The 43256-nt window shown below is 42.0% G+C and carries 46 protein-coding genes and 2 pseudogenes (1 of these 48 only partly in view); 27 read left to right on the top strand and 21 right to left on the bottom strand.

The genetic code is table 11. The features are described 5' to 3' along the window. The 4 genes from RMY63_RS18015 to RMY63_RS18030 all read left to right on the top strand — a co-directional run. On the top strand, window positions 1-203 hold the 3' end of the coding sequence (locus RMY63_RS18015) for a pyridoxine 5'-phosphate synthase (RefSeq protein ID WP_322730005.1). 523 nt of this gene lie to the left of the window's left edge; the window shows 203 of its 726 coding nt (coding positions 524-726); its start codon lies off the left edge, out of view; it ends in the stop codon at window positions 201-203. Window positions 204-439: 236 nt separating this feature from the next. After that, window positions 440-1159 (top strand): SnoaL-like polyketide cyclase, encoded by a 720-nt coding sequence (locus tag RMY63_RS18020; RefSeq protein ID WP_322730006.1) that lies wholly within the window; start codon window positions 440-442, stop codon window positions 1157-1159. A gap of 61 nt (window positions 1160-1220) precedes the next feature. Next, entirely contained in the window at window positions 1221-1550 is a 330-nt protein-coding gene (locus tag RMY63_RS18025) for an MgPME-cyclase complex family protein (protein WP_322730007.1), read from the top strand. 261 nt (window positions 1551-1811) lie between these two features. Further along, entirely contained in the window at window positions 1812-2465 is a 654-nt protein-coding gene (locus tag RMY63_RS18030; protein ID WP_322730008.1) for a hypothetical protein, read from the top strand. Window positions 2466-2734: 269 nt separating this feature from the next. On the opposite strand, the gene RMY63_RS18035 is transcribed toward RMY63_RS18030, so the two are convergent. From RMY63_RS18035 to folD, 3 genes are all read right to left on the bottom strand, one after another. Then, complete coding sequence (locus RMY63_RS18035; protein ID WP_292778617.1) at window positions 2735-3190, bottom strand: divergent PAP2 family protein; 456 nt, start codon at window positions 3188-3190, stop codon at window positions 2735-2737. Between the two features lie 273 nt (window positions 3191-3463). After that, complete coding sequence (crtE, locus tag RMY63_RS18040; RefSeq protein ID WP_322730009.1) at window positions 3464-4396, bottom strand: geranylgeranyl diphosphate synthase CrtE; 933 nt, start codon at window positions 4394-4396, stop codon at window positions 3464-3466. 182 nt (window positions 4397-4578) lie between these two features. Beyond that, window positions 4579-5466, bottom strand: a complete 888-nt coding sequence (gene folD, locus RMY63_RS18045; protein ID WP_322730010.1) for a bifunctional methylenetetrahydrofolate dehydrogenase/methenyltetrahydrofolate cyclohydrolase FolD — start codon at window positions 5464-5466, stop codon at window positions 4579-4581. Between the two features lie 408 nt (window positions 5467-5874). Between folD and RMY63_RS18050 the strand changes: the two genes are divergently transcribed. The 6 genes from RMY63_RS18050 to RMY63_RS18075 all read left to right on the top strand — a co-directional run bounded on the left by RMY63_RS18050 (window position 5875) and on the right by RMY63_RS18075 (window position 9595). Further along, window positions 5875-6291 carry a hypothetical protein gene (locus RMY63_RS18050; RefSeq protein WP_322730011.1) on the top strand — a complete coding sequence of 139 codons (417 nt, stop codon included), beginning with the start codon at window positions 5875-5877 and terminating at the stop codon, window positions 6289-6291. 18 nt (window positions 6292-6309) lie between these two features. Beyond that, entirely contained in the window at window positions 6310-6744 is a 435-nt protein-coding gene (locus RMY63_RS18055; protein ID WP_322730012.1) for an NUDIX hydrolase, read from the top strand. A 124-nt stretch (window positions 6745-6868) separates the two neighbouring features. Then, window positions 6869-7972, top strand: coding sequence for an AI-2E family transporter (locus tag RMY63_RS18060; protein ID WP_322730013.1), 1104 nt, complete (start codon window positions 6869-6871; stop codon window positions 7970-7972). A gap of 257 nt (window positions 7973-8229) precedes the next feature. Then, a complete protein-coding gene (locus RMY63_RS18065) occupies window positions 8230-8430 on the top strand; it encodes a hypothetical protein (RefSeq protein ID WP_322730014.1) in 201 nt (66 codons plus the stop codon). Next, window positions 8418-8975, top strand: a complete 558-nt coding sequence (locus RMY63_RS18070; protein ID WP_322730015.1) for a hypothetical protein — start codon at window positions 8418-8420, stop codon at window positions 8973-8975. The genes RMY63_RS18065 and RMY63_RS18070 overlap by 13 nt, the downstream gene beginning before the upstream one ends. An 8-nt stretch (window positions 8976-8983) precedes the next feature. Continuing rightward, window positions 8984-9595 carry a DUF4231 domain-containing protein gene (locus tag RMY63_RS18075; protein ID WP_322730016.1) on the top strand — a complete coding sequence of 204 codons (612 nt, stop codon included), beginning with the start codon at window positions 8984-8986 and terminating at the stop codon, window positions 9593-9595. A 6-nt stretch (window positions 9596-9601) separates the two neighbouring features. Here the strand turns inward: RMY63_RS18075 and RMY63_RS18080 are convergent, their stop codons facing one another. Next, entirely contained in the window at window positions 9602-9727 is a 126-nt protein-coding gene (locus RMY63_RS18080; protein WP_322730017.1) for a hypothetical protein, read from the bottom strand. Between the two features lie 199 nt (window positions 9728-9926). Here RMY63_RS18080 and RMY63_RS18085 point away from each other — a divergent pair, with 199 nt between their 5' ends. Beyond that, window positions 9927-11159, top strand: coding sequence for an RNA-guided endonuclease TnpB family protein (locus tag RMY63_RS18085; protein WP_322730018.1), 1233 nt, complete (start codon window positions 9927-9929; stop codon window positions 11157-11159). 88 nt (window positions 11160-11247) lie between these two features. Further along, window positions 11248-11844, top strand: a pseudogene (gene recR, locus RMY63_RS18090) (recombination mediator RecR); the annotation flags it as partial. Between the two features lie 186 nt (window positions 11845-12030). Here the strand turns inward: recR and RMY63_RS18095 are convergent. Together RMY63_RS18095 and RMY63_RS18100 are read right to left on the bottom strand one after the other, a co-directional pair. After that, complete coding sequence (locus RMY63_RS18095; RefSeq protein WP_322730019.1) at window positions 12031-12603, bottom strand: 2OG-Fe(II) oxygenase; 573 nt, start codon at window positions 12601-12603, stop codon at window positions 12031-12033. A 300-nt stretch (window positions 12604-12903) separates the two neighbouring features. Beyond that, window positions 12904-16146, bottom strand: coding sequence for a PAS domain-containing protein (locus RMY63_RS18100; protein WP_322730020.1), 3243 nt, complete (start codon window positions 16144-16146; stop codon window positions 12904-12906). Window positions 16147-16284: 138 nt separating this feature from the next. On the opposite strand from RMY63_RS18100, the gene RMY63_RS18105 reads away from it, so the two are divergent. Continuing rightward, the gene (locus RMY63_RS18105) at window positions 16285-16488 is read left to right on the top strand and encodes a hypothetical protein (protein WP_322730021.1); all 204 of its coding nucleotides are present in this window, start codon (window positions 16285-16287) and stop codon (window positions 16486-16488) included. A gap of 17 nt (window positions 16489-16505) precedes the next feature. Further along, window positions 16506-18191: a SulP family inorganic anion transporter gene (locus RMY63_RS18110; RefSeq protein WP_322730022.1), complete on the top strand. Its 1686-nt coding sequence runs from the start codon at window positions 16506-16508 to the stop codon at window positions 18189-18191. A 799-nt stretch (window positions 18192-18990) separates the two neighbouring features. Here RMY63_RS18110 and RMY63_RS18115 read toward each other — a convergent pair. Continuing rightward, window positions 18991-19662, bottom strand: a complete 672-nt coding sequence (locus RMY63_RS18115; protein WP_322730048.1) for a pentapeptide repeat-containing protein — start codon at window positions 19660-19662, stop codon at window positions 18991-18993. A gap of 208 nt (window positions 19663-19870) precedes the next feature. After that, window positions 19871-20545: a cadmium resistance transporter gene (locus RMY63_RS18120; protein ID WP_322730023.1), complete on the bottom strand. Its 675-nt coding sequence runs from the start codon at window positions 20543-20545 to the stop codon at window positions 19871-19873. A gap of 657 nt (window positions 20546-21202) precedes the next feature. Between RMY63_RS18120 and RMY63_RS18125 the strand changes: the two genes are divergently transcribed. Next, a complete protein-coding gene (locus RMY63_RS18125) occupies window positions 21203-21643 on the top strand; it encodes a Crp/Fnr family transcriptional regulator (RefSeq protein WP_104909222.1) in 441 nt (146 codons plus the stop codon). A gap of 68 nt (window positions 21644-21711) precedes the next feature. Beyond that, entirely contained in the window at window positions 21712-22230 is a 519-nt protein-coding gene (locus RMY63_RS18130) for a GNAT family protein (protein WP_322730024.1), read from the top strand. 205 nt (window positions 22231-22435) lie between these two features. Here the strand turns inward: RMY63_RS18130 and psb35 are convergent, their stop codons facing one another. Continuing rightward, entirely contained in the window at window positions 22436-22666 is a 231-nt protein-coding gene (gene psb35 / locus RMY63_RS18135) for a photosystem II assembly protein Psb35 (protein WP_322730025.1), read from the bottom strand. Between the two features lie 263 nt (window positions 22667-22929). After that, window positions 22930-23100 (bottom strand): hypothetical protein, encoded by a 171-nt coding sequence (locus RMY63_RS18140; RefSeq protein ID WP_322730026.1) that lies wholly within the window; start codon window positions 23098-23100, stop codon window positions 22930-22932. An 18-nt stretch (window positions 23101-23118) separates the two neighbouring features. Here RMY63_RS18140 and RMY63_RS18145 point away from each other — a divergent pair, with 18 nt between their 5' ends. Further along, window positions 23119-23250, top strand: a complete 132-nt coding sequence (locus RMY63_RS18145; RefSeq protein WP_322730027.1) for a hypothetical protein — start codon at window positions 23119-23121, stop codon at window positions 23248-23250. Here RMY63_RS18145 and RMY63_RS18150 read toward each other — a convergent pair whose 3' ends face one another. The 3 genes and pseudogenes from RMY63_RS18150 to RMY63_RS18160 all read right to left on the bottom strand — a co-directional run. Next, on the bottom strand, window positions 23251-23874 hold the full coding sequence (locus RMY63_RS18150) for a Uma2 family endonuclease (protein WP_322730028.1): 624 nt from the start codon (window positions 23872-23874) through the stop codon (window positions 23251-23253). It abuts the gene before it with no gap. Window positions 23875-23902: 28 nt separating this feature from the next. After that, window positions 23903-24028 carry a hypothetical protein gene (locus tag RMY63_RS18155; protein ID WP_322730050.1) on the bottom strand — a complete coding sequence of 42 codons (126 nt, stop codon included), beginning with the start codon at window positions 24026-24028 and terminating at the stop codon, window positions 23903-23905. Further along, window positions 24003-24287: pseudogene (locus RMY63_RS18160) on the bottom strand (hypothetical protein); the annotation flags it as partial. The pseudogene RMY63_RS18160 and the gene RMY63_RS18155, both read right to left, overlap by 26 nt. 191 nt (window positions 24288-24478) lie before the next feature. On the opposite strand from RMY63_RS18160, the gene RMY63_RS18165 reads away from it, so the two are divergent. Further along, window positions 24479-25300: a toll/interleukin-1 receptor domain-containing protein gene (locus RMY63_RS18165; RefSeq protein ID WP_322730029.1), complete on the top strand. Its 822-nt coding sequence runs from the start codon at window positions 24479-24481 to the stop codon at window positions 25298-25300. Window positions 25301-25391: 91 nt separating this feature from the next. Continuing rightward, on the top strand, window positions 25392-26003 hold the full coding sequence (locus RMY63_RS18170; RefSeq protein ID WP_322730030.1) for a PAP/fibrillin family protein: 612 nt from the start codon (window positions 25392-25394) through the stop codon (window positions 26001-26003). Between the two features lie 457 nt (window positions 26004-26460). Here RMY63_RS18170 and RMY63_RS18175 read toward each other — a convergent pair whose 3' ends face one another. From RMY63_RS18175 to RMY63_RS18185, 3 genes are all read right to left on the bottom strand, one after another. Continuing rightward, a complete protein-coding gene (locus RMY63_RS18175; RefSeq protein WP_322730031.1) occupies window positions 26461-31614 on the bottom strand; it encodes an eIF2A-related protein in 5154 nt (1717 codons plus the stop codon). After that, window positions 31590-32921, bottom strand: a complete 1332-nt coding sequence (locus tag RMY63_RS18180; protein ID WP_322730032.1) for a P-loop NTPase fold protein — start codon at window positions 32919-32921, stop codon at window positions 31590-31592. The genes RMY63_RS18175 and RMY63_RS18180 overlap by 25 nt, the downstream gene beginning before the upstream one ends. Before the next feature lie 350 nt (window positions 32922-33271). Continuing rightward, entirely contained in the window at window positions 33272-33403 is a 132-nt protein-coding gene (locus tag RMY63_RS18185) for a hypothetical protein (RefSeq protein WP_322730033.1), read from the bottom strand. Between the two features lie 435 nt (window positions 33404-33838). Between RMY63_RS18185 and RMY63_RS18190 the strand changes: the two genes are divergently transcribed. Next, a complete protein-coding gene (locus RMY63_RS18190) occupies window positions 33839-34492 on the top strand; it encodes a PEP-CTERM sorting domain-containing protein (protein WP_322730034.1) in 654 nt (217 codons plus the stop codon). Window positions 34493-34619: 127 nt separating this feature from the next. On the opposite strand, the gene RMY63_RS18195 is transcribed toward RMY63_RS18190, so the two are convergent. The 3 genes from RMY63_RS18195 to RMY63_RS18205 form a co-directional block, all read right to left on the bottom strand. Further along, entirely contained in the window at window positions 34620-35477 is an 858-nt protein-coding gene (locus tag RMY63_RS18195; RefSeq protein ID WP_322730035.1) for an SDR family NAD(P)-dependent oxidoreductase, read from the bottom strand. 241 nt (window positions 35478-35718) lie between these two features. After that, a complete protein-coding gene (locus RMY63_RS18200; RefSeq protein WP_322730036.1) occupies window positions 35719-35949 on the bottom strand; it encodes a hypothetical protein in 231 nt (76 codons plus the stop codon). Window positions 35950-35979: 30 nt separating this feature from the next. Next, on the bottom strand, window positions 35980-36120 hold the full coding sequence (locus tag RMY63_RS18205) for a hypothetical protein (RefSeq protein ID WP_322730037.1): 141 nt from the start codon (window positions 36118-36120) through the stop codon (window positions 35980-35982). A gap of 243 nt (window positions 36121-36363) precedes the next feature. Between RMY63_RS18205 and tatC the strand changes: the two genes are divergently transcribed. After that, window positions 36364-37158 (top strand): twin-arginine translocase subunit TatC, encoded by a 795-nt coding sequence (gene tatC, locus RMY63_RS18210; RefSeq protein ID WP_322730038.1) that lies wholly within the window; start codon window positions 36364-36366, stop codon window positions 37156-37158. Window positions 37159-37180: 22 nt separating this feature from the next. On the opposite strand, the gene RMY63_RS18215 is transcribed toward tatC, so the two are convergent. After that, on the bottom strand, window positions 37181-37795 hold the full coding sequence (locus RMY63_RS18215) for a hypothetical protein (protein WP_322730039.1): 615 nt from the start codon (window positions 37793-37795) through the stop codon (window positions 37181-37183). Window positions 37796-37895: 100 nt separating this feature from the next. Beyond that, window positions 37896-38204, bottom strand: coding sequence for a DUF3067 family protein (locus tag RMY63_RS18220; RefSeq protein WP_322730040.1), 309 nt, complete (start codon window positions 38202-38204; stop codon window positions 37896-37898). 229 nt (window positions 38205-38433) lie between these two features. On the opposite strand from RMY63_RS18220, the gene petC reads away from it, so the two are divergent. The 6 genes from petC (at window position 38434) to RMY63_RS18250 (ending at window position 43177) form a co-directional block, all read left to right on the top strand. Further along, window positions 38434-38973, top strand: a complete 540-nt coding sequence (petC, locus tag RMY63_RS18225; protein ID WP_322730041.1) for a cytochrome b6-f complex iron-sulfur subunit — start codon at window positions 38434-38436, stop codon at window positions 38971-38973. A gap of 105 nt (window positions 38974-39078) precedes the next feature. Next, entirely contained in the window at window positions 39079-40080 is a 1002-nt protein-coding gene (petA, locus tag RMY63_RS18230) for a cytochrome f (RefSeq protein WP_322730049.1), read from the top strand. 146 nt (window positions 40081-40226) lie between these two features. Further along, window positions 40227-41186, top strand: a complete 960-nt coding sequence (locus RMY63_RS18235; RefSeq protein ID WP_322730042.1) for a CHAT domain-containing protein — start codon at window positions 40227-40229, stop codon at window positions 41184-41186. 329 nt (window positions 41187-41515) lie between these two features. After that, a complete protein-coding gene (locus RMY63_RS18240) occupies window positions 41516-41836 on the top strand; it encodes a hypothetical protein (RefSeq protein ID WP_322730043.1) in 321 nt (106 codons plus the stop codon). Continuing rightward, window positions 41836-42303 (top strand): type II toxin-antitoxin system YhaV family toxin, encoded by a 468-nt coding sequence (locus RMY63_RS18245; RefSeq protein WP_322730044.1) that lies wholly within the window; start codon window positions 41836-41838, stop codon window positions 42301-42303. The genes RMY63_RS18240 and RMY63_RS18245 overlap by 1 nt, the downstream gene beginning before the upstream one ends. Window positions 42304-42469: 166 nt before the next feature. Then, window positions 42470-43177, top strand: coding sequence for a Uma2 family endonuclease (locus RMY63_RS18250; RefSeq protein WP_322730045.1), 708 nt, complete (start codon window positions 42470-42472; stop codon window positions 43175-43177). The last annotated feature ends 79 nt before the right edge of the window (window positions 43178-43256 follow it).

The following is a 43256-nucleotide window of genomic DNA, read 5'->3' on the forward strand; positions in this document are numbered from 1 at the left end:
AAGGTTGTGAGCAAGCGATTCAAGCCGGATTGCGAGTCAATGCTGGTCACGGACTCACCTACTGGAACGTCTATCCGGTGGCTGCGCTTCCAGGCATGGAAGAACTGAACATTGGTCATACCATCATCAGTCGGGCAGCATTAGTAGGTATGGAAAGGGCAGTCCGTGAGATGAAGCAAGCTATAAGAGGGAGTAGGGAGTAGGGAATGGGGAATAGGGAATACGAAATAGGGAATTGATTATTGAATAGGGAGTAGGGAATGGGGAATGGGAATAGGGAATACGAAATAGGGAATTGATTATTGAATATTCTCCTCTACTTCCCCTGCCTCCCCTGCTCCCCCACTCCCCACTCCCCACTCCCCACTCCCGTATCTGAAAAGAGGGGTTGTCACTGCGAAATCTAGAAATTGGGATCAAATCTTCAGCAAAAACTTCTATGAGCGCAACACAATCTAACAACCTGCCACTTTGGGTACAGGATCGGGATAAAGTGATAGCAGAAAGCACTGATGTCGAGTGGCGCTATCACACACCGCCTGATTATTCCCGTTCAAAAGAGCATCTTGCTAAAGAAAGTATTTACAATCATCTTGAAGGAACACTGGAAGCGATCGTGCAAAACTTGGTGAGAACCTTCGAGATGGAGGTATCCTTCAAAACTAATCCGCAAGAATGGTTATCTATTGTGAATGACAACTTTCGCGTCAGTACCAATGGCAAAGTAGAGTATACTGCAGCAGATGTATCAGCCCAAGGTACTTACAATTTATTTATGGCTGATTCAGAGCATTACAAGGCTTCAGAAGAAAGCTTTGAATCATCCGCAAAAGTCTTCCACACAACATTTCCCCAAGGATTTCCTTGGGAAGTGCTGGAAGTTTTCTCAGGGCCACCGAATGTAACATTTAAATGGCGGCATTGGGGACATTTTAACGGAGAATACAAAGACCATGCACCTACTGGAGAGACGCTAGAAATTATCGGCATGAGCATTGCAAAAGTTACCGATGACTTGAAGATTATTTCTTTAGAACACTATTTTGACAATAATCTGTTCTTGGAAAAGCTAACATCTGGTGGCAAACAGACAAAATCTGAAAACCAGAAAAGTGCTTGTCCATTCAGTTCTTGGTTCAAGAAATCCCACACAAGTTAGTTTGTAAGGGTACAGAGTCACTGTGCCCTGAAATTATTCACATAGCAACCAAAGGATGAAAATGCAAACATACCATTACGTTTTGGCAAGTCAACGCTTTCTTCTCCAAGAAGAACCGATACACGAAGTTCTCAAAGAACGCACCCGTAACTACCACGAACAAGAAAAACAAATAGATTTTTGGTTAGTTGAGCAACCAGCTTTCTTGGAAACACCGCAGTTTAAAGAGCTAAAGGCAAAGTGTCCTCAACCAGCAGTAGCAATTATTTCTACAAATCCTCAATTTATTACTTGGTTAAAATTGCGTTTAGAGTACGTCATCACTGGAGAATTTCAGGCCCCTTCTGAGACAATACCAGATGCTTTAGCATCGTTAGCTACCGTATCTTAGGCATAGCGCATTAGGCATGGACACAAGAGGCAGAGGGGCAGAGGGGCAGAGGGGAAAGACTTACTGCAACTTCTTTCTTGCTCCCCTTCTCCCCTTCTCCTCTTCTCCCCTGCTCCCCCACTCCCCACTCCCTAATTTTATTTTTGAGTAACAAAATATATTTTTTGACACATATTTCATCACCATACTGAAGTAGCTAGGTTTTCAGCTTTTTTCTTATAAAATCTTCTAAGACACCTTAATTTACATAATCTAACTTTTGTGCATAGATTTCAGAATTTACCAAGTGTTTTAGGATTAGCGATTGCAGGGTTGATTGGTGGCATGAGTTCTGTACTTGCTCAAAAAACCATTCCCTCTTGTCAACCACCAAATGCGGGTGAGTATCTTTTATTAGTAGTCAGTCCCACAGCAAATAATCAAAAGCAGTTACGTAGCGCCTTACCGCCTGAACTTAAAACTATCACCTGCAAATATCTCAACGAAACCGTAACCCGAGTCGGGGGCTTTAACAAAATTGACGATGCCAATCGTTGGGCAAGATATGTTAGCAATATTGTTGGCTTGTCTGCCATAATTACCACTCGACCGACGACAACAGCAAATGTACAGCCACAGTCACAGCCAAAACCACCTCAGCAGACAGTCAGCTATAATCCTCAAGCATTAGGAGAAGGTTATGCAGTACTGGTAGATTATTACAACCGTCCAGAACTAGTAAATAGTGTGCAGCAAGTGGTCGGAGGTAACGTCGGTTTTGTTTCTTATGGACAACGCCCTTACTTGCTAGCAGTTTATACCACTAACCAAAGTGAAGCGTATAATACATTGCAAAAGCTAAATAATGGCGGTTTCGTTGCCAGCCTCGTAGATAGTCGTAAGGTGATTCTGCTGCGCTCGACTGTGCGGTTTTAGTGATATTAGATTCACTGGCATACTGATGCAATCTACCAGAGTGGTAATTTGTCAATTGAGCTAATTTGGAATTTTAAATTCAAAATTTTAAAGGGTTTTAAGCGAATATATTTATACTCGCTGTGCGAGAAGCAAGTTATTTGAAATAAATCCTTTCATCCTTAATCCCCTGAGCTTATTCACGGGGTAAATCTAAAATCCAAAATTGATTGACAAATTACCAGTTACTAATTACCATAGCCGCTCAAACAAAGATTTATTGCCTTAACTCAATAAGCAGACCTAGCTAACCAATAGATAGTTATACCCAAAGCCGATCCAGCGATTACCTGAACTGGTGTATGTCCGAGTAATTCTTTCAGACGGTCTTGGCTAAAGTCTGGTTTTTCATGAAATAATTCATCAATCATTTGATTGAGAATACGAGCTTGCTTACCAGCTGCTTGACGAACTCCGGCTGCATCATACATGACAATGATGGCAAAAACGATCGCAACGGCAAAATCAGGAGATGCCCAACCCAGTGTTTGCCCTACACCAGCGGCTAGAGCCGTAACCAGAGCCGAATGGGCACTGGGCATACCTCCGGTTGTCACCAAAACACGCACATTCAGTTTGCGATTTTTGATGATCTCAACTACGAGCTTTAATGCTTGAGCAATTAAACAAGCTACCAGAGCAACCAGCAGCACCCGGTTGTCTAAAATGTTGCCTATGTCCTGCATAGTATTTTGGTTAGGTTAGTAAATATTAGCAGCAGTTGTTGGTTGAGGAAACATTTAGATTCAACCCAAAATTCCCAAATTAATCTATTACGTTGCAAAAAGACCAACGATTCAAAATAATCTAAAAGCTTACTTGGTCAGCTTTTGTAATTTTGAATCAGTGAATTTTTAATTTCGCTGGGCAGTAGTAGTACAGTATGGTGTAAATAAACTACCCATTCCCAATCAATAAAATGCTTGTAGTATGAGAATTCCGAATTACCAAAAGCGTTACTAGTTATTACGGCTGGTAATAAAATGAGCGATCGCTTGGAGTGGTTTGGCTCTGTCTCCAAATGGTTCTAATTCCACACAAGCTGCTTTAACTAGCTCTTGGGCTTTTGAGCGCGATTCCTCAAGTCCCCAAAGGCTAGGATAGGTGACTTTGTTTGCTCTTTGGTCTTTGCCAGCTGTTTTACCTAATTGCTCTTGGGTAGAAGTGATATCCAAAATATCATCGATGATTTGGAATGCTAGCCCAATATTTTGGGCATAACGGGTTAGTCGCTGCACATCTTCAGGTAATGCATTAGTTATCAGCCCGCCACAAACTACGCAAGCTTCCAAAAGGGCAGCTGTTTTGTGTTTATGAATGAAATTTAGGGTTTCTAGGGAAATATCAGATTTACCTTCCGACTCTAAATCGACAACTTGACCGCCAACCAAACCACCTGCCCCCAATGCCCGACCAAGACGGGCAATGACCTGCAAGACTACCTCTCTCTTAACGCTTTCGGGGGTTTGAATGGCAACAAACTCAAAGGCGAGAGCTAACAAGCCATCTCCAGCCAAAATTGCCACATCTTCGCCATAGACCTTATGATTCGTCAGCTGACCACGACGGTAATCGTCATTATCCATCGCTGGGAGGTCATCATGAATCAACGACATTGTGTGGATCATCTCTACAGCACAAGCCGTTGGCATGGCCATCTCAATGGTTCCACCCATCATTTCACAGGTAGCAAGGCAAAGAATCGGACGTATACGCTTGCCTCCAGCTAATAACGAGTAGCGCATCGACTCATAAATCTTTTCTGGATAAACGATCGGGATAGCCTGAGCCAAAGCATTATCACAAAGCTTTTGTCGCTCTTTTAGATAGGCTGCTAAGTTAAATGTGGCTTCCTCTGGCGGTGTCTTTTGAACGTTATCAGTTGCTACCATGCTTTAATTCCTGACATTTTGCGATTTTTGCCTTATACGTCACAATTTTAAGGTGCTGTGGGGCTAAAAAAAATGAAAAGTTAGGAGTTAGGAGTTAGGAGTTAGGAGTTAGGAGTTAGGAATTAATAACTCTTAACTTTTAATTCATCACTTTCAACTTTTAACTCATCACTTCTGACTCCTCACTCTCTTTCTTCTTTTACCGCTCTGGAATAGCTAGCAAATGTATTTTCCAACAATATGGCAACAGTCATCGGGCCAACACCACCAGGAACAGGGGTGATAAATCCTGCTACATTAGCGGTTGATTCAAAATCGACATCGCCAATGAGGCGACTTTTGCCATTAGCATCAGTGACGCGATTCATCCCCACATCTACCACAACAGCGCCCGGTTTCACCATATCAGCAGAGATCAATCCGGGACGACCTACTGCTGCAATTAGAATATCAGCATTTTGGGTGATGGTTTTGAGGTCATGCGATCGCGAGTGAGCGATTGTAACTGTGGCATCAGCTTCTAATAGCATTAGTGCCATCGGTTTACCCACCAAAATACTGCGCCCCACTACTACTGCTTGTTTTCCCTGCAAAGGAATCTCATATTCTTGTAAAAGCCGCATCACACCAGCCGGAGTGCAACTACGTAAACCGCTTTCTCCTCTTACTAGTCGCCCCAAGTTAACTGGGTGCAGTCCATCAGCATCTTTATCGGGATCAATTTGATGTAGCAAAGTTACAGCATCCAGGTGATTAGGTAAAGGCAACTGCACAAGAATGCCATCCACTCTTTGATCGTGGTTGAGTGCAGCAATTACCTCTTCTAACTCTCCAAGGGTAGTTTGAGCAGGAAAATGCTTACCAAAAGAAGCGATCCCAACTTTAGCGCAGGCTTTTTCTTTATTGCGTACATAAGCCGCTGACGCTGGGTTATCACCAACCATCAACACTGCTAAACCAGGAGGTCGTCCAATTTTTGGTTGTAATTGTGTAATGGCAACAGAAAGTTCTTGTTGAATTTTTGCTGCTATTGCTTTCCCATCAAGGAGTTTGGCAGTTTTTGTTTCCATGAAAATTCCCAGCTATCTTCGCTTGTTGTCCAAAGTTAAAAATGAAAATATTCATTCTTGACTCTTGACTTTCGACTATTATTGTGTTGCTGTTTGATGTCGTGGCGTTTCTCTCACAGTAAATTCATAATGTTTATTTTCTCAGATCAACGGCATTATCTGAAGAATAAAGAATTGGAGAGTGGAGAGTGGGGAGTGGGGAGTAGGGAGTGGGGAACGGGAGACAAGGGGACAAGGGGGACAAGGGGGAATTATTGAACAAGCCTCTCTCCGAAGTTCTGATGCCTGCGGCGGGCTGCGCCAACGCCGGAAGCCGGCGCTGGTGACTTCTCTCCTTGTCTACCTTGTCTTTTCTCAATGCCCTATCCCCCATGCCCCATGCCCAAAATAAATAAATCGGTGGCTTTTATGCAACAAATGAGAAATTTATCTCTTTCATTCTTGTATGGGCACAGTATTGTTCCTTACCGTTTGGGGTTGACTTTTTTTCTGATTGCAGGACTTTGTAGTTGTGGTAACTTGACATCACCTGGCTTGCGTGGGGCTGGCTTAAAAATTGGGACAAATGTCACTCCAATTGGAAAAATTAAACCAAAACAAGACAATCAAGCTATAGTTTACATCCAAGGTCAGGTAGAAAAGCAAGCTCCCCTGATCAAACAGTGGGCTTATAAAATTAAGGACTCAACGGGCAAAATTTGGGTTGTCACCAATCAAAAAAATCTGGGTGAAGGTTCAGAAGTTGTAATTAAGGGTAAAGTTCGCTACCGAAGTATTCCCTTAGCTGGCAAAGAATTGGGGGAAGTTTATTTAGAAGAAGATTAATCAACTATTAAAGAAGATATGAACAATCAACAGGTGCACGTAGCGATCGCAATTCTCTACCAGAAAAACAAGTTTCTCATGCAACTGCGTGACAACATCCCCGGTATTCTCTACCCTGGTTACTGGGCGCTGTTCGGCGGTCACATCGAACCTGGTGAAACGCCAGATGTAGCGGTAAAACGAGAAATTTTAGAAGAAATCGGCTATAATTTACCACCCTTTGTTGAATTTGGCTGTTATCCCAACGAAAGAGTTGTCCGTCATGTCTTTCATGCACCACTCTTGGTGGAATTAAATCAACTGGTTCTGAATGAGGGCTGGGATATGGCATTATTTACGCCAGAAGATATTCGCCAAGGTAACTGTTATTCACAAAATGCTGGCAAAGTGCGACCTTTAGGGGCAATGCATCAGAAAATTATGTTGGATTTTATTGAGAAAAATCTAACATAATTTCGGGATTGGGGATTGGGAATTGGGCATTGGGCATTAGTTATTATTAATTTTTCTTCCCCTGCTCCCCACATCCTTAGAAACCAAAATAAAGTTAGAACGAACTCTTATGGGGTCATGACTAATGCAATCAGCAAACAAACTGCCGCGATGGTTAACTATAGGATTGGCCTTTCCCATTGCCATTCTCAACGGCTGGCTATTGCTCCAAGTTATACAGTATTTTCAACCTTTAGTTAGCATTATTGCCGCCGCCATTCTGCTGGCTTTTGTCTTGAACTATCCAATCCAGTTTCTCCAAGAACAAGGAGTGAAACCTAACTTAGCGATCGGGGGAGTGTTGCTTTTGACTCTGGTGATTTTAGTAGCTTTAGGCATCACCTTGGTTCCCCTGATTATTCAACAGCTCGTTGAACTGGCTAATATTTTACCCAGTTGGATTGATTCTGGTACTCAGCAGCTGCAAGCTTTTCAGGATTGGGCGTTAAGTCAACAGCAACTTCCGATTAATTTAAGTGGTTTATTTACCCAAGTTCTGGAACGATTATCTAACCAACTTCAGTCTTTCACTGGTAGAATTCTTGGTTTTGCTGTCGATACCATTGGTATTGTCCTGAATGTGCTGCTAGCGGTAGTGCTGACTATCTACCTAATATTGAATGGTGAACGTCTTTGGGACGGAATTTTTCAGTGGTTTCCCCCTAATATTGGGTCAAGAGTACGGGAATTACTGCGAGAGGATTTCCACAATTACTTCATCGGCCAAGCAACATTGGGAGCGGTGTTAGGGGTGACAATTACACTAGTGTTTTTGGCACTGCAAGTTCCCCTAGCTTTACTTTTTGGCATCGGTATTGGCTTATTTTCACTCTTCCCCTTTGGTACAGGAGTTGGTATCGCTATAGTAAGTTTGTTGGTAGCGTTGCAAAATTTTTGGTTAGGGGTGGAAGTTTTAGGTGTAGCTGTTGCGATCGACCAAGTTAATTCTAATATTATTGCACCTCGAATTCTCAGTAATTTGACTGGCTTAAATCCTGTGTGGGTGGTGATTTCTTTATTGCTGGGTGCAAAATTGGGAGGAGTACTGGGTTTATTAATTGCGATCCCGATTGCTAGTTTTATCAAGGATATAACAGATAGCTGGCGGGCTGGAGAGTTTAATAAGATAGAGGATATAGAATCAGAACCTGTGACGGTAAAAAGTGAGAAAGCAGGAACTTATAGCTAAAGTCTCATCATTGAGATTAACTGAAAAATTGGTGCGATAGTCCATTTTGCCAAGGGAATAATAGAATACAACGCTTGCAGAAGATGGCTGCGAAGCTCTACGCCAGAAAACAATATGCTTGGGTTAAAGCTAAAACTCTTTGTCAAAGTTAGTTTTTTTTACGAACCACAGAGGCGCAGAGAGCACAGAGAGAAGGAGAAAATGCTTAACTGAACTGTATTGCATTAGAAAACCTAAGCAGTCAGTATTTTGAAAAAATGAAAAGTTGTTTAAAACTTACCTTTAATAATGGGCAAACAGCATTAGCTACTCAAGTTGAGCAGCCAGAAGAATTGCCTTATGCTCTTGAGACAATAGGGCTGTGCAGTTCGCGTCCTGTTTTAGTAGTAGTGGGGGTGCAAGTAACATCAGTGAAGCTGACTTTCTCCGTATTCAACGGTTGTTTGTGGAAGTTTTAGCCCCCATCGCCGAAACTTTGGGGGCTTATGTCGTGGATGGGGGTACGAATGCAGGAATTATGCGAATGATGGGTGCGGCTCGTACCCAAATACGCGCTAAATTTGCTTTAGTTGGTGTGACACCTGAAGGCAAAGTGGCTTTACCTAATCATTCAGAAACTGCTGCTGATTTAACACCATTAGAGCCAAACCATACTCATTTTGTACTAGTTGCTGGAAAGAATTGGGGCGACGAGTCTCCTTGGATATCTTGTGTTGCGACTATGCTGGCCAATGATGCACCTTCGATGACAGTACTCTTGAACGGTGGTGAAATTACCTTTAAGGATGCCTTTTCTAGCGTTAATAGCGGCAGGGTAGTTCTTGTGATTGCTGGTAGTGGTAGAACCGCAGATATACTTGTAGATGCTTTGCGGGGAAAGACTACTGATGAACGAGCCAAAAAGCTGGCTAAATCTGGTACATTGCAATACATCAACTTAATCGACATAGAAAAAGGAGTTGAGAATCTAGGCAAAGTAATTAAGGGTTTACTTTCTAATTAGGATAAAAAATGGCAAAAAAAGATAGTTATCACGAATTTTTAAAAGAAGATTTTAACAAGTTATTTGCAGGTATTAATTTAGGTGATGTGCAAAAACATTTTTTGCGATCGCGCTGGTTAGATCAAGTACTCTGGATGGAAGGTAAGGCAAATTTATCGCGCGATCGCCATTATTTTTTCAGGATAACAACTATTATTGGTGGTGTAATTCTCCCGGCATTGGTAAGTCTAAATATTAACACTAATTTCAAACCTAACAATCGGGATATCATTATGTGGTCAACTTTTGGATTGAGCCAAATAGTTGCTATTAGTGCTGCCATTGAAGAGTTTTTTCACTATGGAGAACGCTGGCGACACTATCGCCGAACAGTTGAATCTTTGAAAACCCAAGGGTGGCAATTTTCGCAGTTGACAGGCCCTTATCGTATTTATCCAAGCCACGAACAGGCATTTAATCTATTTGCAAGTCATGTAGAAGATATTATTCAGCGAGATGTGGAAATATATGCCACTCAAGTTGTACAAGAAAAGAAAGAAGAAAAACATAATCAGGAATACCATATCTTTAAGCAAAATACAAATAAAACCAATTTAGAAGAAAAGAAAGACGAAGAATGAATCAATTCAAAATTCACACATTAAATACAGCCACGCCACTTGCAAGAAGCCCGTCTCGTGGGCGGGTTTCCCGGCTTGAGCGATCGTGAGTTGCAAGTGTTGCGCCTGATGGAAGTAACCAAAAAATGTCATCTAACACCCCCAGGAGACTCTCGCCACATCCGTTAAGGATTAGCGGTGAGAGTCTCCTGGGGGTGAGGGAGGAGTTTCACCCCTAAGATGAATTGTTGCGACGCAACAAGAGACGAGGGGCGGTTGGCTCGTGAGCGATTATGCTTTGGTGCATAGCGAGATATACATGTTTCACAGATTTTATGGTAAAATGTGAGATATGGAAAAAGCCTACCGTTACCGTTTTTACCCAACTGTCGAACAAGAATCTCTCTTGCGTCGGACAATTGGGTGTGTGCGGTTGGTGTTTAACAAAGCTCTGGCTACAAGAACCGAAGCTTGGTATGAGAGGCAAGAGCGTGTTGACTACGTTCAAACCTCTACCTTGTTGACGAATTGGAAAAAGCAAAACGACCTCCAGTTCTTGAATGAGGTTAGTTGTGTACCACTGCAACAAGGTTTGAGACATCTGCAAACTGCATTTACTAATTTCTTTGCTGGTAGAGCAAGATACCCTAACTTTAAAAAGAAGCGTAGCGGTGGCAGTGCAGAGTTTACCAAGTCTGCTTTCAAGTGGAATTCGGGACAAGTTTATTTGGCTAAGTGTTCTGAACCGTTGCGGGTTAAGTGGTCTAGACAAATGCCAACGGGATGTGAACCTACAACAATCACTGTTAAACTCGACCCTTCTGGGCGCTGGTTTGTTAGCTTGCGGATTAACGATCCGAGAAATGAAACCATGCAAAGTGTTGATAGTGCTGTGGGATTGGACGTTGGTATTAGTAGCCTTGTGACGCTGAGTACGGGCGAAAAAATTGCCAACCCCAAGGCTTTTGACAAGCACTACCAAAAACTTAGGAAAGTGCAAAAATCCTTGAGTCGTAAGCAAAAAGGCTCTCGCAACCGAGATAAAGCAAGGCTCAAAGTTGCTCGGATTCAAGCGAGGATTTCTGATTCTCGAAAAGACCATATTCACAAGCTGACAACTCGACTGATTCGTGAAAACCAAACGATAGTAGTTGAGGATTTGGCGGTCAAGAATATGGTCAAGAATCCCAAACTTGCGCGTGCTATCAGCGATGCAGCATGGAGTGAGTTGGTGAGGCAACTGGAATACAAACAAGTGTGGTACGGTCGAACCTTGGTGAAGATTGACCGATGGTTTCCCAGTTCTAAACGCTGTGGAAACTGCGGTCATGTTGTTGAAAAATTGCCGTTGAATATCAGGGAGTGGGATTGTCCTAATTGTAGGACGCACCACGACCGCGATATTAATGCGGCTAAGAATATTTTGAGGCAGTGCGGTCTTGGGGTCTCCCCAAGTGGAGCAACTGCCGTGGCGGTGGGACACACCGTTACAGTCTGTGGAGCGAACATAAGACCTGATGGGCATAAGTCTAAAGGGCAGTTGCAAAATACCCGTAAGGGAAGGAAACAGAAACCTGAATCGTGAGGTTTAGGAATCTCCTGCTACACCGCTTGCGGTTAGCGGCGAGAGGATGTCAACATAGTTAAAGTGAAAACATTCTGGAGACAAGACAACGGTTTACGCACGCCCTTTAGCACGGTTAATTGAACAATTGCAACGCCTACCAGGAGTTGGCCCCAAAAGTGCCCAACGACTGGCTTTGCATATTTTGAAGCGACCAGAAACAGAAGTAGAAGCGTTGGCACAAGCTTTAATTGAGGCAAAAAAACAAATAGGCTTGTGTTCTGTTTGCTTTCACTTATCTGCTGAACCTGTTTGTGAAATTTGCCGTAATCCCAACCGTGACAACAATACTATCTGTGTTGTTGCAGATCCTCGCGATGTGATTGCGCTAGAAAAAACCCGCGAATACAAAGGCAAGTATCACGTTTTGGGCGGGGTGATTTCGCCAATCGATGGAATTGGCCCAGATCAGTTGAATATACTAGCTTTGCAACGCCGGGTGAGTCAGCAAAAACCTCAAGAAGTAATTCTTGCAATTAGTCCGAGTGTAGAAGGGGAGACAACAACCCTGTATATCGGTCAGCTACTGAAACCATTTACCAAGGTGACGCGGATTGCTTTTGGTTTACCTGTAGGTGGCGATTTGGAGTACGCAGACGAAGTGACTTTGGCGAGGGCGTTGGAAGGACGCCGGGAATTGGATTAAAGTTTGTTGATAAGAGGCAGGGGGCAGGGGCAGGGAAAAAGGTACAAACCTCGCCCGCAAGTGGTGCGAAAGCACCTGCTCCTTTGCTGCCTTGGTAAAAGCCCCAGCCGTGGCGTGGTTTTTCTCCCCAGCTAATAGCTCCCTGCACCCCTGCTTATTTACTTTTTTGGTTAATCACTTTCTCGGCTATTGACTGTACATTACATCCGATCGCAAGACGTACTTTCGCCCTTGAATAATAGTAGCGCCCTCATGTACTAGTTCGTGGACAAAACACAAAGCCATACCTGTTACTGGAAGCACAGCTAGATTAGATAAATCTTGGTAGTATTGAGGAAGATAAAAGCGGGTTTCACCGCCTTCAAAGCCTTCATTCAGATAAATCATGAAAGTCAATAAACTTTCCTCACCGTTAGTTCGTCGATAAGCACCATCATGGTGAGGTGCAAACCTTTGACCTGGATCGTAGCGATAGAAACGAAAACGCTCATTCAGCCCAACTGGATGCCATCTACCAATGGTGTTGGGAATATAATTTGACACACGCTGCCACAAATCAAAAGCGCGTTCCCGGTCATCCAGAATAACGCGCTGATTATTGCGGATGTCGGGACGTATTTCAAAACCTCGGTGGGTAGTAATAGGAGCATCTGTATAGCCGATGTTTTCTGTTAAAGTAATATATTCAGCGCATTCTGCTGGCGAAAGAATATTTTCCAGCGTGAAAATTTGGTTGCGAAGCAAATCTTTCTTGGTCATGGTTAAGCCGATTGAGATTTAAGCCTGATAATAGTGTTTTCTTCGTAACTCAATACGGTTCAGTTGAGCCTAAAATTTCATGAACAGAAATAGAGTCAGGACTTATATCAAATCCGGTAGTATCTGAATGATTAAAAAACCGCAGAGACGCTGAGTACGCAGAGGGAGAGAAAAGAGGAATAATTCCGATACAAAGGGATTTGATATTACGCAATATTTGCCTAAAAACCTGATTATTGTGTAGGTGGAATTCATGAATTCCACCTACTTTCGTTATGTTTTGCGTAAGTAATAAGAGTTTTAGCGATGATTTTGCCCTAGCAAATCTGCAATTGAGGTGAGTAATTCAATTGGTTGTACTGGTTTGGCAATGTGTTTCTGAAAACCAGCTGCTAAGACTTGATCGCGATCGCTTTCTCCTGCATAGGCGGTAAGAGCGATCGCCGGAATTTCCCCGCCCTCCTCTTTGGGCATGGCTCTGAGCATCTTAATCAAGCTGTAGCCATCCATCTCTGGCATTCCTAAATCACTGATTAATAAATTAGGTACAGTCTGTGCTATAATAGCCAACGCCTCATTTACCGATGCTGCGGCAGTTATCAACGCCCCATTCTGTTGTAGCAAGAAGTGCAGAAACTCCTGTGTGTCAATATCGTCATCGACAATTAGTATTCGTAGTCCACAAAGAACTGACGAGTTAAATTTCTCCCCTGCTCCTCCTGCTTCCCCTGCACCCTCATTCTCCTTGATCGTGGGCAGTCTGACAGTAAAAACTGCTCCCTGTCCAATTCCTGGACTGGCTGCTTTTACAGTCCCACCATGCAACTCTACTAAGTGACGAACTATTGCTAATCCCAGTCCCAGTCCGCCAAATTTCCTGGTTGTGCTGCTATCGGCTTGACGAAAATATTCAAATACGTGGGGTAGAAACTCAGGAGAAATACCTTGACCTGTATCTTTAACTTGAATTATTGCTGAGTGGGAAGTTAATTCACTATTCAATGATAAACTGACTTCCACTGAACCACGAGAGGAAGTAAACTTGACTGCGTTCGAGAGTAAATTTCCGACAACTTGCTGTAAGCGATAATAATCGCCTAACACTTTACCAACATTGGGGTCAACCTGTACTTTAATCTGGATAGATTTGGTTTCGGCAATTAACCGGACTGTTTCTAATGCAGCATCAATTACAGCTACCAGGTTAACAGTGGCAAAAGTCAGGTTCAACTTACCGCGAATAATTCGGGAGACATCCAGCAACTCATCAATTAATTGAATCTGCAATTGAGCATTTCTTTCGATGGTTTCCAAAGCACGATTTGTAGTCACTTCATCAAATTTGCGGCTTTTGAGTAGCGATGACCACCCTAAAATGGGGTTCAGGGGCGATCGCAATTCGTGGGAGAGAATTGCGAGAAACTCATCTTTATTCTGGTTTGCCTGTTTGAGTTCCTCTGCTTGTTGCCTAAGTGCCTTTTCTAATTGCTTCCTGGGAGTTAAATCGAGAATAAAACAGATCCAAGACGCGGGATCTCTCTCTACCAAAGCACCACCAATTAGTATGGGAATACGGGAACCATCCTTGCGGATGTATTCTTTTTCAAAGGGAGTACATATCCCAACCGTTAAAAGTTGTTTTAGCCCCTGCCGATCGAGAGCGTGATATTCAGGTGGGGTGATATGTTGTCTGCGTATCTTACCCGCTAAAAGTTCCTCTCGTGTATAACCCACCATTTCTAAAAAAGCCTCGTTCGCCTCAGTAATGTAATCAGGAGTGGCGAACATAATGCCAATAATGTTGGAATCAACTAACCGCCTTAATTGAGTTTCACGCTGGCGCAGATCATTTTCTACCTGTTTGCGCTGGGTAATATCCTGGGTAGTACCCATCATTCGTACTGCCTTTCCTTCGGCATCATAAAAGACACGACCTTTAGCAGCAATCCAATGAATGCTACCATCAGACCAAACGTTGCGGTATTCTATATCACAGTCAACCTTTTCTTCAAGAGAGCGGGCGATCGCTTTCTGGATGCGTGGGCGGTCTTCTGGATGTACACAGTTGAGGAAAAACTCATGGCCGATTTTGGTGTCTGGAGCAAGTCCAAACAGCTGATTACATTTCTCTGTCCAAATTAACTCGTTGGTAGTGAGATTCCAAAACCACATACCCAGTTCAGCAGCGGTAGTGGCCAAGCGAATCCGTTCTTCACTCTCGCGCAGATTTGTTTCAATTTTTTGGCGTTCCCATCGAGCAGCTTGCTGTTCGGTAATATCAGTACTTGCACCAACTACCCTAACTACCTGACCATTTGCATCTCGGACTGCAAACCCCTGGTCTTCTACCCACAAATAGCGGCCATCCTGGTGACGCACTCGATACTCAATCCGATAACGGTTTCCATTGGCTATACTAGCCATGAATTGGTCATTAACTTTTTGTTGGTCATCGGGGTGGATGCGTTCTTGCCACCACTGGAAGGTAGGTTCAGTTTCTTGTTGTGTGTAGCCAAAAACCTGGGTTAGACCCTGAGTTCTTTCCACAGTATTTCTGCCAATCTCCCAGTCATAGATTAAACAATTAACCGCCGCCGCTGCCAGCTCAAACCTTTCGTTACTTTGCCGTAGGGAAGTTTCTATGTGTCGTCGTTCTGTAATATCAAAAGCGATCCCTAAAAGATATTGCGGCAATCCATCAGCAGTTCTGCTGTGCACAGTGTCATAGCTACAAAACCAACGCCACTCACCATTGGCGTGTCGAATCCGGTATTCAAAGCTGAGGACTTCACCCTGATCAACAGAATTAAATTTTTCCAAATAGCTAGGGAGTCGAGCCAAATCTTCAGGGTGTAAAAGTTGAGTAAATAACTCCTTTCCCATCGCCTGGATTTCTGCTGGTGTATAGCCCCAACCTTGAGCAATTTCGTAATTAACGTAAGAATTTTGCTGCTCAATTAGGTCATAAATGTAGATTATCCCCGGAAGAGTGCCAGCAATTTGTTGAAACAAACGTTGACTATCCCACAGTGCCTGAAATTCATCTGCATCAACTTGTTGAGTATCTTGTTCACAACTACAGTCATCCTCGAACTGGGCGTGCTTAGATTCCGTAATATCCGAAAAAGTGGTCACAATCGCATACAGATTGTTTCCTTCAGTTTGAAACAGAGGTTGCGAGGACAACAACAGCCAGACTAGCTCACCATTTGGCTTATAAAAGCCACACACCACATTTAAGCAAGGTTTACCTGTATTTTGGGCAACGATCGCCGGGTGAGTTTCACTGAGTAAAGGAGAGCCATCTTCATGAATAAATTGCCACTTGGGATCGAGCAAATTTTGCCCTACAAGCTGTTGGGCGGTTATTCCCAAAATGCGATCGCTAGCGGCATTGCAAGCCTGGATAGTGCCATCAGCCAACTGAAGCACCATTCCTTCTTCTTGACTGGCTACTAGCGAAGATTTTGCCTTTTTACTAACTTGCCGATGCAGCAGCTTGTGATTAGCCAGCTGGTTCTGTAATTTTTCCGCGTCTGGCATTCTAAAAAGTTAAATAATTTTAAAGTTAATCTCAGATTGAGCGGCTCATATTTACATAAATTTTAGGGCAATTTCTTCCAATTTGAGGCAGAAGCAGCGATCGCTTCTTGTGCAAAAGCTTCCAGTTTGCCATTAGCAATGTCTTTCTCTAATTATTCATCCTACCGTCTTCCATATACACACTATATCCAGTATGTCAAGCAAGCCTGCGCTTTTATTAATCAGCAAATAGGTGAATTTGAACCAAAACCCATACGCAATCAGGGAATTATCAACAACCCTGATGAACTCTACCAAAAAGATGGAATAACATTTGTGTGTGCTTCCACAAATTGTGTATAAGAGTTGAAAATGACGATATGGCAACATCTAATATCCTCAAAGAACCACAGCTTTTGCGTCTGGGTAGCTTGTTTGGTGGACTGCGTGGCGATTTGACGGGAGGACTAACAGCAGCAGTGGTAGCATTGCCTTTGGCTTTAGCCTTTGCAGTAGCCAGTGGTGTGGAACCAAAGGCGGGACTTTACACCGCGATTGTGGCGGGAATTGTCGCCGCAATTTTTGGTGGTTCCTCAGTACAGATTACAGGGCCAACAGGTGCAATGGCTGTAGTTTTGGTGGGAATTGTCGCCAAGTACGGCCTTGAGAAAGTTTGGATTGCTGGGGTGATGGCTGGGATTATCCAGATTGCCTTGGGGGTTGCCAAACTTGGACAGTTAGTAAAGTTTATTCCCTATCCGGTGACGGCAGGTTTTACAAATGGTATTGCCGTGATTATTTTTTGTGGTCAGTTAAACAATTTCTTTGGTTTAAAATTACCACGTAGCGAACACTTTTTGCCGGGACTTTGGCAAAGTCTAACTCATATAGAAGCTTTAAACTGGGCAGCAGTTGCCTTGGCAGTAGTGGTGATTGCCACCAATGTTTTATGGCCCAGAATCAATACGACAATACCAGGTTCATTAGTGGGACTGGTGTTAGCAACTGCGATCGCTTCTTCTTTCCATCTAAATGTACCAACAATTGGCACGATTCCTCAATCTTTACCGATGCCTCAAGGTATTCCGCACTGGAATGATTTTGGCTTGATTCGAGAACTAATTAACCCAGCTTTGGCTTTAGCTGCACTGGGGAGTATTGAATCGTTGCTATCAGCAGTAGTGGCTGATGGGATGACAGTCAGCGAGAAACATAATAGCGATCGCGAATTAATTGGTCAAGGTTTGGCTAATATGATTGTGCCATTTTTTGGTGGCATCCCCGCTACAGGTGCGATCGCTCGAACTGCTGTAAATGTCCGTTCTGGCGGTAAAACCCGACTATCTGGGGTAATTCACGGTCTTGCTTTAGCGATTATTGTTTTAACTTTAGCACCCCTAGCAGAACAGATTCCTTTAGCAGCACTTGCTGGGATTCTCATGGTGGTTAGCCTGCGAATGATTGAGTGGGAAGCCATTGGTTTATTGATGCGTGCTACCTACTCAGACTTTGCTGTAATGATTCTCACCTGGCTAGTGACAATCTTGTTTGACTTAGTTCTCGCCGTCGAAGTGGGATTGATTGCAGCCGGAGCCTTGTTCATCAAACGGATGAGCGATTTAAGCCTAGTTAAAATACCTGAAACCGAAGTATTTCCACCTGGTACTCCTCTAGAATTAGGTAAGGAAATTGCCGTTTATCGGGTAGATGGCCCTGTATTTTTTGGTGCTGCTGAACGATTTGCTACCTTCCTCCGCGATGAACCAGAAGTGAAATATTTAATTCTGCGGTTGCGATTTGTGCCAAATATGGACACAACTGGGTTAGTAGCCCTAGAGGATATTTATCACGACTTAGAACGGCACAATTGCCGCTTAATTCTCACAGGTTTACAACCTGAAGTCCAACAACTACTAGAACGCACAGGATTGTTAAATACAATTGGGTTGTCAAATTGTTTTGAAACAACTACAGAGGCGATTTGCTCTATCTCTCCTCAGATTGCATGTTCTCAACCTGTAGCAGCTGATTTGAAAACAAAAGAATTGATGGAATTAAATGACTAACAATATAGCAACCGCCAAGGCAGTTAGGACATTGGTGATTGGTCAAAACCCTGAAATTACTGGGTTTTTACTCAGCACGGGCTAAACGCCCCGCTATCGCTAACAGCACTTTGCTATATTTTGCCATTAAGAGAATAGATATCTGGTGAAATGACGTAGGCACAATTCATGAATTGTGCCTACCAAGGATTTCGGGCAACGCAGAATTAATTTTCACTCCTATGTCTAATGTTTGATATCATGTCCGCTTGATTACTTATCAAACCCGAAGAACCCCAAAGAGCCAAAGCTACGCTTTGTCTCCCCTAAGAGCTTGCGTGGAGGGGATTAAGGGGAGCCAGTGCGGTCTTCTCCCTTGGCGCTAGCCTCTCCCTTTGGGAGAAGGGGAGACGCCAAGGGCGATAGCGCCGGCGGCAAGCGAGTCATCGAGCGTCTGGGGTCTCCCCAAGTGGAGCATCTGGCGTGTGGGGTGCAATGACTGTGGAAATCATAACTAATTATGCGGACATGATATGATACCAAAAATACTTTTTAAACATCCTCTCTACTTCTCTCTCTCTGCGTTCTGGGCGTCTCTGTGGTAGCCTGCGGCAAGCCGCTCTGTGTCTACGTTTATTACGAATTAGTTAAAGCCTGTATTCATTGCTGAATCAGGCTTTTGGTATTTTTTATGAAATTTGCACCGACAACTTCAGTTTACAGCGTTTTTCAAGTAATTGAACCACACCACGCCCTACTCCCTTATCCCCCTCATCCCCCTCATCTCAATTGTGGTCTAAATACCTGAAAACTGCTGTAATTACTGAATAGCGAATCCTTCCGGTCTGATTGCATCTTCCAAATCAACGCCCATCAGGTTAGCTCCCTGGATGTTTGCATTTGTCAGATTTGTATCTTCCAAGTCTGCCTTTTGTAGGTTAGCAGTTTCCAGATTTGCTCCCAAGAGGTTAGCTTTCTCTAGGTCTGCATCAAAAAGGTTTGCTCCCACCAGGTTTGCTCCCCAAAGGTTTACCTTGCCTAAATCTGCTCCTTGAAAGTTAGCCCCTTGTAAGTTTGTTTGCTGTAAGTTAGCCCTTTCTAAGTCTGCATTTTGTAAGTTAGCACCCTCCAAGTTTGCTGCTTGCAGGTTTGTATCCTTTAACATTGCCCCAGCCAGGTTACAACCAACACATTCATTGGTTTGTAATAAATGTCTAACGTTTTCTGCTACAGACACTATTGGCGATACAACCGGAGATATCACTGGTGCTGTCACAGGTTGCATTGGCGATACAACCGGAGATGTTACTGGTGCTGTTACAGACTCCATTGGCGATACAACTGGAGCTAGTTCAGATTCGCTGGGTATGGATGGTGTTAGTGTTTGCGCTCTAGCGCTGGGCTGGATAAGCAGAGTAAATCCCGCAACAACTACCAGAAACACTGCTGTTACGAGCCATTGAGTTAATTTTTTAGAGTTTGATTGATTCATTAGTTGCTTCATAATCTGATTCCTATTGTTGGGCTTGCTTTTATAAGAGCCATCAATAATGTGCTTTATTCTCACTTTAGATAATTTGATTGATAAGAGCAAATATTATTGTTATTCATATTAATAAATTCAAGTGATTAAATTTTTTTTGGATGGGAAACGATCGCTGCTTTTTTGGCTGATATCAGGAATTGCGATCGCTTCATGCCTAATTCCCAAGCATTGCCAGACTAGGTAAAAGTCGATATGTTTCACTTTTAATTAAGATAGAGAGTCCCAAGTAAATTAAGACAAAGGGGAAGATTTTTCGACCGTAGCGAGTTAGAACGGGAGTCATCAGAGGATTACGAGTCAGGTTGTAAGAGAGTAAGCACCACGCCCCAACGGTGCAATAGCAAACACAGACAATTACACCCAAACTTGGAAGATTGCTACTGGCAAACAAGGGTACATAAATTCCAATATTGTTTCCTCCATTGGCAATGGTGACAGCAGAAACACGGTAAGTTTGAGGATCGCGGATGGTTGCTAATAGTGATTTCTTCTGCCGTCCAGATTTTACCGGAGAGGTTAAGTCAAGTGACACCGCTTGGACTGTCTCTCCTTCCTCTTCTCGACTGATGAGATTACTGATACCAATGGCGATGGGAAGCAAACCCAGTAAACCAATCCAAGTGCTGGGAATAATCAGACCGCCGAAGAAACCAGGAAGACTAGCACATACTAAGGTAGTAAATCCCAAAAATTCACCGAGAACAATATGCTTAGGACGAAAGCTACGATTGACTTTCCCGAAGAAAGCTGTCAAATATAAGTTGTCGTCAAAGGTAGTTGCAAAAGCGACAGAGATTCCAATCAATAATGTACTAATTAGCCAAGCCATAATTGTTGCTCACAGTAATTCAATGCTGTTTGTCTTAGTCCTCTCTGCTTCTCAATCTGAGGGCAGGTTAGAAGATTTTGTGACTGTTTTCCTAACGACAACCGATCGATATTCGTTATTTATCAGCCAATTACCCAATTTTTAGAGGCAATCGCCTTTAATCAAATTGGTAATTTTTTCTCAGCAAGGTACCTTGGGAGCTCATGCAGTCAATATTATGGCTTTCAGCCAAATAAGAGCAAATACTCTTGTTTTTTAAAATGATAAATAAAAGTGATTGACAATTTTACTATTATTGTTTGAGAAACTTTTATGCGTAGTTTACCGCCGTAGGCATCGCTCTGATTAAAGATAACCCTTGTCAGAGATGGTAAAGCCTGGGATATCCTTGACAAAGCAGAAAAGGATACAAGCGCCATTATTTATTTATGGATAAGAAAAAAGATTTATGAAGAAGATGCGAAGCACGAGAAATAATGCATTTTTATTTCAAGCCCCTAAATTTATTTAGGGGGATAATACTTTTGACTTTTGACTTTTGACTTTTGACTTCCGCGAAGCGGTTGACGGCTAGCATTCAACATCGGTAATATGACTAATCGCCCTCTGACTTCAGTTTTGGGATGTTCAGTAATGTTGGATTTTTAACTTGTAATTATGCTAACCAGTGTTGACCGTTTATTATTTGTCCGGCGAGTCCCGATTTTTAAGGAATTGCGGGATGATTTTATTGTGCGGCTCACTTCAGTGATGAACGAATTGTCATTCCCAGCTAATTACACCATCTTTCGACAGGGAGAAGAAGGGCGATCGCTCTATATTGTCGTGTCTGGTCGAGTTAAAGTTCACATTGGGAATAAACAGTTGGCAGAGGTGGAACAGGGAAAATATTTTGGTGAGATGGCAGTATTTGATACTCAACCTCGCTCCGCTACTGCCACGACTCTGGAACCTTGTGAATTTTTAGAACTGACGCAAGAGCAACTATATGATGCGATCGAAGAAACTCCCGAAATTGCGGTGAATATCATTCGTGAGTTATCCCGTCTGATTCGCAGATTAAATGACGATATGAATGTAACCTCTTTGCAGAGTTAATAATCAAGTCAATCTTGAGCAGTCGAGAGTAAATCTAACGAAACTAATAAAAGAGAATCAGAAAAATTATGGCAACAGATGCAGTAATCTTGCGCTTAAAAAAGGTTACGGAACAGCACGCCGAAATTCTGTACTCCCATATAAGCAACCCACATCTGTACGAATACCTTGAAGAGCAAATCCCGACTCTCATGGAGGTTAAGCAAAAATTCAAGTTCGCCACCCTAGAAAAATCACCAGATAACGAGACTATGATCTGGCTGAAATGGGTTGCCGTAACTCCCCAAAACCAGTATGTTGGTGTTGTCGAGATAGGTATTTTCGATGATCAATATGCGGAAATCGGCTTTATGACATTTGTTGGTTTCCAGAACCGAGGATACGCCCACATCTACAGTTCTCTAGCCATTGCCGAAACCCAACAACGCTTTAACTTATCCACACTACACGCATCGGTGAATGAGTACAATCTTGCCTCCTGTAAAGTGGTCGAGAGGCTTGGGTTCCACTTGCACAAAATCAATCGCAATGCAGAGTTTGTTAAAGGCAAACCTTCTGATGAATTCATTTACCGCTTGACCTTTTGAGGTTCTTCTTCTGAAGCGTAGGTTTCCATAATGAAAATTTTTTTAATACTTTTTACAGCAGTTTTCATTAGAAATATGAGTTAAAAAGAATGTAGAGACGTAGTACTGCTACGTCTCTACAAGGGTTTTAGATAGTGTAAAATGTGGTTCAAAATAAATGAAACCTGCTGTAAGTTTGATTATTAAACTCAGCACTGATCACTGCTTATGACTTAGGTTCACCCACACCCGGAGTTTCTTCTTTATCAACTTTAGGCACAAAATCAGGACGTTCTTTGCTTTCCCAACCTGCGGGGCGTTTCGAGTTGTACCAAGCTATTGAGCCAATGGTGACAGCAGCAACAAAACCAACGACATACACCAAGGTAAAAGCAACAGGAAAATGAGGGGCAGCATCTATAGCTGGTGCTGCTGTTTGCATAAATAATAAATTCATGAGTATATTCTCCACAGTTAGGTAACACTATTTAAGACACTATAAGATGAACGTATCACCTAACATCCCTCTGTAGTTTAGTTTGAGCAACTTCATATTGCATAAAAAAGGGCAGAGGGGCGGGAGAAGTAGCTGACAAGTGTAGCTTTGTTGCACCTAGTTGTACCTGTCAGCCTGCCTTGCCTGTGCTGCCAATGGTTCAGGATCTATGACTAAACGATAAGATACTCAAATCTATTTTAAGGTTCACATTAACTACACTTTTATACAAAACATATTTGGGCTGTGATAATAGCGATCGCTCTTAGAGTGTCTTTGTTAGCTTGAGCCAATCGGTTTTCCGTGTTGTTGTACCGTATTAATACATACAACAATGTCGCATATTTAATTATGTACGGATTTTTGGGGTGCGATCGCACGCTGCATCTGCTCAAAGTATTGTGTGAATTTGAGTGATATCAGAAAATCCTCCAGAAATTCCAATAACAGAAAATGTCGAGCCGCCAGAAGTTAAACTCACGGCTTGGACATTAGCTGAGACAGAAAGCACTTGGTTAGTGGTAGCTAAAAATCGTCGTTGCTAATCAACGGCTCATTGCAAAAATCTGTTCAGCCGTTAAGGGAATGTTTGGAAACAATCTAAAATCAATTCGATCCTGCCCTCGAAACACCTTTGGGGGTAAATATTCTGCACCTTCAAGTTGGTAGATTGTGATGGTTGGCTGCTTGGGAGAGCCAATGAACCGAATGCCACCAAAAGCAGCATAGTCCACAATTATATACTCAAAAACGCCCAAGTCCTCATATTCAGCAAGTTTTGTCAGATAGTCGTCCTTCCAGTTGTTGCTAACGACCTCAATGATTCCGGGTGGTGGAATATATGCAGCAGCAGAACTAGAGCTAGTTTTCATCCTCTGCCATTCAACTCTTGCAAATATGACAATATCTGCTTTCCGGCTTTTTTCCTTTTCGCCTGGTGCTGTTTTCAACCGAACCTGCTTGGACTGGCGCGACACGTAAGGCAGGTCATTTTCTTGGCAGTGATTTTCTAAGTAGGCACACAGTCGCTCAATCAAATCCTCATGATTTGCATTTGGTTCTGATAATGGCACGGGAATCCCATCCGATAGCTCAAACTCTCTGCCTGAACCATCGTCCCAGGCAAGAAACTCTTCAAAAGTCAATGGTTGTGTGACGGTTGCGTACATCGCCCTCGCTTCCTTGCTGACGGGTACTTCACTCAATCCTACCAAGATGTATAGCTTTGTCTATGAGTCCTGGCTGGTTTTGCTGCTGTAGTTCTGAAACAACGGCTTGAGGTAGGGTAACAGAAGATGATCGCAATTCCACCCACGGAATCATAAGATGCTCCTACATCTGGCCCACCCTCTTTAAGGACTTGCCGGGTTACAGGGAACAAGTTGTATAGAGATGTCAAAGCCTCTCGCAAAAGTCCGTTATCAACTTCCAATGGCTGAACTGCAATGCGGGTTACAAGTTCAACGTACAGTCACCAAGCGGCTTTACGCTCCGTTGGGTCAGCTTCCCATTCTACAGAACCAATTCCAAAAGGAAGGCTGAATGATACTTTTTTGATTTTTGCTGGGTCAAATTTAGGCATAAGTTTGTCGCACTGTTAAAGGTTAATTCTTTACACGTAGATAAGTTAATACTTTTTACTTGCCTTTTTTCTCAACCTCTAATGCTGATACTCTCTCTTCTAATTCAGTAGAATTTTAGTGTAGCAGCGTATTTTTTGTACGACAGTAAAAAATATGTTTCTTCACTGTGTGATATTGTGAATCGCTAATTATGACTAAAAAATACGATGTTGTATTATCTTTTGCTAGTGAAAATCGAGAATATGTTCGAGCAGTTGCAGTTACTCTCCAAGCTGCTGGCATCAAAGTTTTTTATGACGAATTTGAACAGGCTAATCTTTGGGGAAAGAACTTGTATGTTCATTTAGATGAAATTTATCGCAATGAAGCACATTTTTGTGTAATGTTTATTTCTAAACATTATTTAATAAAAACTTGGACTAATCACGAAAGAGAAAGTGTTCAGGCTCGTGCATTCCAAAAAAAAGAAGAGTATATTCTTCCTGCGCGTTTTGATAGTACAGAAATTCCAGGTCTTATTCCAACAATTAGTTATATTGATTTACAAAACCTTTTACCTGAAAACTTTGCAACCATTATTATTCAAAAGCTTAAGAATAAAAAATTAAATACCTCAATTCTTACTAAAGATAACCTAAAGACTCCTATAATAAAAGATATAAATCAATATAAATTTCGTAAAAAAACTATTCTTCGACGTAATCAATCATTAAATAATGCTAAAAAATCAAAACAAAAAACTCAAACCGTAAATTTTACTTTTGAGGGAATTAGTCAATTATCTAATGATAAACCGATAGTTTATAAAGTTTTAACTCAAGGAGGAAGGAATAATTATACAGGAGTGGCAAAAAAAGGGGAAGTTTATATAACTCTTCAAAAACATCTACAACCTGGGAAAAATTATGTTCCAGGATACAAGGTCAAAATTGAGCGAATGAGTACTATTCAAGAAGCACAGGAGAAAGCAAATAGAATTATAAAGATAAGTAAGCCAAAGTATAATAAGTAATAAATAAATCAATACTTAAGCAGAGAGACGTTCTCGATGTTGATTGACTAAACCTACCACATCAGGAAGAATTGAAAAATGAGAGGAAATTATGGTTAGTGAATTAATAAATCTCAAACAAGAACTGATTTCTATTTCAAAAGCTAGTGACATTGGGTTTAACTGTACTCCCACAGCTAAGGAGCAAATCGAGACATTAGCGCGATCGCTTGAGGCTGTAAATCCTACTACTGAACCGACAAACCATCTTGAATTGATTCAAGGGCGCTGGCAGCTCTTGTACAGTACATTTGGCTTAGAACGAGAAACTACTCTGCAACGTGTTTCTTTTGGTAAACTCCCGAATGTGGTTATCAGCGTTACTGGTATCTTTCAAGAAGTTTATACAGTTGGTCAGCAATACAATAACCTAATTGAATTTACTCTAGGTTCTGGTATTAATGGTATTACTATAGTTAAAGGGCGTTACACAGTAGAAGATTCTAAACGTCTCAATATTGATTTTATAGAAACATCTGTTAAAAGTGCAAGCAATGATTTGACTGCCTCTAGCTTTCATAAGGCTTTAGGAGTAGATAATGAGCCGCCTTTAGAATCAACACTCTCCTTTAACGGCTGGACAGATATTACCTATTTAGACGAAAATTTTCGCCTCATGCGCGGGAATCAAAAAAATTTGTATGTGCTGCTGCGATACGAGTAAAAAGATCAGAGTCTCCTTACGGTTGTGTTGTAAAAACTTTGTTAGGACAGAGCTTCCCTATTAATCAATTCTTGTTATGCAGCTGCACCACATCAACGTTGTCAGGCACACTTTCTCAACAATTTGAGTGATGCCGTGTTGCCATTAGATACAAAGCTCAGATAACAATTAAAGGCAGATGATTTTCAACCTCTGAATACTAATTAGACAGCTAGGGACCAAATGCTTGGCGGTGGGTAGTTTAGCGATCGCGCAGCCTATCTGCTGAAACTGTTATATTGCTATTGGAGAGGATGGAAGCCATATTGGATTTGAGTTTAGAACAAACCAAGATTTATCAAAAAGCAGCTTGCAGGTAACTCTATTTTAAACACAGAGACTTGACTCATGCAAAATGGGGTTTTTTAGATCCGTCGAACTCACGTTAATATATAACGCCTTTCAACATTCTTCTCCATCACCTACCAGAACACAAGGCACGATCGCTTTTAATTACCTTCTGGTTAGTCTGCAAATAATCATGTAGCAAATCGCAACCTCGTACCAGTAATTTTTCCAGTTGGATATCTGCCAAATCTCGGAAAATTACTGTGCCATTGCCACTACCGGCAGCCAGAGTCTTGCTATCATGACTGAAACTGACGCTGGTTAACTCATCTTTATAACCTTTCAAAGCAATCAGCAATGTCCCTGCTCGGTTCCAAATCCTCACCTTGTCATCACTGCTAGCTGCTAGAGTCTTACCATCTGGGCTAAAACTGACACTGATAAAACTATCACCATCGCTCGTGAGATTATCTAGCAAATTACCGTCTCGATTCCAAATCTTCACCGTGCTATCAATACTAACTGAGGCAATGCTTTGACCATCAGGCGACCAAGCAACCCCATTTACCCGGCGGCTATGACCAGTTAATGTATATAGCAATTTACCCTCTACATTCCAGATTTTCACGGTTTTGTCATCACTGGCTGAAGCTAGCAACTTGCCATCTGGGCTAAAGCTTACCCAATTCACTGCTTCTTGATGTCCCTGCAAGGTGTTAAGTAGTTTACCGTTGCGACTCCAAAGTTTTACTGTTTTATCTTTACTAGCGGAGGCAATTACTTGACCATCAGGCGACCAAGCTACACTCAAAACGGTATCATTATGACCTTGTAAGGTATTGAGCAGTTGACCGTCGTGGTTCCAAAGTTTTACTGTTTTATCTTTACTAGCCGATGCAATTACTTGACCATCGGGCGACCAAGCTACACCCCAAACTTGACCCTGATGCCCTGTGAATGTACGCAGTAGTTTACCATCTCGACTGAAAAGTTTTACAGTTTTGTCTCGGCTTGCTGCTGCCAAGGTGCGATCATCTGGGCTAAAACTGATGCTAGTTATCCAGTCATCATTATCGGCTTTGGGCTTTCGCAATAGTACATCGTCCCAATGCCAAAGTTTAATAGTTTTGTCCCGACTGGCGGAAGCAAGGGTGCGACCGTCTGGGCTAAAACTGACATTGTTAACCCAATTATTATGTCCCTTCAGGGTTAAGAGCAATACACCTTCAGAACTCCAGAGTTTCATTGTCTCATCAGTACTTGCAGAAGCGATCGTGTTACCATCGCGGCTAAAACTGACGCTGGTAACTCCAGCACTATGACCTGATAAGGTTCGCAGTAGCTTCCCCTCCAGATTCCACAGCTTGATTGTCTGGTCTAAACTAGCAGAAGCAATTGTTTGACCATCGGGCGACCAAGCTACACTTTTCACTGCATCCTCATGCCCCTGTAAAGTTTTGAGCAGCTTACCATCCCGATTCCACAGTTTCACTGTTTTGTCAGCACTCCCGGAAGCTAAGGTTTGACCATCGGTTGACCAAGCAACACTCAAGACTGCACCATCATGTAAGAGCAAAGTTTTGAGCAGCTTACCATCCCAACTCCACAGTTTCACTGTTTTGTCTGTACTCGCCGAAGCAATAATCTGGCCATCTGGGCTGAAACTAACACTATTCACCACACCCTGATGTCCTAATAAGGTAGCCAGCAATTCACCTTCTCGACTCCAAAGTTTTATCGTTTTGTCTTGACTGGCGGAAGCAACGATTTGACTATCTGGGCTGAAACTGACGCTATTAACTACATCCTCATGTCCCGATAAGGTTTTGCTCAAGCTACCATCAGGACGCCATAGTTTGATTGTAGTATCGGCACTAGCTGAGGCAATTAAAGAGCGATCGAGGCTGAATGTAGCACTATTTACCCCAGATAGATGCCCATCCAAGCGGTTATATTCTCTTACCCCGGAAACAGCTTGATAAAGCGCCGTCTGTACTTGTTCTCTTGTATAGGAATCTACCCAGACTGTTTGTTGTAATTTTCCCCCTGCCTTTAAAGCTTCTTTTAAAGCATCAATACCTTTTTGCGAGGCAAAGAGGGCTTCACTGGATGCACTGAGGGTTTTAATTTCGCTATCTACCGCTGTCACTATGGAAACACTTAATCCCAAGATGGCGAGAACAGAAGCGGTGAGAGCAATTTTCAGCGAACGATTTAATTGAGCTTCACTAAGTCTTTGTTTCTTTTGACTTTCTGCAAGTTTAGCTGTTAACTCTTTTTCTTTAAGTTCAGCTCGTAATTGCTCAATTTCTAACTGACTTAATTCTTCCCGCTTGTGTAATTCTCGCAATTCTGTTAATAAGTCTAATCCCTGCTGGGGATGAGAATCTACTAATTTAGAACGCTGCTTATTTTGACTAAGTTCGCTCTTAAGTCGCTCAATCTCAGCTTTACTTTGTTCTACTTTGTAGCGCAACTGATTTAGTTGTACCTGTAAGCTCGATTCTTGTTGTTGCAGGTAGCGAATCAAGTTTACTAAATAATCGTGAATCAGTTGATAGCGTTCTGGTACATCAGGAAAGAGAACTACTAAACCGGAGCGTACTAAAATTTCTAAGACTAACTCTAATTTGTCAGCATCTTCTAACTCTGATAGCTGCGCCGCTAACTCAGCACGAGTTTTAAAAGGTCGGTTGTTACTTTCATCTGTTAATAAGTATAAGACGAGTAACGCGGCTCGTTCATTTTCTGGGCCGCAGTCTTTAATCAGTTCTTTAATATATCGTTCGATGAGTTTGTTCGGTCTATATGGCTGATATTCTTCTAGTGTAGTAATACGTTCATCTTGAATTTGCGCTCCCACAACTTGTAATTCAATCGGGCGGACTTCTCCAAATTCTGTGGATAAATCTTCGATTAAGGCATCAATTAAAGCAGGTTCTAAATTAAACTGCGATCGCTCCGTCAAATTTCGGATAATTGCTTTAGCATATTCTGGTGAAAAATTATTTAACTGATAGCGGATATGCTTGTCGAGAATATTATTATTAATCGCTTCCAGTGCCGAGAGATGTTTAAAGTCTAATAAACGATGTAAATAATCTTCTCGTAAGGAAAGGATGACTTTGACAAAGGGTATACTGAGGCAGTCGCTAATAAATTTATCAAACTCTTGCTTTTGATTGCGATCGCTATAACCAAAGAAAAATTCTTCAAACTGGTCAAAAATTAAAACTGTGATTAAATGGCGATCGGCATTTTCTTGGAGTTGTTGTAAAATGCTACCGATGGTGAACGGTATGCCAGGGTAAGGCAAAGCCTCCGATTCAATGGCTGCTTCTGGGTTAATATCAGCGTAAATCGCCAGGGATTCATCACTAGACATCGCCTCACTTAAAGATTTCCCTAATTCTCGTGCCCAATCGGTATAAACTTGCAGTACCACAGGCACAGCTATTTGATCGCCAATAGCTCGATTTTGCAGTGCTGGAACTAAACCCGCCGTGACAGTAGAACTCTTACCTACCCCCGATTGACCGTGAATCACCGTCAGCTTTTGATCGGCGCGGCTAATTCTGCCAATTAAGTTATTAATATCACGCTCTCGACCAGAAGCGGCAATTTCTAAAGCAACGCTACTACTCCCAGAAGGTGACATTAATGCTGGATTTGTCGCCTGTCTTTGGGGTTGCAAGCGTCCTGCACCAATAAAAGCCCGAAAACCATACTGTTGCTCAACAGAACGCCGTTTCTGGCGAATGTAATAGGCTTCTAGATATCGCCCTTCTTCAAAGTAGAGCGATCGCAGTCTCCGCAATAAGCGAATATAACGATGGGCATCGTATTGATGGGCACTGCTTTCTAAGGCTGCTAGCAATTCTTTTGTTGCCTTATCTAAGTATTCACGAGCGACTTCTTGCTCACCTAAATTTCGCTGGGCTTTCGCTAAAACTAAATAGTAAATTTGCGCCAATAATAATGGAAATAAGCAGTTATAAGGGTCATTCTGCTTTTGCGCCTCACCTAATTTCAGCAGTGATACGTGTGCTAAGATACTCGCCTGTACCCACCGCGACTGCTCCACAGCCACTTGCGCCAGAAAACCGTAGTCACAAGCTAATTGGATTTGAGTACCATAAGTTTGATGTAACTCCAGAGACTTTTGAGCAACAGTCTGCAATTCTTCCCACTCTTGCAGATATTGCAAAATCTCAGCGAGTTGATTAATAAATCCAGCAACTATATCTAAACGCCCAGCCACCTGCAAAATATTTAAGCATTCCTGAAAATAAGATTTAGCAGTGTACCAATGGCGGCGGTTTTCTATTTGATTTTGCTCTGCAAAACGGCAATAACACAACCCAATATAAAACAGCAAAACTCCCTGTCGCAGCAATAGAGGAGATGGGGGAGATGGAGGCGTAGACGAAGAAAATACCCCCTCATCTCCCCCTGCTCCCCCTGCTTCCCCTGCTTCCCCTGCTTCCCCTGCTCCCCCTCTCTCTGCCAACTTTTGCCAAACTTGCAAGCTTTGCTGAAAATGGCCTAAACCTGTATTGATGCGATCGCTAATATAATTATCTAGACCAAAAACAAACTCTAAACTAGCGTGTAATTCTGGCTCTAAGGTAATACCACGATTGTGCAACTCTCTAATGGCAAAGTGGAGTTCATAGCTATGTTCCCAGACTTGCTCGACAGTGGAATAATGCTTTGCAACTTGAGGAGGTTGGTGTTGTGCAGCATCGTTTGCTAACACTGTGGCAAATAAAGAGTCAGTTTCCTGTTGCAGAAATTGCAGCAGTGATTGAGTTGTCATTTCAAACCGAATTGGTGTCGCCGCCCAACTAGCAAAATCTGGTGCTAAACGGACTACTTTTTGCAATATTTCCTCATTCACCCATAAAATCATGGGAAATGGGTGACGTTTGCGAAATTCGTCCCGAATATGATTGATAGACCTGAGTAAATCGTCGAGTCCATCTACTGACTCTAAACCCAAAATCATCAACGCCGATGGCGGATTAGCTTCGGTTAGCAGTTGTAAATGAATACTTGTGTAAAGACTTCTGGCATTATGCGGTAGAATTACCTTTTGAATGTGGTGTACTCCTGAAGAGAGTTCTTCGAGTCGTTGCAGCATAAGTTCTTGCAAAACTCGATAATTGCAGCACACCAAAACCAGAGAAAATTGACCGCTAGAAAGGGTAATTGCTCTCCCCAAACTCCTCAAAGCACGCTCATTAGCTGCTGTTATATCTACTTGTGCGTGTCGTTCAACCATGATTTAAATTTTTCTGTCTCCGCTAAAACTGGGTTGACGGCAAACCAAGCTCCCTGATGATCGCGGTATTCAAATACAAATAGACTTCGCAAAAGGGTGTGGTATTCTATATCACCTCTAACTCGTTGCTGTTGCACCACCTGAAAGATTAGTTCCCACTCATGGGGGTCGATAGCGTTGGCTCGGTAATCCCGCTGTCTTTGAATTACCAGTTCGACACATTCCCGTTCAAAGGGTGGATCTTGTTCTCGCAGACAGTCAAACAGTAAACCTAGTAAGTCGCGTACATGACCACCGCTAATCAGGCACAATCGATCTAAGGTTTCCAGATTATCAAACACCTCTGTAATTAAGCCTAACCGATCGCTAGGTAAAATGTCTGGAAAAGCTCTAGCTAGCACCATTTGCCGCATCATTGCTAGCCCTTGGGGAAAAATCTCACCAGAGCGCAAACGCACAGGTATCATCGGTAAAACTTTTGGTGCAACTCCACCCCCCAAACGATGCTGAAGTTCGGCGCTATCGTTGGAGAAAGTCAAAGCTAAGGGAATAGTGTAGACTACATGACAATTCAGTTTGCGTAACTGTTCGCCACGCTGAATAAATAAATATTCTGGCAGCGATCGCCCCGATGGTAAAGGTCGAATTGCGACTCTATCCAAATTATCAACAATCACCACCAGTCCTTTTTTACCCCTGGCTTTCAGTTCTTTGTTGGCACGTTCTAATAATTCTTGATTAATTGACTGTAAAATATTTGCGGTTCGTGGTTCTAGATAATCTCTTAACCGCCGCCGTAATTGCGGACTTTCTTTCGTTTTCGCGGTAATTTTGGCAATCCCCACAGACAATTCTGCTTCTACACCAAGGTCAATTGGCGTTTGCAGAAAATCTACAAGTTCACCAAACAACTTAGTAAAATAGGTAGGTTTGAGCCTAATTTTCATCGCTTCTAGGCTTTCACTCACCTGTCCAGCGATCGCTAACAAAATATCAGTCACATCCACATCCGCCATTTCTAAGACATGGGTAGACTCAAAGTAAACTACATGAAATTGTTGCACTTCTAACTCAGCTTTCAGGCGCAACAACTCCGTTGATTTTCCACAACCGAGATGTCCTGTAAATAGTTGACAGGTTGGTATATCTGGCGATATTCTAGCGATCGTGCGCTGCAAAGCTTCAATAATTTTGCCACCCCGCACCGCAGCAAAATCGATATAGTACCTGCGATCGCTAGGGTTTCCTATAATTAGAGGTCTGCTGGGATTGCAAGCCTGATAAAATCTTTCTAAATCTAGGAGCATAACTAATCAAGTTCACTCAGGAATGGGGATGCAAAAATTTACTAGATAAATATATTGATTTTAGGTAATTTATGCCTTATTTTAATCAAACTATTAACTAAACTAGCAGCATTCAGGATAATTGTTTATATCTATGTTCGATATAGCACATATTAATGGTGATGTTTTAGTTAAAGTAAGCAGAAATACTACTATAAGTATAAATAGCAAAAATATCTAATATCAAATAAGGTACTCTTATGAATATTAAAAATATCCAACACAAAAAAAGGTACTGTTAAGTACAATTTTGTAGTGCTATTGAATATATAGCGGTTCTCAATGTTTCAGTTCGCAAAAATTAGAAAGGTTCAACTGAACTGTCTGGCGATCGTCGCCATTGGCAGGTACAGGCGTTTAGGCTGGCTGGGAAACACAGTAAATCCGTGATATTCAGAAAAAGCCCGCGCCTGCTCATTTTTGGCATCCACCACCACCGCCATCGTTATAATCTCACTCATCAAGACACGCCACAGGACATCGACGAGGATGCAAGTGCATAGGCGTAGCCTGCCGCAGGTATCGTAAAATGCTGTATTTTGAAAAATACCAGAAAATAAATCTAGAAAGGACTAAGGTTGAATTTTTACCGCATCAACTCATCTATCTTCAGGCAGATTTTATAAAAATAAAAAAGCAAATATGGTGTTAGTGGCAATTTAGTTCCGGTTTACTCAGTTGCAACTAGTAGTCCGCCAAGCCAAAATTACGCTTTTAAAGGAGAAGGGATAAAACACTCCAAAACATCTTCTGCTGCTCTCATCAAAGTGCAAGCAGCAAAAGATGCTTAGAAAACCCGTGATTCAGAACGAGTTGCCACCGTGGCACGCGATTACACTCACTTGCAGTAATTTGTCAATAGGAGGCTATTTATATCTATGAAAAGCTTTTTCAGCCTAGCCGCAGCGCAGGTAGCGCCTAGTTTGGCCCTCTGTGCGACTTCTATCATTGCTTCTACTAATCTGGCTCAAGCTGCTGACTTAACATTTAACTGGAAAGGTGATGCTGGTTATTCGGCTTCTGGCTCGTTCAGCTACGATGAAACCACTACCCCAGCCATAATTTCCGAAAGTGGTGCGGGAGCTACAAAAGTTTTGCAGTCACTCAATGTTTCTTTTTTCAATCCATCACAGGAGTTGATTGGAACTAACAACGAAGTTGTTAATGGTGTATCAAGCAATCAGTTTTTCGAGTTTAACTTTGACACGACTACAGGGAATTTGTTTGGAGCTTTTGATGTTGGCACTGGTAGTGGCATAGGTGATGTTTTTCTTAGCAATGTTGAGGCTCCGGGTCGTATCTTCATCTCGCCGGGAGCGACCTCTTATCTTTACCAAAATATTACAGCAGACTATAGTCAATTACTCGATTCGAGTACGAATCAAATTAAAGCATCTACGGTTCCTGAACCGACAACTGTTTTGGGAACCCTGCTAGTTGGCATGTTGGGTATAGCACTCAGCAGCAACAGAGTTGCATTCTTCTCAAGAAAACCAAAGAAAATCTACAGGACTTACGCATCTAAAGTATAAAAATTCTTTAATGAACCTATCGCACTAAGTTTTACCCTCTATTTTCCTTAACTGAACAGTATTGAGACGAGGAAGAATTAGCCCTGAAGTCAGGGCGAAAAATCCTTAAAAATGCTCAGGAAGTAATCTACAGCCCCATTGAGTATAAAATTATCTTGTCATGTAGCTTGTCAGGCAAAATATGCTTTAGCAACGCTCCGATTTTGGCATCTTGTCCAACAAGATAGCGCGTCTTGGGTTGTTTTGCAGTCAGCGCATGGACAATAACTTGAGCGACAATATCCGCAGAAATTCCCTTAGATGCGAGAATTTGCATTTTCTTGCGGACAATATTCATCGCTTGACCGTAGAGATTTTGTGCCGATTGTGGTAAATCGTACTGTGCTATTTCAGATTGACTGAGAGACTTTTCCCAGATTGGTGTAGCAATAGAACCAGGTTCAACAATTGAAACCGAGATTCCCCAAGGTCTTAACTCCATCCGCATCACATCAGTGAGTGCTTCCAAGGCAAATTTAGAAACATTGTAAGCACCCAAAAATGGCGTAGGACTTCTACCAGCAATAGAACCTATATTGACAATTCGACCCCGACTTTGGCGTAAAAGACCAAGAAATGCTTGTGTCACTGCTAATTGTCCGGTGACATTAACCTGCATCTGGTGTTGAAAATCAGCGATCGCTAATAATTCTAACGGCCCAGGAACAGCAATTCCGGCATTATTCACTAAACCTAAAATTCCTACACCACCAACTGCATTTGTTACCTTATCAACCGCAGCTGCGATCGATTCAGCATCAGTAACATCTAAAAAAATCGGAATCAGCCTTTGTGACCCTTTCTGTTTAAGTGTTTGAGCATCAATATCTTGACGCACTCCAGCAAAAACAGAGAAGCCCAATTGGTCTAAAAGCAAAGCACACGCTTGACCAATTCCTGTTGAGGCTCCTGTAACCACTACTGTACGTTGATTTTCTACAACCATTAATTTTCTTTGATGATGGGGCTGCCTTCAGGAGGCAGGAGGCCAAAGACAGAAGGTAGAATTAACCCACGTTTAAAAGCGTGGAACTTAGGTTATGGAAGCTTTGTATCGCAATTCCTGCCGCTACACTAACGCACTGCACGTCTCGATACAATTCTTCTTTTGAAACTGGTAATGACCCAGAACAAAAGTTTTCATTCATACTTCTTTCTTCTTGTCTCTTGCCTTCTGCCTTCTCTTATCAATCCTTGCAAGTGCCAGCACGAAGGCAATCTTCGGTTTGGTCATCTCTAGCCGATATTTGCCACGGCAAGATGCCTAACTGAGCATTTGTACTGTAAGCAATTAGAGCAGCTATTGTGGGATACTGGTTCTTAACAATTGTCACGTCACTACTAGAAGTATTGCCTAGCTCAACATTGTATAAATAAACAGGCAATGCCATGAGGGCAATGCAAATTATCCGTTTCATACTCAACCTCAGTTAACAATTTCCGATACCCTATGTATAGATGCCACCTTGATGAACCGGATTTTTAAAACTGAGTATTAAATGTTGATGTTGTGTGAATTTATGCAGCGCTACTAGCCACAAAGACGTGATTTCTAAATTATCGGTTCCAGCTTTTTTTAGATTAGGCATTGCCTACAAGATGGCTTCCTACTAACTTATGCAGATGCAAACCCAAAAAACAGGACAAAAAACCCACATCACCCAAAAACATATCTTAGTAGCTCCATTCCCCAGATAAAATGATGAAGAGTGCTGAGTCACCAAAATGGTCGATGACCGACAAAAAAAGATACAAGCCCATAAATAAATTTTAAATAAATTTAGGGGATTGTAACGCGTGAATTTTGAATTTTGAATTCGGAGCGAAGCGACGTGACGCCTTCACAAGACGTAGATACTGTAAACGTTCCTAACCTCGACCCAGAAGGATATGGCAACTCTGACACTGATCCTCTTGATGAGTTGCCCGGTGAAGTCGAAATGTCCCTTTTCGACCATCTAGAAGAGTTGCGACAGCGGATTTTCTATTCGTTGATTGCCGTAGCAGTGGGCATTATTGGCTGTTTCTTTGCCGTTAAGCCAATTGTCCAGTTACTTGAGGTTCCAGCACAAGGAGTAAAATTTCTCCAACTTGCACCTGGAGAATATTTCTTTGTCTCCCTGAAAGTTGCGGCATACACTGGCTTCGTACTTACCAGTCCTTTCATTCTTTACCAGATTATCCAGTTTGTGCTTCCAGGACTGACTCGCCGCGAACGCCGTTTACTGGGGCCTGTGGTTTTGGGTTCGAGTGTGCTATTTGGGGCGGGTTTAGTATTTGCCTATTTGCTCCTTATCCCCGCAGCGTTGAAATTTTTCATTAGCTACGGAGCTGATGTAGTCGAGCAACTTTGGTCAATTGATAAATATTTTGAATTTGTGCTGCTATTGTTATTCAGTACTGGTTTAGCATTTCAAATTCCCATTATTCAACTGTTGCTCGGTAATTTGAATATTGTCTCCTCTGAGACGATGGTTTCTGGTTGGCGTTACGTGATTATGGGAGCAGTGGTTTTGGGAGCCGTCCTGACACCTTCTACTGACCCCTTGACTCAAAGTCTTTTAGCCGGAGCAGTTTTAGGGCTTTATTTCGGCGGTGTGGGACTGGTGAAGCTTACAGGTAAATAACGATATTCCAAAAAATCTCAACTTAGTTGATAAGTGCGGTTAGTAAGATCCTAACCACCATTTCCAACTCTTCGGTAACTCGATAAAGGTTGATTGCTTGCTCAATACGCTGTGTCTGTCGATACAGTCTGCCAAATTGCCAAACATTACCTGTTGTTACTGCTCCTAATATTTCTGTTTGAGTGGAATCAGTCCACATATCAAGAGCTATCATCTCAGCTGCTAGTTGTGTAAATCCCCTATTTATATCTGCTTGCTTGGCTTCAATCACAATTAAATTAGTTTGTGTTTTAAGGAAATAATCAAAATTACCTTGAAGTCGGTTATCAACTTTAATAGTGTATTCAATTCGTAATTTAGCGCGGGAATAGTGAATTAAATCGGCAACAATTGGCGCAATTAGGATTTCCCGGCGTGTAGCTTCGTTCTCCAAATCTACATAGGGTAAAACTTCCTCAATTCGCTGCTTGAGGTCAGCAAGTCGGTCTAATGTGCCAGAATATTGAGGTAAATCAATAAATTTCCGCTCGAACGAATAGCCAAATTCTGCAACTAAATCGTCAACTGCAAACCCTAACTCAAAGTAATTACTAAAAGTATACGAACGATTTGGGTCTAGCAATGGTTGGCGGCTCATTTGAGTTTACTCCAATTTGTCAATATTTTTTCCGAAGGTATTTTTGAATAAAAAATACTGTAATTACTCAGAAATTTATTAACATTAATGCAATAATCGGTCACAATATCCATTCCGAAGAACGTTCACCCAAATCTAGAGGAATGCTAACAGCTTTGCCAAGGCGGGGGCGATCGCGGGTTTGGGCAATAAAAGTTTGTACCTGTGTTGACCCACCCAAGGCATGAAGATAATTGGCAATGCGATCGAGATGTTCTTGGTACTCCGCCTCACTCAAGGGAAAAGAAGCTTGCTCTAGATATTTCCACATTACTTGCAAAAATATCTTTCCCTGTGCCCGCCGGAACTGGACATCGTAAGAATATCCCCACTTATCAAGCAATATCTGACGTAATTCCTGTCCTGTCATAGCTTTTCTCAATCAGATTTTACATTTAGTTATGATGTTAAGTTCCGTAACTCCAGTATGATAAGGATATAAAGAAATGTAATGCTAACAGAAAAGATGCTAAATATATCTTGGAACAGAGAAGTATGGCATCGTCGTAAGCGTTAGCATTTCGACTTAGACAAGAGTTGCTCAAGTACAAGTACTCCTGTCAAAATGCTTAACAAAACACACAAAGAGCGCGTAGATTATGGCTCAATTTTCGGAATCAGCAGACGTGCCAGATATGGGGCGTCGTCAGTTCATGAATCTGCTCACTTTTGGGACTGTCACTGGAGTAGCTCTGGGTGCATTGTATCCCGTTGTCAAGTACTTTATTCCACCAGCAGCAGGTGGCGCAGGTGGCGGTACAACAGCAAAAGACGAGCTAGGTAACGATGTTAGCGTCACTAAATTTCTAGAAAACCGGAATGCAGGCGATCGCAACCTAGTTCAAGGACTAAAGGGAGATCCTACCTATATTGTGGTAGACAGCAAAGAGGCGATCAAAGATTATGGCATTAACGCCATTTGCACCCACTTAGGTTGTGTTGTCCCCTGGAACGTTGCTGAGAACAAATTCAAGTGTCCTTGTCATGGTTCCCAGTATGACGAAACTGGTAAAGTTGTTCGGGGCCCAGCACCTCTGTCTCTGGCTTTAGCCCATACCAACGTCAACGACGACAAAATCGTTTTAACCCCTTGGACTGAAACCGACTTCCGCACAGGTGATGCACCTTGGTGGGGTTAATAATTTTGTCATTAGTCCTTAGTCATTTGTCCTTCGTTCAGGGCTTAATGACTAATGACTAATGACCAATGACTAATGACTAATTCAATTGTCGCCCTTATAGAGATGAGAAATGTTTTCATAACAGCGAGATTAACTCGCAGTACTAGAGCGATTGTAAAAACATTGCTCATAGCGATCGCTACTGTGACATTTTACTTCACCAGCGATCTAGCCCTTCCTCAATCAGCTGCCGCCTATCCCTTTTGGGCACAGCAAACCTATCCCGAAACCCCCCGTGAACCAACAGGGCGAATTGTTTGTGCCAACTGTCACCTAGCCGCCAAGGTTACAGAAGTGGAAGTTCCCCAATCGGTGCTACCTGACACTGTATTCAAAGCTGTGGTGAAAATCCCCTACGATACCAGCGCCCAGCAAGTTGGTGCCGATGGTTCTAAAGTTGGCTTGAACGTCGGTGCAGTACTGATGCTACCCGAAGGCTTTAAGATTGCTCCTGAAGACCGTATTTCCGAGGAACTTAAAGAAGAAGTTGGCGACACTTACTTCCAACCCTACAGCGAAGACAAAGAAAACGTCGTCATCGTCGGCCCTTTACCCGGTGAACAGTATCAGGAAATCGTCTTCCCAGTTCTTTCTCCCAACCCCGCAACTGACAAAAATATCCACTTCGGTAAATATTCAGTTCACGTAGGTGGTAATCGGGGACGCGGACAAGTTTTTCCCACTGGCGAAAAGAGCAATAACACTGTTTACAACGCTTCTGCTACTGGCACAATTACCAAGATTGCCAAAGAGGAAGATGGAGACGGTAATGTTAAATATCTAGTCAACATCCAACCTGAATCGGGTGATGTTGTCGTTGATACGATTCCTTTAGGGCCAGACCTGCTTGTTTCCGAAGGTCAAGCAGTTAAGACTGGTGATGCTTTGACCAGCAACCCGAACGTCGGTGGATTCGGTCAAACAGATGGAGAAATCGTATTGCAAGATGCCTCTAGAGTCAAATGGATGATTGCGTTCATCGCTCTTGTAATGTTAGCTCAAGTTATGCTGGTGCTGAAGAAAAAGCAGGTTGAAAAAGTTCAAGCTGCTGAGATGAATTTCTAAACTCTTTGCTAAATCATTACTTGTAGGACAGGCATCTTGCCTGTCTTTTTTAATACTCTCCTCGTTTGGGAAGTACCGTTGGGTATACTAATCTTTAGGTTGGTTAAAATTCTTGAACAGTACATGCGTTATTGAGAATGTCCAAATTGTCGAGCATCGAAAAGAAAAAAATTGAAAAACTCCTAAAAATGGGTAGTGGTTACGTTCTTGATTTTTCAAACAGGACATTTCAAGAATTCATTATTGAAACCACAGATATCGATATATACGATAACAAGTATTCTTACTCAAGTGGTTCCAAAGCCAACCGTTTGAGAGCTTTTTGGGATCAAGAACCAGATCACATTGTTGGAAAGGTGATTCTATATTTACTGAAATATTGGAAAATGCAGAATATGGAGGCAACTAAGGTAGAGCAGGCTCTATATGATGAGTGTTCTAAAATTTCAGCGAGACTCATGCAAACCATGATTCAAGAAGATGCATCCCTTGAGAAAGCTGGAAGTATCCTCGAAAAGGTTCATACAATTTCCATTCTTCTCTTATCAGCTGATCCAACTAATGCTTTCAAGCTAAGAATCGGAGAGGAGTTCAGAGAGATTCAGGAGAAACTTCAACTAGCCAAATGGCGAGATAAATTCATATTAGATCAAAAAATGTCTGTGCGACCAACAGATATTAGTCAAGCATTACTAGATATACAGCCACACATCGTACACTTCTCAGGTCATGGTGCAGCAAGTGGTGCGCTATGTTTTGAAAATCGAGTGGGAGAAATTCACCCAATAAGCCCTGACGCATTGGCGGCATTATTTGAACAATTCACTGGTCAAGTGAATTGTGTCCTGCTGAATTCCTGTTACTCAAAACTCCAGGCAATTGCTATTGCTGAACATATCGATTACGTTATCGGAATGAATCAAGCAATTGGTGATAACGCTGCTATAGCTTTTGCTATAGGTTTTTACCAAGCTCTAGGGGCAGGTCGTGCAATTGAGGAGGCTTATAAACTTGGGCTTGCTCAAATTAGATTACATGGTATTCCTGAACATTTAACGCCTGTTCTTATTCATAAAGAGAAAAATCCAGTACAAAAATTCGTATAAAATCACACTTAATTCTCTGTGCATAAAACTTAGAGATTTATATCCAATTTCCTTCGGGAGTATATGTACTTAATCAAAAATATTTATATTAACTTATAGTCCAATACGCTTCAGTTAAGGATTTTGGGTATTGATTTTAGGTTTGTAGAGAGGTTGCAATGCAACCTCTCTACAAAAGATTTGAGACTTTTTGGAATCTGTAATCTGTTATATTTGATTTGTAAGTTATAATAATTGTTATAACAAAAATATAATTTCTCACATCATAAATGTAATATCTTCAGCATTGCATTTGAATACCTGATATTCTCATATTTAGGAAGTAGCTTATGGCTATCAAAAGTTATCCTGTAACTCATGCAAAAATTGGAAATCAAGATGGGTTCCGCCTACCTCGAGCATTCTTTAAGGACTATCCCCATTTAGCTAATGTCTCAGGCTATATAGAAGTATTGTCTGATAACACGTTCTTGCTCCGATTGGAAACCGATAAAGTTGATGAAGCTAATGAAGATGAAGGCATTATCATGAGCCTTTTTCTTGACTTTCTGATGAAAGATGCTATGCACAATCCTTCTAAACTCGTTCCTTATACTCAAGAAATGAGCGATGAAATGGATGATTTACTAGCTGATGTAGTTATAGATTGATGGCTGCATTTACTTCTAATGGTTGGCAGATTTTTTTCTACCCATTGTTTAACCAACAATGGGTAGAATTGCGTACTAGGGTTCGTGTTTTAAGAAATGAATTACCTAAAGAAGAATTTGTTATACATTCAGATGTCAAATTATTAAAAGCATTGAATATTGGGATTAAAGAAAAAATTTCTCAAGACCCTTTTGCTAGTTACTTTGCTTTGCATAAACCATTGCAAAAGTATGGTCGGCTCAAAAAAATGGGGCTACCTGAACGATATAGATTATTCTTTAGAGCACTCAAAGAACCAAAAATTATTATTATTCTTTGGTTAGGTTTTCCTCGGAAGGAAGGCGATAAAAAAGATTGTTATCAAGTTTTTACCAAAAAAGTTGAAAATGGTGAGTTTCCTGAAAGTGTTGATAATCTGCTTGCAGAATGTGAGTTAGAACATTCTGATGAGAAAAACGAAGAATAAGCAATAAGCAGTGATTGGGCATTATAACTAAAGCAGAAAAGTGCATTTTTCCTCCAGTGCTAGAACCAAACTTAGAGAAACATAAGAGATATGATTCACTTTATATTTGGCTAAAGAATTCAGATGCTAAATTTAATCTAGCCCTAGTTGAGTTGAGGTACTACCCATGACAGCCTCAGTAGAGTATATCCCCGTTACTCCAATTGAATACCCAGATGAGGACGGTAAGCCAATGGCTGAGGGTGATTTACAGCGTAAGTGTCTCGTATACGCTACCACTGTGCTGGAAATTTATTTCCAAAATCACCCAGATGTATACGTTGCTGGTAATCTATTTATCTACTACGAAAAAGGTTATCCAGAATCAGTTGTCGCTCCAGATGTATTTGTGGTGTTTGGAGTCGAAAACCGTGACAGACGCTCTTACAAAACCTGGGAAGAAAATAATCAAACCCCAAATTTTGTTCTAGAGATTACCTCAAAAACTACCCGCAGCAAAGACCAAGGTGCAAAGAAAGGAATTTACGCTTTTCTGGGAGTGCGTGAATATTTCCAATATGACCCTACAGGCGATTATCTCAATCCCCAACTCCAGGGTTTACACTTGGTCGATGGAAATTATTTCCCAGTGGCAACTAATACCTTGCCAGATGGTACTGTGTCCCTATCTAGTGAAGTTTTGGGGCTAGAGTTACGCTTGCGAGCAGGAAAACTGCGTTTTTACAATCCAGCTATAGGTCAAACACTCCTAACTCATGAAGAGGAAGCAGCTGCACGACAAGCCGCAGAAGAGGCTCGACAGCAAACACAGCAAAAAGCGCAAAGATTAGCTGCTAAACTTCGAGAATTAAATATCGATCCAGATAGCCTTTAGCTAAATCCGGCAGTGTTAATAAAATAATAGACCCGTCCTAAAACTTGCAAGCAAGTATATATAAGGCTTTGAGACCGCC

It is taken from the genome of Nostoc sp. ChiQUE01b, from assembly GCF_034531255.1.
Classification (GTDB): Bacteria; Cyanobacteriota; Cyanobacteriia; order Cyanobacteriales; family Nostocaceae; genus Nostoc.

What these genes read in the sequence shown, in the direction of transcription:
- petA (WP_322730049.1), top strand. Translation starts at nt 39,079, where the DNA reads ATGAGAAATGTTTTCATAACAGCGAGATTAACTCGCAGTACTAGAGCG.
- folD (WP_322730010.1), bottom strand. Translation starts at nt 5,466, where the DNA reads ATGGAAACAAAAACTGCCAAACTCCTTGATGGGAAAGCAATAGCAGCA.
- RMY63_RS18085 (WP_322730018.1), top strand. Translation starts at nt 9,927, where the DNA reads ATGGAAAAAGCCTACCGTTACCGTTTTTACCCAACTGTCGAACAAGAA.
- RMY63_RS18190 (WP_322730034.1), top strand. Translation starts at nt 33,839, where the DNA reads ATGAAAAGCTTTTTCAGCCTAGCCGCAGCGCAGGTAGCGCCTAGTTTG.
- RMY63_RS18065 (WP_322730014.1), top strand. Translation starts at nt 8,230, where the DNA reads ATGAAAAGTTGTTTAAAACTTACCTTTAATAATGGGCAAACAGCATTA.
- RMY63_RS18110 (WP_322730022.1), top strand. Translation starts at nt 16,506, where the DNA reads ATGGCAACATCTAATATCCTCAAAGAACCACAGCTTTTGCGTCTGGGT.
- psb35 (WP_322730025.1), bottom strand. Translation starts at nt 22,666, where the DNA reads ATGAATTTATTATTTATGCAAACAGCAGCACCAGCTATAGATGCTGCC.
- RMY63_RS18165 (WP_322730029.1), top strand. Translation starts at nt 24,479, where the DNA reads ATGACTAAAAAATACGATGTTGTATTATCTTTTGCTAGTGAAAATCGA.
- RMY63_RS18200 (WP_322730036.1), bottom strand. Translation starts at nt 35,949, where the DNA reads ATGAAACGGATAATTTGCATTGCCCTCATGGCATTGCCTGTTTATTTA.
- RMY63_RS18250 (WP_322730045.1), top strand. Translation starts at nt 42,470, where the DNA reads ATGACAGCCTCAGTAGAGTATATCCCCGTTACTCCAATTGAATACCCA.
- RMY63_RS18115 (WP_322730048.1), bottom strand. Translation starts at nt 19,662, where the DNA reads ATGAATCAATCAAACTCTAAAAAATTAACTCAATGGCTCGTAACAGCA.
- RMY63_RS18180 (WP_322730032.1), bottom strand. Translation starts at nt 32,921, where the DNA reads ATGCTCCTAGATTTAGAAAGATTTTATCAGGCTTGCAATCCCAGCAGA.
- RMY63_RS18220 (WP_322730040.1), bottom strand. Translation starts at nt 38,204, where the DNA reads ATGACAGGACAGGAATTACGTCAGATATTGCTTGATAAGTGGGGATAT.
- RMY63_RS18150 (WP_322730028.1), bottom strand. Translation starts at nt 23,874, where the DNA reads ATGTACGCAACCGTCACACAACCATTGACTTTTGAAGAGTTTCTTGCC.
- RMY63_RS18130 (WP_322730024.1), top strand. Translation starts at nt 21,712, where the DNA reads ATGGCAACAGATGCAGTAATCTTGCGCTTAAAAAAGGTTACGGAACAG.
- RMY63_RS18195 (WP_322730035.1), bottom strand. Translation starts at nt 35,477, where the DNA reads ATGGTTGTAGAAAATCAACGTACAGTAGTGGTTACAGGAGCCTCAACA.
- RMY63_RS18020 (WP_322730006.1), top strand. Translation starts at nt 440, where the DNA reads ATGAGCGCAACACAATCTAACAACCTGCCACTTTGGGTACAGGATCGG.
- petC (WP_322730041.1), top strand. Translation starts at nt 38,434, where the DNA reads ATGGCTCAATTTTCGGAATCAGCAGACGTGCCAGATATGGGGCGTCGT.
- RMY63_RS18175 (WP_322730031.1), bottom strand. Translation starts at nt 31,614, where the DNA reads ATGGTTGAACGACACGCACAAGTAGATATAACAGCAGCTAATGAGCGT.
- RMY63_RS18245 (WP_322730044.1), top strand. Translation starts at nt 41,836, where the DNA reads ATGGCTGCATTTACTTCTAATGGTTGGCAGATTTTTTTCTACCCATTG.
- RMY63_RS18105 (WP_322730021.1), top strand. Translation starts at nt 16,285, where the DNA reads ATGTCTTTCTCTAATTATTCATCCTACCGTCTTCCATATACACACTAT.
- RMY63_RS18185 (WP_322730033.1), bottom strand. Translation starts at nt 33,403, where the DNA reads ATGGCGGTGGTGGTGGATGCCAAAAATGAGCAGGCGCGGGCTTTTTCT.
- RMY63_RS18170 (WP_322730030.1), top strand. Translation starts at nt 25,392, where the DNA reads ATGGTTAGTGAATTAATAAATCTCAAACAAGAACTGATTTCTATTTCA.
- RMY63_RS18100 (WP_322730020.1), bottom strand. Translation starts at nt 16,146, where the DNA reads ATGCCAGACGCGGAAAAATTACAGAACCAGCTGGCTAATCACAAGCTG.
- RMY63_RS18035 (WP_292778617.1), bottom strand. Translation starts at nt 3,190, where the DNA reads ATGCAGGACATAGGCAACATTTTAGACAACCGGGTGCTGCTGGTTGCT.
- RMY63_RS18120 (WP_322730023.1), bottom strand. Translation starts at nt 20,545, where the DNA reads ATGGCTTGGCTAATTAGTACATTATTGATTGGAATCTCTGTCGCTTTT.
- RMY63_RS18050 (WP_322730011.1), top strand. Translation starts at nt 5,875, where the DNA reads ATGCAACAAATGAGAAATTTATCTCTTTCATTCTTGTATGGGCACAGT.
- RMY63_RS18125 (WP_104909222.1), top strand. Translation starts at nt 21,203, where the DNA reads ATGCTAACCAGTGTTGACCGTTTATTATTTGTCCGGCGAGTCCCGATT.
- RMY63_RS18205 (WP_322730037.1), bottom strand. Translation starts at nt 36,120, where the DNA reads ATGCCTAATCTAAAAAAAGCTGGAACCGATAATTTAGAAATCACGTCT.
- RMY63_RS18075 (WP_322730016.1), top strand. Translation starts at nt 8,984, where the DNA reads ATGGCAAAAAAAGATAGTTATCACGAATTTTTAAAAGAAGATTTTAAC.
- crtE (WP_322730009.1), bottom strand. Translation starts at nt 4,396, where the DNA reads ATGGTAGCAACTGATAACGTTCAAAAGACACCGCCAGAGGAAGCCACA.
- RMY63_RS18155 (WP_322730050.1), bottom strand. Translation starts at nt 24,028, where the DNA reads ATGATTCCGTGGGTGGAATTGCGATCATCTTCTGTTACCCTACCTCAA.
- RMY63_RS18060 (WP_322730013.1), top strand. Translation starts at nt 6,869, where the DNA reads ATGCAATCAGCAAACAAACTGCCGCGATGGTTAACTATAGGATTGGCC.
- RMY63_RS18080 (WP_322730017.1), bottom strand. Translation starts at nt 9,727, where the DNA reads ATGACATTTTTTGGTTACTTCCATCAGGCGCAACACTTGCAACTCACG.
- RMY63_RS18095 (WP_322730019.1), bottom strand. Translation starts at nt 12,603, where the DNA reads ATGACCAAGAAAGATTTGCTTCGCAACCAAATTTTCACGCTGGAAAAT.
- RMY63_RS18025 (WP_322730007.1), top strand. Translation starts at nt 1,221, where the DNA reads ATGCAAACATACCATTACGTTTTGGCAAGTCAACGCTTTCTTCTCCAA.
- RMY63_RS18215 (WP_322730039.1), bottom strand. Translation starts at nt 37,795, where the DNA reads ATGAGCCGCCAACCATTGCTAGACCCAAATCGTTCGTATACTTTTAGT.
- RMY63_RS18055 (WP_322730012.1), top strand. Translation starts at nt 6,310, where the DNA reads ATGAACAATCAACAGGTGCACGTAGCGATCGCAATTCTCTACCAGAAA.
- RMY63_RS18240 (WP_322730043.1), top strand. Translation starts at nt 41,516, where the DNA reads ATGGCTATCAAAAGTTATCCTGTAACTCATGCAAAAATTGGAAATCAA.